This window comes from Pseudomonas putida, from assembly GCF_009883635.2.
Lineage (GTDB): Bacteria > Pseudomonadota > Gammaproteobacteria > Pseudomonadales > Pseudomonadaceae > Aquipseudomonas > Aquipseudomonas putida_W.
In genome coordinates this window covers 113,644-169,335 of record NZ_CP026115.2, presented here as the reverse complement: position 1 = coordinate 169,335, position 55,692 = coordinate 113,644, and the positions used below count along the sequence as shown (strand labels likewise).

Here is a 55,692-nt window from a genome sequence, read left to right as displayed (position 1 = left end):
AGCAAGCCAACGGGATGAACTGCTAACTGAACTTGATGCTCTAGGCGTTAGCGTGATTGCGGGGGATGTGGTGGGTGACAGCCTGGAAACCATAGCCGAAACTTTTGGCAAGTTTGAAGTAGTGGTTAGTTGCGTAGGTTTTGCTGCTGGTCCAGGCACGCAGCTAAAGCTAGCTTTGGCCGCGATCGAGTCATGTGTCAGAAAATACTATCCTTGGCAGTTTGGTGTTGATTACGACGTGATCGGCCGCGGTAGCGCTCAGCCACTCTTCGACGAGCAACTTGACGTTCGTGATCTATTGCGTTCACAAAGCAGGATCGACTGGACGATTATTTCTACTGGTATGTTCACAAGCTTTCTCTTTGAGCCATCCTTTGGCGTGGTAGATCTCGAAAACAGGACAGTTAATGCACTCGGCGACTGGGATACGTCCGTGACTGTCACCACGCCTCAAGACATTGGTAAACTGACAGCGAAAGCAGTACTTTCCGAGCCTGAAATTACCAGTAAAGTAATCTACACTGCGGGCGACACCGTTTCCTATCGTCAGCTGGCAGATCTCATAGATGAGGCGCTGGATTATTCCGTCGCACGGAATGTTTGGACGATTCCTTTCTTGCAGGCCGAGCTCAAAAAAGATCCCAACAACGTCTTGAAACGATATCGACTGGTGTTCGCGCAAGGCAACGACAACGGCGCTGGTGTAGCGTGGAAAAAAGAAGTATCTTATAACTATCGAGAAAATGTAAAAGTTTCCACTGTGGCCGATTGGCTTAGATTAAACGCAGCGGTGTAGCCTCAGCTGATAACTGCTATCGCTCGCTGCAGAGCGATCCGTGATACAGATAACAAATCGTTCGCTTTTATAACAATTTTAAATGAGCTTTGGATTAGTGTCCGCTTTGGGGTCGAAAGCTGCCGTTCGCGTCAGACCGCTTTCCCAGGAATCGCGCCAGCGTTAAGAAATTGAGCAGGGCAGTTGTTCCGACAAGTACTGCCCAGGTCTCGGGGCCGGTGGTTTATCAGTGAAACCCAGGCACGCATAAAAAAGGGGCCCGTCAGGGCCCCACCGAGGTAACTGGAGTTCGCGCCTATTGGGCTTCGATCTTGCGTGGCGCCATGAAGTACATCCAGATCAGCGCCAGGAAGTACATGGCCGGGATCATGGTGAACAGCACGGCATAGTTGTTGTTCGTCGCCATCAGCACGCTGCCGACGATCTGCGTCATGAACATCCCGCCAATCGCCGCGCACATGCTGGCGAAGCCGAACACCGTGCTGATCAGGTGCTTGGGCGTGTAGTCCATCACCAGGCTCCAGATGTTCGCGGTCCAGGCCTGGTGCGCGCCGACTGCCAGGGCGATGGCCAGTACCGCGATCCACAGGCCGCTGGCATGGGCGGCGAAGGTTACGCTGACCATGGTGCAGGCAAAGATCAGCATCGACACCAGGCGCGCGGTGGTGGCGCGCACGCCGCGGCCGATCAGCCACGAGGACAGGATGCCGCCGCCGATGCTGCCGAAGTCGGCGGTCAGCCAGATCAGCATCAGCGGGATGCCCATCTGGGTCACGCTGATCCCTAAGTTGTACTGCTGGTTGAGGAACGGCGGCAGCCAGTACAGGTAGAACCAGAACACCGGCGCGGTGATGGAGTAGGCCACGGCGAACGCCCAGGTGCCACGCATGCCGAGGATGCGGCTGAAAGGCAGGCGCGCCACCTCCGGCTCAACGTCCTGCTGGATGTAGTCGAGCTCGCTCTGGCGCACGCTTGGGTGCTCTTCCGGGTTGAAGTACTTCAGGCCCCAGAACACCAGCCAGACCAGGCCCAGGCAGCCCATGGCGATGAACGCGGCCTGCCAGCCCCAGACGGTCAGAATCAGCGGCAGCAGGGCCGGGGTGACCATGGCGCCGACGTTGGTGCCGGCGTTGAACAGGCCGGTGGCGATGGCGCGCTCGCCGGCAGGGAACCACAGGCGCACGGTCTTCACACAGGCCGGGTAGTTGGCCGCTTCGGTCAGGCCGAGGATGAAGCGGCAGACCATGAAACCGGCCGCCGAGGTGGCCAGGCCGTGGGCGCCGGTGGCCAGGCTCCACAGCAGCACGGCGGCGAAGAAGGCGCGTTTGACGCCGACCTTGTCGATCAGCCGGCCCTGCAGCACGAAGCCGACCGCATAGCCAACCTGGAACCAGAAGTTGATGTTGGCGTAGTCCATCGCCGTCCAGCTCATGGCCTTGGCCAGTTCCGGCTGCATGATGCCGAGCGCGGCGCGGTCGATGTAGTTCAGGGTGGTGGCGAAGAACACCAGGGCGAGCATGCCCCAACGGGTCTTGCCGACGGCGAAGGCGCCACGGATCTTGTCGCCGATGCCGGCGGATGGCAGCCGTGGGCTGGCGGTAGTGAGCTTGGAGTGGTTCATATCCTGGTCGTTTCTTGAAATTGTAATGAACGGCTTTTTCTCGAACGTGACCTGGCCCCAGGCAGGGGGTACACGCAAGGCCGGTGCATGGTGAGCAGTGAAGCGGCGACCGTCAATTCGCTGGAGGGGGCTATTGTTCGATAACCGAACAATAGCGAACCAACCTCACAAACTGGCCAGCGCCTTGCCCGCCAGATAGCCGAAGGTCATGCCCGGCCCCAGGGTGATACCACCGCTAGGATAATGCCCGGCCATCACGCTGTGCATGTCGTTGCCGACCGCGAACAGGCCGGGTATCGGCTGCTGCGCGTGATCGAGCACGCGTGCCGAGGCATCCGTGTACAGGCCGGCGAAGGTGCCGAGGCTGCCAGGCAGCAGCTTCACCGCATGGAAAGGGCCGTGCAGCAAGGGGCGCAACGAGGGGTTCGGCCCCTGCAGCGGTTCACCCTGGGCCTTGTTGTAGGCCGAGGCGCCGCGTTGGAAGGCCGGGTCTTCACCCTGCGCGGCATGGCGATTGAAGTCGGCCACGGTGTCTTGCAGTTGCGCGGCATCGATCCCGCAGCGCTGCGCCAGCTCTGCCAGGGACTGACCGCTGAACAGGTAGCCGCGGCGCTGGTAGAAGCCGGTCGGGAACGGGAACGGCTTGGCCCAGCCGATGCCGTAGCGCCGTTGTGCGGCGTGGTCGCAGATCAGCCAGGCCTCGTGAGGTTCGCCCTGTGGCGTGGCGGCGAACAGCGCATTCATGAAGTCGTGGTAGCAATCGGCTTCGTTGACGAAACGTCGGCCATCACGGCGCACGGCAATGAAGCCGGGCTTGGCGCGGTCGATCAAGTGTGGAAAGTGGCCAATGCTGCCGTCACGGCGCGGCACCCGCGAGACCGGTGCCCAGGCGCCGGCCTGAACCAGTGTGCCGACGCGAGCTCCAACCTGTTCGCCCAGGCGCAGGCCATCACCGCTGTTCTCTGGCGGTGCGGCCGAGTAATGCTGGTCGCCATCCGGCGCATGGGGCATCAGCTGGGCAATGCGCTGGGAGTCATGGGCAAAGCCACCACACGCCAGCACCACGCCACGGCGTGCGTGGATCACCTGGCCATCGGCGAACTGGGCGCCGTCGATGCGCCCATTACCGAGCAAGCGAGTGGCCGGCTTGTCGGTGAGCAAGGTCACGCCAAGGTCCAGGGCGCTGCGCAACAGGCGGGCGACCAGGGCGTTGCCGTTGACCAGGTGCAGGCCGCGCGGATGCAGCAACAGGTCGCGGCCATGACGCAGCAGGCGCTTGCCGACGTGCAGGGCAGCCTTCGGCGAGCGGCGGGCGTTGAAGAAGGCGGCCATGTCCGCGCCACCGGCGATGCCGATGCCCGCCAGGCTGACGATGTCCAGCGGCGGGCGCAGCGTGTGCAGCCATGGGCCAAGCAACCGCCCGTCGAACGGCAGCGCGCACAGCGAGCGCCCGCCACGTGCGCTGCCGTCGCCTTCACGCATGTCGGGCATCTTGCTGCCGGACTGGAACTGCACGGCGGTGTGCTGCTGGAAGAATGCCACCATTTCCGGGCCATGGCGCAGGAAGGCGCGCTGGCGAGGGTCCAGTTCGGCGACCCCGGTCTGGGCGCGCAGGTAACGTTCCGCTGCGTCGTCGGGTTCGACGATGCCTTCGGCAACGGCCAGCGGGTTGCGCGGAATCCACAGCCAGCCCCCCGACCAGGCGCTGGTGCCGCCAAGCTGGCTGGCCTTTTCCGCGACGATCACCTTGAGGCCGTGATGCGCGGCGGTAACGGCGGCCGCCAGGCCAGAGGCACCGGAGCCGATGACAAGTACGTCACACGCGATGGGTTGCATGAATAGATCCTTATGCAGTCAAGGTTGTGGAAGCCATGTGGGAGCTTCCAGGCGTGCGCTGTACTTGTGGGAGCCGCGCTTGCCGGCGATGGGGCGCGAAGCGGCCCCACAATTTCGAGGTTGCTGCATAAATAGCCGGGGCCGCTTCGCGCCCCATCGCCGGCAAGCGCGGCTCCCACAGGGTCGGCGCTTGTCAGTGGTAAGGGTTATTGCAGCGGCGAAAAGCCCGTGGGCCGCAGCAGCCGTGAGTGCAGCTGCAGCACCGCGCCCAGCTCCCGATTGCGCCGTGAAAACTCCGCCCAGCGTGGGTCGGCTGCCATCGTGGCACGGCGTGCCATGCGTTCGTCGAGGCTGGCGTAGGCCCACATATGCACCACCTGGTTGACCTCGCCGAATTCGCTGGTGAAGAAGCCCACCAGATCGCCCAGGTGCTCGCTTTGCACCTCCAGTGCATGGCTCTGGTACAGGGCCAGCCAGTCGGCCATCTTCAGTGGGTCGAGGGTGTAGGTTCTCAGTTCGTAGTACATGCGGGTTGCTCCTGGTGGGTGGCGGGCGCCTGCAGGCGCTCGGCAATATGGCTGGCTGCGATCCAGCCGAAGGTGAGGGCGGGGCCGAGGGTGATCCCAGGGCCGGGGTAGGTGCCGTTCATCATTGAGTTCATGTCGTTGCCCACGGCATACAGCCCGGCAATGGGCGCGCCGCTGCGGTTCAGCACATTGGCACTGGCGTCGGTCACCAGGCCGCGTGCCGAGCCGAGGTCGCCGGTATGCAGGCGGATGGCGTGGAACGGCGCTTTGGTCAGCGGGGCCAGGCACGGATTGGGCTGATGCTGTGGGTCGCCCATGTAGCGGTTGTAGCTGTTGCCGCCCTTGCCGAAGGCACGGTCGATGCCGTTGCGGGCGTCGGCATTGAAGTGCTCCAGCGTCTGCTGCAAGGCCTGTGGATCGACGCCGATGGCCTCGGCCAGCGCCGCCACGCTGTCGGCGTTGTGCAGGTAGCCAGCAGTGACCAGTGCCGCGTTGTCCACCGGTTTGGGTCGCGCCAGGCCCAGGCCATAGCGGTTCATTGCCTCGGCGTCGCAGATCAGCCAGCAATGGCCGATGCCGTTGGCGAACATGGTCTGCACGAAGTGGTGGTACGAGTTGGACTCGTTGACGAAGCGCCGCCCGGCCGGGTCGACCGCGATCACTCCAGGCTTGGCGCGGTCGGTGACCAGGTGCGGAAAGCGCTCGCGCTCGCCATTGGCATGGCGCAGCTCGGACACCGGCGCCCAGAAGAAATTGGCCGCCAGGCCGTCGCCCTGGGCCGCCGCCACCGCCTCGCCAAGGCGCAGGGCGGCGCCGTCATTGGTGGGCGGCGACATGCTCAGGTGTGGCGCCTCGGCATCCGGGCGATAGCGGGCGGCCAGCAGCCCGGCGGCAAAACCGCCCATGGCGCAGACCACGCCACCGCGAGCGTGCACCCGTAGCCGTCGGCCTTCGCGCATCACCACCACGCCGGTCACCCTGCCGCGTTCGACGATCAGTTCCTCGGCCTCGCTGCGCAGCCACAGTTCAGTGCCGTGGGCAAAGGCGCTGCTGGCCAGGCGCGCGATCAGCGCGTTGCCGGTGGTCAGGCGAGTCCCTCGTGGGTGGTGCAGGCGGTCCCGCGCATACCGCGCCATCAGCTTCAGGCAGTGCCACAGCGAGGCGGGTGAGCGGCGCAGGTTGAGGAAGTGCTGGATGTCTACGCGGTTGACCATCATGCCACCGAACAGCAGCATGCCGGGCGGTGGCATCTTCAGCTCCTTGAAGCGCGAGCCGAGGTGGCGACCGTCGTACTCGACCATCTCCAGGGCGCGGCCGAACTCGGTGGCGCCGGGTTCGTCGGGGTAGTAGTCCGGCGAGTGCGGGCGCAGGCCGTAGCGCAGTTCGGTGTTGTGCTCCAGCCAGCGCAGGGCCTGGTGACCCTGCTCGATGAAAGCATCCACAAGTGCCGGGTCGTAACCTGCGCCGATGATCGTCTGCAGGTAGGTGCGCATGGCCTCGGGGGAGTCCTTGGCGCCGGCAGCCTGGGCCTGATCACTGCCGTAGATCCACGCTGCGCCGCCGGAAATCGCCGAAGTACCGCCAAAGCGCTCGGCCTTTTCCACCACCAGCACCTTCAGCCCACGGCGGGCTGCCGTGGCGGCGGTGGCGAAACCCCCGGCACCGCTGCCGAGGACCACCAGGTCGAACACCGCTTGTTCGCTAATGCTCATGGCGTCAGATCTCCAGCGGGGTGACGCCCATGAAGGCGCCGAGATGGCCCAGCTGGGCGAAGGCCATCTGCGCACCGGTCTGAACCGGGCAGCCGCGTTCCCGCGCCTTGTGCAGCAGCGGGGTGATTTCCGGCGAGGTGACCACGTCGGCTACCAGCGTGGCGGCGTTCAGGGTCTGCAGCAGTGCCACCGGCAACGGCAGTTCGCCGCTGTTGCCCATGCCGACGGGGGAGGCGTTGACGACCAGGTCGAAGCCATCCAGCGAGCCGTAGTGCGTGGCGATTTCCAGAGCCGGGAAGGCAGTGCCGAGCACTTCAACCAGCGCCCCGACGCGCTCGGCGCTGGGGTCGCCGAGGGTAATGCTGGCGGCGCCCGCTTCGCCCAGTGCATAGGCGATCGCACTGCCGACCCCGCCGCAGCCCACCACCAGCGCGCGCTTGCCGCAAGCCTCGAAGCCATGCTGGCGGGCGGCGCCGAGGAAGCCCGCGCCATCGACGTTGTCGCCCAGCAGGCGGCCGTCGCGCTCGCGGCGGATCACGTTGACCGAGCCCAGTGCCTTGGCGCGTTCGCTGAGCCCGTCCAGTAGTGTCGCCAGTGCCTGCTTGTACGGCACGGTGACCACGCAGCCGCGCAGGTTGCGCCAACCGCGCAGGTGGTCGACAAAGGCGCCCAGCGCCGTTTCCTGCAGGTCGATGGGAAGCATCGCCAGGTCGCGGGTGTTGTTGGCGAACCAGGTGTTGAAGTTTTCCGGCGACTTCACCTGAGCGATAGGCGAACCGACGATGGCGACCAGTTCTGTCGAACCTCGGATCATGCTGACCTCCGTTATGGCTGTTGTTGTGGAGGCCAGCTTGTCGTGGGGCGGTGTCATCAACAATGCGCTTATCGGCCATTCAGTGCGATAATCGCAGCTATCAAGCGGTAATCGCATTGAATGCCACTTTCCAAGAGCCGAGTTCATGCCCCAGCCCGAGATTCACCCCCGCGACTTGATCGCCGGCCTGCAGAAAGGCCTGGCGCTGATGCAGGTGTTCAGTGCCGAGCAACCACGCCTGAGCGTGCCCCAGGCGGCCAGGCTGTCCGGCATGACCCCCAGTGCCGCACGGCGCTTTCTGCTGACGCTGGTGCACGAAGGCTTTGCCGAGACCGACAACCGCCATTACTGGCTGACGCCCAAGGCCCTGCGCATCGGCCAGGCCTATGTCGATTCCGCGCAGTTGCCGCGCATGCTGCGGCCGATCGTCGAGCAGGTGGCGCGGCAGACCCAGGAGCATGTGTCGGTGGGCAGCCGTGATGGCGACGAGATCATTCACCTGGTGCGCAGCCGCTACAGCCACATTGCTTCGTTGTCGATCCGCCCCGGGTCGCGGGTGCCGATGTATTGCACGGCAAGCGGCCGGGTCTGGCTGGCGTGGCTGGAGGAGGAGCAGCGCGAGGAATACTTCGCGCGCAACGCGCTGAGTGCGCTGACGCCCTACACCCAGACCGACAGGGCGCAGTTAATGGCAGAGTTGCAGCGGGTGAGGGCGCAGGGCTACAGCATTGTCGATCAGGAATACGAAATCGGCATGCGCGTGTTGGGTGTGCCGCTGCTAAACCGCAGCGGCCAGTTGAAGGCGACCTTGACCATCACCACCCATGCTTCGCGGTTGAGCATCGACGAGATGCGCCTGCGCTACCTGGCGACGCTGTATGAGGCGCAGGCACTGCTCAAACCGGTGCTGGATTGAACGGGGACGCGGGCTGCGTCAGAAATCGGCCCTCAGGGTGACCGTGTAATTGCGCGGTTCGCCATACACGTTGCTGGCGTTCAGCCAACCGATCGAAGAGTAGTACTTCTTGTCGAACAGGTTGTTGCCGTTGAGGGCGACGCTGAAGTTCTGGTTGATCTGATAGGCCACGCGGGCGTTCCAGATGGCGTAGCCAGCCTGCTCGATCTTGCCGACGCCGCCGGTGCCACCAAAGTTGGTGTTGTGGTTCTTGCTCTGGATGTTGGCGCCGGCACCAACGGTCCACTGGTTCAGCTCGCCAGGCAGGTTGTAGTCGCCCCAGAAGCGCAGCAGATGGCGTGGTGTATAGCTGTTGAAGGCAGAGCCGGAAGCCGAGCTGCCATCACCTGGGTCGTTGAGAAACTTGGTCGAGGTGTAGGTGTAGCCGGCAAACAGTTGCAGGCCGGCCATTACTTCGCCGCTGATTTCAGCATCGAAGCCCTCGGCGCGTACCTTGCCGCCTGCCACATAGCAGTTGTTTTCGCCGTCCTGTCCGCATTGCGAGGCGTAATCGTACTGGGCACGGTTTTCCTGGTCGACGCGGAACACCGCGAAACTGGTGTTGACGCGGCCATCCATCAGTTCGCCCTTCAGGCCGATTTCGTAGTTGGAACCTTCGATCGGTTTAAGTGGCGCGAGGTCCTCGCTCAGTTCGGTCTGCGGCTTGAAGATGTCGGCGTAGCTGACATAGGCCGACCACTGATCGTTCAGCGCGTAGATGAAACCACCGTACGGGGTGACTTCGCCGGTTTCCTTCGCGTGTGCAGGGTCTGGCGATGTGGTGGTGAAGCGTTGCAGTTCGTAGTCGTACTGGTAGTTGCTGACCCGTGCGCCCAGCACCAGGGTCAGGGGCTCGGCCAGCTTGTAGCGCACCACGCTGTACACGCCATTCTGCCGAATCTTGGCCTTGGAGACTCCGGCATAGGTGGTGTTGAGCATTTCATCCAGGGTCGGTTCGCGCGGGGAAACCGGGTCGTAGATGTTCATCGGGCCGAGGTTGAGCAGGCCGCCTTGCAGGTCGTCGGAGCGCAGGTCGCTGGCGTTGGCACCCACCACCACCTCGTGCTCCAGGCCGAAGGCGCGCCATTTGCCGGTGAGGTTGATGTCGGCGCCTTTGTTGATGTTCTCGAAGTCATACAGGTAGGCGCGCGACTGCATGCCATTACCGGTTGCCGGGTCGACGGCGCCGCGGCCGAAGCTATAGAGGATATCGTTGGTTTCGCGGATGTAGCTGCCGGACGCTTTCAGGCGCCAGTCATCGTTGAAATCGTGGGTGACATCGGCGAAGTAGGTAGTCTGCTTGTTGTTCCACTTGTTCCAGTCGGCACCGGTGAAGGTGGAGCGACCGACGTTCACTGCACTGCCGTCCTTGTTGCGCGGCAGGCCGCCAAAGAACGGGGTCGAATGCAGGTCTTCCACGCTGGCACCGGCGGCGATCACGGTGGCGTCGGTAAGGTCGTATTCAACGATGCCGTACAGCACGTTCTTGCGGCTTTCTGCCGTGTCGTAGAAATAGTCGCGGTCTTCATGGCCGGCAACCAGGCGACCGCGCAGCTTGCCGTCTGCAGTCAATGGGCCACTGGCGTCGAGGGTCTGCCGGTAGGTATCCCAGGATCCGGCACTGGCAGTGATGGACAGGGACGGTTCAGCCTTGGGACGTTTGCGCACCAGGTTGATGGCCGCGCCAGGGTTGCCGCTGCCTTGCAGCAGGCCGTTTGCGCCGCGCAGGATTTCAACGCGGTCGTACAGCAGCGTGTCGGAGGTGAAGCTGCTGCCAATGCCGTAGTAGCGACGGTCCAGGGGTACACCGTCGTACTGGATGGTCTCCACCTCGAAGCCGCGCGAGTAGATGTACTTGCCGCCAGACGGGCTCTGGTAGGTGGTGATGCCCGTCGTGTGTTCGAGCACCTGGTCCAGGGTATCGAGGCGCTGGTCGTCCATCGCCTTGCGCGTGACCACGCTGACCGATTGCGGGATGTCCTTGAGGCGGTGGCTGCCCTTGCCGATGGTGACCGCGCTGGACGTGTAGCTGCCGGAGTTCTCGGTGGTAGCTGAATCCTGACGGCCGTTGATGTTCAGGGCTTCAAGGTTTACGGCGTCGCCGCCGCCCAGCGGTTGCAGCTCCAGGCCGTAGACGTTGTCGCCGCGCCGCACGGCGCGCAGTCCGCTGCTGGCCAGCAGGCGTTGGAAGCCGTCCTCGATGCCGTAGTTGCCCTGCAGGCCGGGGCTGGAGAGGCCGCGGGTCAGTTCGGAGGTGTACTGCAGGGTGATTCCGCTCTCACTGGCGAACCGCGCCAGTACCTGGGCGAGGCTTCCGGAAGCGATGCTGTAGGCATGCGGCGCCTGGGCGGGCGCCGCAAAGGCCGAGAGGCTGGCGCTCTGCAGCGCAACGGCGAGGGCGAGGGCGGTTTTGGAAACCTTCGTAGTAGAGCGGATCATCGAAAAATTGTCCTTATGTGTGGCAGTTCCACAGGTAAGGACTGATGAGTTGAAAAATCGGGCCAATTCTTTTCAACGCGCCTTCACGGTCACCCAATAGCGGGTGCGGTAATCCACACTGACCGGCAGCGTGGCGGGCAGCGCGGCCAGGATCGCGTCGGTGTTGCCCAGCTGGAACGTGCCGCTGATGCGCAGCTCGGCAACTTCGGGCTGGCAGCGCAGCCAGCCTGAGCGATAGCGGTCAAGTTCACTGAGGAATTGCCCCAGGGGCATTTCCTCGACCATCAGCTGGCCGTGAGCCCACAGGCTGTCCTGTTCGCGGGCAAGGCCCTCACGGCCTTCGCCCTGGGCATCGAAGGCCAGCTGCTGGCCTGCGGCGACGGTTCGCCACGGTCCCTCAAGGGGCATCACCCGTACTGCGCCCTGCAGCACGCTGAGTTGCGTACTGCGCTCGCGTTGCCGCACCACGAAGCGGGTGCCCAGGGCTTCCATCAGGCCTTGATCGCTGGCTATGCGCAACGGCCGGTGCCGAGGGCTGGCGGCATCGGGCCCGCTGTCGACCAGGATCTCGCCGCGATGCAGTGTGATCAGGCGTTGCTGCGCCTGGAAATGCACGCTCACGGCGGTATCGGTATTCAGGTCGAGCACGGTGCCGTCCGCCAATGTGAACTGCCTGTGCTCGCCGACGACGGTGGCATAGGCTGGCTGCGGCGCCAGCTGGCGGTAACCCAGATAGCCCAGGGGCGCGACAATGGCCAGGGCCAACAGCTGCTTCATCGCCTGCCGTCGTTCGCGGTCCAGCGTGCCCATTGCCAGGCGGGGTGGCAGCAGGCCCAACTGCGCGCGCACGCGCTCTGCCTTCTGCCAGGCCCGCTCGTGCTCGGGCGCGGCGGCACGCCAGCGCGTGCAGGCATCGCGCTGGTCAGGGCTGACGCCTTCGTCGAGCATCAGCATTTGCCAATGGGCGGCCTGGCGTGCCACTTCGGGGTTTATCCGCGGCGTGCTGGCAGCCATCAGGCGTCTTCGTCGAACAGGATGCAGGCTTCAAGCGCATTGGCCATGTGCCGCTTGACCGTACGCTCGCCAATGCCCAGGCGGCGCGCCACTTCGATGTAGCTCAGGCCTTCCAGTTGCACCAGCAGGAACACCGACCGCACGATCGGCTTGAAGGTGTCGAGCAGGGCGTCCAGTTGCTGCAAGGTCTCACGCATGGCCCATTGCTCTTCGGCAGACAGCGCGAACAGCTCAGGTAATTGCGCGAGCATGTCGAGGTAGGCACGTTCCAGCGACTGGCGGCGAAAATGGTCGTAGACCAAGCGCCGGCTGATCGTTGCCAGGTAGGCCCGGGGCCGCTGCAGGCTGAGGCTGGCGCCAGCCTTTTGCTGGGCCTGAAGGATACGCAGGAAGGTGTCTTGCGCCAGGTCGGCGGCCTGGGCCGAACAGCCCAGCCGGCGATACAGCCATTGCTTGAGCCATCCGTTGTGCTCGGCGTAGACCTGACTGAGATCGTCGTTGATCACGGGTATCCCTCCGGGTTGAGGAACGCACCTTAGATGATAACGATTATCAAATCAATTTCTTTGCGGGTAGTTGCAGCCGGCATCGTTCGCTGGGCATCATCAACGTCTCTCAACCATGCAAGGAATGCCGGCATGCCTGCCTATCTTGTTGCGCAGAACGAATTGCTTGTAGGGGACGGCCTGGTGGTTGAAGCGCCGGCCGGGGAAGGGCCGTACGCCGTGGTGTTCGAGGACGACGAGGAAACCGGCTATTTCTACGCCCTGGATGCCTCAGGCGGCGGCAACCCGATCCAGAATGCGCTGCACATCTACGACGTGGAGAGCGTCGCCGACCGCGACAAGCCCTCTATGGTCAAGATTGCCTGGTCCGAGGACCACCGCAAGGCGCTGCTGCTGATCAACGATTACCCCCATGCGGTCTTCGACTTCGAGGCCAAACAGGGGCATTGCCGTACCGGGTTCCCGTTGCCGATGGACAATGGCTGGTCGCACGCGGGCCATGAGTGGGATGACAGCGCACTGCGGCATTTTGCCTGACGGCCGCTCGACAAACGCTGCAACCTTGGGATTCAAGCCCGTAAAGGGCTTGAATCCCAACGAGGGTCAGATCAAGCCTTCGGCCTGCAGGGTTTTCTGTACGGCCGGTCGGCTGGCGATGCGTTTCTGGAACGCCGTCACCGATGGCCAGGGTGAAAGGTCAATGCCCAGCGTTGGCGCCCAGTTCACGATGGTAAACAGGTAGGCATCGGCCACGCTGAAGTGCTTGCCGGTCAGGAAGTCGTTGCCTTGCAAGGTCTTGTCCACGAAGCCCAGGCGTTTGCCGAAGGTCTCGATGGTCTTGCTCTTGGCCTCGTCGCTGATGCTTGGGTTGAACAAGGCGGCGAGGGTCTTGTGCACCTCGGTGCCAATGAAGTTCAGCCATTCCTGTACCCGCGCGCGTTCCAGCGAGCCTGCAGGGGGCAGCAGGTTGGCCTGGGGTTTCTGGTCGGCGAGGTACTGGACGATGGCCGGGCCCCTCGGTGAGGACTTCGCCGTTATCCAGTTGCAGGGCGGGCACATAGCCCTTGGTATTGATCGTGTAGAAATCCGTACCGCTGGCAGTCTTGTGCTGCTTGAGGTCGACTTTTTCGACGGTTTAGGGCAGGTCCAGTTCGTTGAGGACGATGTGCGGTGAGAGCGAACAGGCACCTGGCGAGTAAAAGAGCTTCATTTTCTTCTCCCATTCGAGCGGGTCAGCCGTGCGAAGGCTGGCGAGGTGAGGCGCTGTGCAGCGCACTGGTTATGACACCTATGCAGGATTTCACGCAAGTCTCTGGCGAAGGATCAAAGCCTGAATTTACCCACCAGCACTTGCAGGTCCGCGCCCAGGCTCACAGCCAAGGGTTAAGGTATGCCGCTTGCTATTCACCACGGCGAGTTTGATGACAAGGACAAGGCCTTCATGAGCCAGGCACTCGCCCAGGGTAGGCGGGCACTGCCGGGGCTTCTGCATCCTGACCCGCGAAACGCTGGGGCAGTTATCGAAATCCTGCGTCAGGCCGGGATCGAAGTGACGGTTGGTCTGCTCGTGGATGAGGCGCGTTGAGACCTGCAACCTTACCTTTTGGCGAGTCCTTGAGGTGTTCGCCATGGGTAGAAAGCGGGCCCTCATGACAGACCGCTATCGACCCATAGTCACCCTTGCGCCTGGCAGGTACCTTGTGGGAGCGGGCGCGCCCGCGAAGAATCTAACGCGGAGTCTGGCACCGGCTGCGCCGGTGTTCGCGGGCACGCCCGCTCCCACAAAGTGCGCGTCGTGCTCTCGAGCCCAGTCATTTTTCAGTGTCTGCAAAGGGTCGAAAGAGGGCCGTTCACGACAGACCGCTTTCGACCATTGCGGACATTGAACGGAAATGGATTGGGTGCTCGCGTAATCCTGAAATAGGATGGGCTATTCACATTCAAGATGGCGCACTAGCGGTGAGCATATCCATGGAGCGAAAAGCAATCCTGTCATCCACCTCTGATTGGGTCATACGCAGCACTACACCTGGCAGTGTGGAGCGCATCGAAGCGTGGTTTGGCGGCCATGGCTACGACCCGCATCGTCACGATACATATTCCATAGGCCGTACTCTTGCCGGCGTTCAGAGCTTTCACTACAAAGGAGCGCTGTGCCACGGCGTGCCTGGCAACACACTTGTGCTGCATCCCGACGAAGTGCATGACGGCATGGCTGGCACGGATGTGGGTTTTCGCTATCGGATGGCCTACATCGACCCGTCGCTGATACAGAACGTTCTTGGGGGAGAACCGTTGCCTTTCATTGCTGGCGGACTATCCTGCGACCCGCGCTTGTACCACGCCAGCGAGGCTTTCGTGCAGGCACTGGATCATCCACTAGAAACACTAGAGGAACAGGACGCCGTTTATGACTTGGCAATGGCGCTTCGTGCAGTCGGCGGCAAGCCGCGTGGTCGCAAACGTCTGGATTACCGCTCTGCCGAGCGCGCCAGGGAGTTCATCCTGGAGCACCTTCACGTGGGCATCACGCTGGAGATGCTCGAACAGGCGAGTGGACGTGAGCAATGGAGCTTGTCGCGAGACTTTCGGGCCCTCTACGGCACCAGCCCATACCGTTTTGTCACGCTTAGGCGCCTGGATTCTTTCCGAAGACTGATTCTGAATGGCTTCTCACTGGTCGATGCCGCCCTTGCCTCAGGCTTTCATGATCAGAGCCACATGACCCGGCATTTCACTCGCACCTACGGCGTGCCGCCTCTGCGTTGGCTGGAACGCTTACGCACTGTTCGCTAAGTTGCAGGATCGTACAAGAACAGCGCGCTTTCCGGTCGATAGACTGGTCACTTCAAATTAGAGAGGATCAGCTATGTCCAGCATGCATCAGCAATTGGCATCACAGCCTGTGAACCTGACTCAAAAAGCTTCTCTGATCGAGCAGCAATGGAGCCCAAGGGTCGTCGCGGAAATGAACGACTACCAATTTAAGGTGGTACGCATCGAAGGTGAATTTATCTGGCATTCACACCCGGAAACTGATGAAGCTTTTCTAGTGCTCGAAGGTCTCTTGCGCATCGATCTCCCCGAGGGCTGCGTTCATGTGAAGCCGGGCGAACTGTATGTCGTACCACGTGGTGTAGAGCACAGAACAGCGGCAGAAACGGAAACAGCACTTATGATGATTGAGCCGCGAGGCGTGTTGAATACTGGTCATGAAGGCGGGGAGCGAACAGCGCTGAATGACGTCTGGATCTGAGTCGACATCGACAGTAGTGGCTAGCCTCATCAAGGCGTGAAGCGAACACTTATCGAGGGGGGGCCGTTTCATGCCCCATGGTCTGCAAGCGCAGATCCGAGCGGTGGGGCATAGACCGGGAAGGTGGCGCATTTCAGTCCGGAGCCGGCTACCAAGCGATGAGCCCGATACTGGATAAAGAGCCCAGATTCGATGTCCGCTTCACCCCTGAGGAAGTCAATCGTAAGTGTCCGCTTCTACCCAAAGCGGACATCTATGCGTGATGAAAGACAGTGGCGTCACCGCGCTGCGCCGCCGCCCAGGCAAAAGCTGGACTGCGCATACCGAAGCAGGCGAAGTGCAGGCCCGGCAGGTCCTGGTATGTGTGGGCGCGCTCCTGACGCGGGTCGGCCTCAAGCGCAGTGAGTCCAAGTATGTGAGTGACTTGGCCAACGGCAATAACTGGTAGCGATCGGCTTCAGTGGCGACGTGTTGCAGGCCATGAGCAGTGCCAGGCAGGCCGGGAACGGGGTGGAGGTGGGTTACAGCATTCCGCGTGAAGGCTCGACCGTGGCGGTCGACATGGTGGTGAAGCCCAAGGAGGCTTCGCACCGGCAGAATGGGTACGCGTACCTGTACTACCTGCTGGAGCCGAAGATGACCGCCAACATCAGCAATGCAGTGAAGTACCCGAATGGGAATGCCGCAGCGCTGGAATACATCACTCCTGAACTGCGCGACAACCGGGCAATCTACCCGCCGGAATCGGTACTCGACACGCTGTTCCCGATCAAGACCTTGTCGCCGGCGGGGATGCGCCTGAGCACCCGGCTATGGACCCGAGTGACAAGCGGCAAGTGATGCAGCGGGGTCGCAGCCTTGACTGCGACCCATCGCCAACGATCACCGCCCGTCAGCCAGCCTGTGCCGCCAAGCTGTTGCTGACATTGCGCCCCAGCACCAGCACCATGACGAATCCGCAGCCCACCAGCGCCGTGGCCAGGCTCAACAGCACCGAGCTGCCCATCTGGTCGACGATGCGCCCACCGAAGAACGAACCCAGGGCGATGATCACCTGGAACATGGCCACGAACAGCGGCATGCCGCGCTCGACATCCTTGGGTGCCACGACGAACATCCAGATGCTCGAGCAGGCCGGGAAGGCGCCGAAGGCGAAGCCCCACAGCGCAATCAGCATCGCCGCGCCGGTCAGGTCGGTGGCGAAGTAGGGGAACAGCGCAGTGCTGACGCCGATCATCACCGCTACCAGCATCAGCGTGTGGCGTACGCTCTGGTTGGCGGCGTAGCCGGCGAACAGGTTGCCGATCACCCCGGCCACGCCATAGAGCAGCAACAGCGAGCCGATGGTGGGCCCGTCGAAGCCCGAACTTTGCTTGAAGAACGGCGCGACGTAAGTGTACGCGGCAAAGTGCGCCAGGCCGATCAGCAGCACGGCGATCAAGCCCACCCGGGCTTGCGGGTTGATGAACAGCGCCGGCAGGTCACTGACGCGAATGGCCTTGTCCGGGTTGAGTCGCGGCAGCAGCAGCAACTGCGCCAGCAGTACCGGCACGCCGACCAGCGCGGTGGCCAGGAAGGTCATGCGCCAGCCCATCAGGCCGCTCAGCCAGGTGCCCACAGGCACGCCCAGCACGGTGGCCAGGGTGACGCCGGCCATGATGATCGAGGTGGCCCGGGCCACGCTCACGCCCTTGGGCGCCAGGCGGCCGCTGAGGGCAATGGCGGTGGCCCAGAAGCCGCCGATGCTGATGCCCAGCAGGACACGACCGAACAGCAGCAGGCTGAAGTCGCTGGCGTAGGCCACCACCGCGTTGGCGATGATCATGATCAGCGTCAGGCCGATCAGCAGGTAGCGCCGGTCCATGGCGCCAATGCCCACCGACAGCAGCGGCGCGGCGAGGGCCGCCATGATGCCGGGCAGGGTCACCATCAATCCGGCGTGGCCGGCGCTGATGCCCAGGTCGCTGGCCACATCGTTGAGCACGCCCACCGGGAGAAATTCGCTGGTGACCAGGGCGAAGGCGCCCACGGCGACCGAGAGAATCGCCAGCCACTGCTGCCTGACGCTTTGTTGATCATGTTCGGGACGGCCGTGAGAGGCCTGGCTGACGCTTGGCATGTTCCTGATTCCAAGGTGAGGTCGCCTGTTGCAGGCGAAGGGGGAGGGAAAATTGAAGGCGATCATAAAGGCCGGTTTTGCCAACCTGGCAGGCGAGCCGCTCGATAGTATTCATCAACGTGATCGATGGGACGCGCTGGCTGGAGCGCCGCGCCGGTTCGTATCACAGCGTATCCAGAGGTGATACAGATATGCTTTGAGTTGATCCGCCAGGGATCGTGACACAAGCCAGGTACTTTCCAGCCTTTTAATGGGCTCCATCGAAGCGATGCAGTAACGCCTCGGTTCAAACACCCCATTGAAGCCCGGAGAGCCCCACCATGAACCGCAAAGCCGTCTACGCCGCCGCCCTGTTCGCCGCACTCAACGTCTGCACCCTGGCCGCCCGCGCCGAAGCTGCCGACAATGTCCGCACCTACACCTATGGCACCCAGCTGGACATCAAGAAAGTGCTGTCGACCAGCCAGGACGCTACGCTGACTTGCGGGGTGGTCAATGCCAAGCTCACCTACCTCGACTCCCACGACCAGACCCAGGTGCTGAACTACCGCACCCTCGGCGACCACTGCATCGGTGAGAACTGAAACGAGCACTGCCCAGCCCCCGACAGAGGAGTCCTGCCATGAACTGGTAAGCACGACAGCCCGATTGCATGCCCGGCAGGCGCGAAACGGTCTTTACTGTTGAAGCGGAAACCACCGCGCCTGGCGCTCCCAGTCAAATTTCCCATGAGAGAAGCAAGATGCTCCTACATCGATCGACCTGGGTTGAAACGGAACGATTCCTCCAGCGCAGCCGGACTATCGTCATTCCCATCGGCTCCAACGAGCAGCACGGGCCGACAGGGCTGCTCGGTACCGACTGGATGTGTCCGGAAATCATCGCCTTCGAAGCGCAGAAGGAGGCGGATATCCTGGTCGCGCCCACCTTCAACATCGGCATGGCCCAGCACCACCTTGGCTTCCCCGGCACCATCTCGCTCAGGCCATCGACTTTCATCGCCGCGATCACCGACTGGGTTCGCTCACTGGCGGTGCATGGCTTTGAGAAGATCCTGTTCCTGAATGGTCACGGCGGTAACGTGGCTTCGATCGAGGCAGCCTTTTCCGAGATCTATGCCGAGGCCAGCTTTGCCCGCCGCCCGGCAGGGTTTGCCTTGAAACTGATTAACTGGTGGGACTTGGAAGGTGTCGAGGCCCTGGCCAAGGAGCAGTTCCCGACCGGCCACGGCATCCATGCCACGCCTTCGGAGATTGCCGTGACCCAGTGGGCCTATCCGGACTGTATCAAGACCGCCGACTATGCGCCGCAGATCGCCAACTGGGGCCCCATCCGCGAGGCCGTGGATTTCCGTGCGCGCCACCCGGACGGGCGGATGGGCTCGGACCCGGGCCAGGCTTCGCCGGAGAAGGGCGAAGCGCTGGTCAGGCTGGCGGCGCAGGGGTTGGTGAAGGCCGTGGAAGGGTTCGGCAGCGAAAGCAGACCGGGTTGAAGCACCTCAAGCCAAAGGCTTGCGTGGCGGTGGCTGCTCCACCGCTAGCAGGCCGATGGGTATCTACGTGTAACCTGTGGCAGCATTTGCCACGTGATGCTTGAGTATGGATGCGAAGAAAACCAACAAATCCGGCTACACCTACCAGGCGGTCTACCGCTATCTGCTCGACTGGATCGAAGCGGCACCCTCGGATATCGAGCAGCGCCTGCCATCTTTGCGCCAACTGGCCCAGCGATTGAACGTTTCAGTCTCCAGCACCCAGTATGCCTATTCACTGCTTGAGGACGAGGGGCGGGTGCATGCACGTCCCAAACTCGGCTACTTCACCCGGGCCAGCAGCACGCCCTTGCGCGCCGAGCGCTCGCCGAGCCTGCTGGACACTGTGTTCGCCAGTGCCCGTCAGCCCGGTATGCTGGCCCTTAGCAGCGATGCCCCGGCCATGCTGCTGTCGCTGGAAAAGCCGCTGTTGATGATCGAGCGCGAACTCACGCGTCAGTACCCGTGTTCCCATGCGCCGCTCTACCAACCCTTCGGCGAGATGGCGTTACGCAGCGTGCTGGCGGAGTTCTACACCTGCTCGGCACATCGTTGCTGGCAGGCCGAGCATGTGTTCGTTGGCTCTGATCTGCGCAGCATCCTCGAACTGTCGCTGCGTGCCCTGGATCTTGAAGGCAAGGTGGCGGTGGTCGAATCGCCCTGCAACTGGGCGGTGCTCAGGCAACTGCGGGCCGCCCGCATGACCATCATCGAAGTGCCGTTGGCTGAGGATGGGCGCTTCGACCTGCAGCAGCTGCGCCAGGTAGTGGACAGCGAACCGGTGCGCCTGGCGGTGTTGTCGTCGGCCACCAGCGTGCCGCAAGGCGGCCTGATGCCGGCCAGGGACAAGCAGCAGATCTGCCGCTGGCTGGCCGAGCATGATGTGTGGCTGTTCGAAAACGACGGTTACAGCGAGTTCTGCTTCCAGGCCGAGGCGCCACGCTACCGCGATTTCGCCGACCCGGACCGGTTGCTGGTGTTTTCCACCTTCGACAAGGTGATCGGTTCGGAGGCACCCTACGGCTACCTGCTCTGCCGAAGCCATACCGAACAGTTGCAGCAGCTGTTTCTGGAGCGTGCTTTCCGCTTGTCGCCGATCCGCCAGAAGTCCATCGCCAAACTGTTCACTTCGCGTCGGTTCGAGCAGCATGTGCAGCGGCTGCGCGCCCTGTTGCGCGAGCGCATGATGCACATGAAGGCCCTGCTGGAAACCTATGGCCAAGGTTGCCTGCGCATCCATGAGCCGCAGGGCGGGGCGAGCTTCTGGCTGGAAGCGACCCGCTCGGTGGACATGCGCCGGGTCTTCGAGCGGCTGTTGGCGCAGCGTATCGTCATCGCGCCTGGGGAGATCTTCAGCCAACGTGGCCTTTGGCGCAGTCACTTGCGCCTGTGCTACACGCTGGACTGGAGCAAAGACATTCCCCAGGCGCTGCAATGCCTGGTCAGGGCGATCCAGGACGAGTCCATTCAGGACAGGGCTCAGACGCCATAGCAGTGGCGCATTTCAGGGAAGGTCCCGTCGCGTACTTCGTCACCGAAACGGGTACACGCCTCGCGGATCACCTGGGCCACGTCGGCATACGGCTTGACGAAGCGGGGCACATGATCGCCACCCAACCCCAGCAGGTCCTCGGTGACCAGGACCTGGCCATCGCAAGCCGGTGATGCACCAATGCCGATGGTGGGCTTGTCGGTGCCTTCGGTGATTGCCCTGGCCACCGGTTCCGCGACCCCCTCCAGCAGCAGGCTGAAGGCTCCGGCCTTCAGGTTGGCCTGGGCATCGTCGCGCAATGCCGCACCGCTGTCGGGGCATAGCCCCTGGGCCTTGTAACCGCCCATGACATTGACGAACTGCGGCATCAGGCCAATGTGTGCCATGACCGGTATGCCGCGCGCGACGAGAAATTCCACGGTACTGGCCAAGGCCTGATTGGCCTCCAGCTTGACGGCGTCACAGCCAGTGCTGGCGATTACCTGCGCGCAATTGCGAAACGCCTGTTCATGGGATTCCTGGTAGCTGCCGAACGGCATGTCGGCAATCACGCAGGCCAGCCGCGTGCTGTCGACCACCGCCCGGGTGTGGGCGATGGTTTCGTCCAGGCGCATGCCTAGGGTGGAGGGGCGGCCGTAGCCGACCATTGCGGTGGAGTCACCGACCAGGATGAAATCGACCAAGGGGTCGATCACCTTGGCGATCGCGCTGGAGTATGCCGTCAGCGAAACGATCTTTTGCCGGCCTTTCATGGCTACCAGCTGCGGGACCGTCAGTCGTCTGTTGCGGATAGGCGTGCTCATTCAGTGTCTCGTCTCGACAGGTGGCCAAAGGTGTGCTGATTATCGAGCCGTGTAATGCAAACTCAATGTACAGATTTCACCTGAAAACCGGCACAGACGTTTTTCCACGATGCGTGCTGCCGGCTTACTCCAACGCCTCAGCCACCCCCTGATCCTCACCCAGAAACCCACCGCTCTGGTGCTGCCACAGCCGCGCATAGGTACCGTTCTTCGCCAGCAACTCACTGTGAGTACCTTGCTCGATGATGCGCCCTTCATCCATGACGATCAGCCGGTCCATGGCGGCGATGGTGGACAGCCGGTGGGCGATGGCGATCACGGTCTTGCCCTGCATCATCTCGTCGAGGCTCTCCTGGATGGCGACCTCGACTTCCGAGTCCAGCGCGCTGGTGGCCTCGTCCAGCAGCAGGATCGGGGCGTTCTTGAGCATCACCCGGGCGATGGCGATGCGTTGCCGCTGGCCGCCGGAGAGCTTGATGCCGCGCTCGCCGACCAGGGTGTCGTAACCGCTGTGGCCGTCGCGGTCGCTGAGCTGGCGGATGAAACCATCGGCCTGGGCGTTGGCGGCGGCGCGCTGGATTTGCGCTTCGCTCGCTTCGGGGCGGCCGTAGGCGATGTTGTCGCGGATCGAGCGGTGCAGCAGCGAGGTGTCCTGGGTGACCATGCCGATCGCGCTGCGCAGGCTGTCCTGGGTGACGCGGGCGATGTTCTGCCCGTCGATGCGGATTTCGCCGCTGTCCACGTCGTAGAAGCGCAGCAGCAGGTTGATCAAGGTTGACTTGCCTGCACCGGAACGGCCCACCAGGCCGACCTTTTCGCCAGCACGGATGTTCAGGCTCAGGCCGTCGAGCACCTGGCGTTCGCCGTTGTAGTTGAAGCGCACGTTGTCGAAGGTCACCGCGCCGCCGCGGGTTTCCAGCACGCCGGCATTCGGCACGTCCTGCACCTTGGGGCCGCGGGTGAGGGTGGCCATGCCGTCCTGTACGGTGCCGATGTTCTCGAACAGCGAGGTCATCTGCCACATGATCCAGTGCGACATGCCATTGATGCGCAGGGCCATGGCCGTGATCGCAGCCACCGCACCGGTACCAACCTGGCCCTGATGCCACAGCCACAATGCATAGCCGCCGGCGCCGAAAATCAGCCCGACCACCAGCGCCTGGTTGACGATCTCGAACTGGCTGACCAGGCGCATCTGGCGGAACCCGGTCTGCTTGAAGTCCTCCATGGCCGCCCGGGCGAAGTGCGCCTCGCGCTTGGAGTGGGAAAACAGCTTCACGGTGGTGATGTTGGTGTAGGCATCGGACACCCGCCCGGTCATCGACGAGCGCGCATGCGCCTGTTCCTGGCCGACTTTGCCCAGGCGCGGCACGAAATACAGCATGGCCAGGCCGAACAGCAGCAGCCAGGCAATGAACGGCAGCATCAGCTTGGCGGCAAAGCCGCCGGCCAGTGCGATGATGGCGATGAAGTACACACCGATGCCCGGAACGATTTCGATTACCGTGAACAGCACTTCACGCACCGCCAGCGCGGTCTGCATCACCTTGGTGGTGACCCGGCCGGAAAACTCATCGGAGAAGAACGACAGGCTCTGGCGCAGCATCAGCCGGTGGAAGTCCCAGCGCAGGCGCAGCGGCAGGTTGATCGCCAGCACCTGGTGCTGCATCAGCGTGCGCAGGGCCACCAGCACGATGCTGGCGATCAGCAGCAGGCCGACGCCCCACAGCACACGGCTTTCCTCCGGGCTCACGCCACCGCCGGCCTGCCAGTTGGAGAGCAGGTCCACTACCTGGCCGAGGAAGGAAAACAGCCAGGCCTCGTAGATCGACACCCCGGCACTGAACAGCGCCAGCGCCAGGATATAGCCGCGGGCACCGCGGGTGCAGGCCCACAGGAAACGCAGAAGGCCTACCGGGGGCGGCGGTACCTCGTCGGGCGGGAAGGGGTCGAGCCAGCGTTCAAAGGCACGGAACATGAGGGTCTCCGGGGGTATTCGGTAGCAACAACCATACAGCACTGAGGCCACCAAGTGCCTGTCGAGCGTTTTGCAGCGCCTGTGAGATCGAGCGCCGCCCGCGCCTGTCACAGGCTTTACTGGCCCGAAACAAACGTAGGAGCGAGCGCAGCTCGCGATGCGCCGCGCGGGCGGCGCTCGATCTCACAGGCGCTGAACCTCCCGAGGCGAACACCCCCGAAACCACATCCCCCTGATTTTTTACGCTCTTTTTACGGCTGAACTGTCGGCCTGCAAGGATACTGACCGCGCGATGCTCAGGGATGGCATGCATATCCAACCGCCACTCCAGAGAAGCCCTTTCGTGAGCCAGTCCGCCGTCGCAGCAAACCCACCTCAACCCAGCAAATCCACCGCCATCGGCATGCTCGTCGCCGCAGTCGGCGTGGTCTATGGCGACATCGGCACCAGCCCGCTGTACACCCTCAAGGAAGTGTTCGCCGGGCACTACGGCGTGCAGGCCAACAGCGCCGGTGTGCTCGGCGTGCTATCACTGGTGTTCTGGTCCTTACTGTGGGTGGTGTCGCTCAAGTACGTGCTGTTCATCCTGCGCGCCGACAACCAGGGCGAGGGCGGCATCATGGCCCTGACCGCTTTGGCGCACCGCGCTGCGGCGCCCTACAAGCGCTTGAGCAAGGTGCTGGTGCTGCTGGGGCTGTTCGGCGCTGCGCTGTTCTACGGCGACAGCATGATCACCCCGGCGGTGTCGGTGTTGTCGGCCGTCGAGGGCCTGCAGCTGGCCTTCGACGGCATCGAGCACTGGGTCGTGCCGCTGGCGGTGCTGCTGCTGGTGGCGCTGTTCCTGATCCAGAAGCACGGCACCGCACGCATCGGCATTCTGTTCGGGCCGATCATGGTGCTGTGGTTCGTCGTGCTGGGCGCGCTGGGCATTCACGGCATCGTGCAGCGCCCGGAGGTGCTGCAGGCGCTCAACCCGGCCTGGGCGGTGAAGTTCTTCGTGCTGCACCCGGGCATGGGCGTGGCCATTCTCGGCGCGGTGGTGCTGGCGCTGACCGGCGCCGAGGCGCTGTATGCCGACATGGGGCATTTCGGCCGCAAACCCATCGCTCGGGCCTGGTTCCTGCTGGTGCTGCCGGGGTTGGTGCTGAACTACTTCGGCCAGGGGGCGTTGATCCTTGGCAACCCGGATGCGGTGCGCAACCCGTTCTACCTGCTGGCGCCCGATTGGGCCCTGCTGCCTATGGTAGGGCTGGCCACCCTGGCGACGATCATTGCCTCCCAGGCGGTGATTTCCGGTGCGTTCTCCCTGACCCGCCAGGCCATCCAGTTGGGCTATGTGCCGCGCATGTTCATCCAGCACACCTCCAGCGAAGAGCAGGGGCAGGTCTACATCGGCATGGTGAACTGGGCGCTGATGGTCGGCGTGGTGCTGTTGGTGGTCGGCTTCGAGTCGTCCGGGGCACTGGCCGCAGCCTATGGCGTGGCCGTGACCGGCACCATGCTGATCACCACGTTGCTGGCGTCGGCGGTGGTGCTGTTGCTGTGGAAAGCTCCGCGCTGGCTAGCCGTGCCGATGTTGCTGGCGTTCCTGCTGGTGGACAGCCTGTATTTCGCCGCCAATGCGCCGAAGATCTTCCAGGGCGGTGCATTCCCGGTCATCGCCGGGGTGGCGCTGTTCGTGCTGATGACCACCTGGAAGCGCGGTCGCACGATCATCGTCGAGCGGCTGGACGAGAGTTCGTTGCCGCTGGAGCGGTTCATCGCCAGCCTGCAGGCCCAGCCGCCGCACCGGGTGAGTGGCACCGCCGTGTTCCTGTCCGCGCGGCCAGAGGCGGTGCCCCATGCGCTGCTGCACAACCTGTTGCACAACCAGGTGCTGCATGAGCAGGTGGTGTTGCTGACCGTGGTGTTCGAGGACGAGCCGCGGGTCAGCGCCGCCAGGCGCTGCGAGGTCGAAGTCTTTGGGGATGGTTTCTTCCGTGTCTGCCTGCACTTCGGCTTCATGGAAGAGCCCGACGTGCCCTTGGCGCTGAGCCGCTGCCAACAGGCCGGTCTGGACTTCGGCCCCATGCGCACCACCTATTTCCTCAGCCGCGAAACGGTCATCGCCGGCAAGCAGCAGGGTATGGCGCGCTGGCGTGAGCACCTGTTCGCGTTCCTGCTGAAGAATGCCAACAGCACCCTCAAGTACTTCAAGCTGCCGTTGAACAGAGTGATCGAGCTCGGGACTCAGGTCGAAATGTAAGGCCAGTGCACTGCGCCACAAAGGAGCGAAATCGAGTATTAGTCGCCTTGATGCATTTACATAATGCGACTAATACTAAAGAGCTGCCAAGAAGAGGGATGGTCATGCAGACGCGCTTCGTTGTGGTTCCCGCTCTACCTCAGGAAAAGGAGTGCCTGCCCAGGCTCGCAGGCTTCCCCAAAGCATTGGGCAACGGCTACGATCTCTATGACACGACCGACAAGCTCAGGCTGGTGCTGAACTTTTCTACACGGGCTGAAGCGGATTACGCCTGTGCCTGCCGTAATGGCCTTTCAGGGGATCGGGAGGACAGCGCTTCAGGCGGGCATTCTGGATGGTGTGCCGCAGAAACTTGACGCACCAGGGCGACTGACGCCGCCCCGGTGCCAACCGTTGAATCAACGATCCTTGTCTTTGTGCTGGGTGCCGCCCATGCGGCCGGTGTCTGCTGGGGTCTGCTTGCCGCCAGCCTGTCCACCCTGGTGTCCGGTATCCCTGGACTTTTCCCAATCCTTGTCCATCTTGTCGTCAGGTTTCTGCCCGGACTGCTGCCCACCTTTCTGCGTACCTGCCATGCCACCCTGGCCGCCTTTTTGGCCAGCATCGCCGACATGGGCCTGGTTGCTGCCACCTTGGTTTCTATCTTTGTCTTGATTGTTAGCCATGATCGGTTACCTCAAGTCAGACACAGAACGTTCTGTGTTCACGTGTGACTGGCGAAGGTTGCACCGCTCTGCAAAAACTTTCGGTTATTCGGACGAGGCGCTTTAACCAACCCCGGCCCAACCATTAGCGGGCGAAAGCCTGTCGACCAGTGCTTCACGAGAGGCAGGCGTAAACCACCAGCTCCACCAGCATTTCCTCACGGGCCAGGCCCGCCACCACCACCGCCGCGCGGTTGGGGTAGGGGGGCTGGAAGTAGTCGCCGTACAGCTGGTTGACCGTGGCCAGGTAGCTGCGATCGGTGACGTAGATCAGCACCTGGGTCACGGCATCCAGCGAACTGCCGGCGGCCTCCAGGGTGTGGCGCAGGTTGTCCAAGGTCTGGCGGGTCTGCGCCTCGATACCGCCCGTGACCACCTGGCCCTGGGCATCGATGGGGATCTGCGCGGTATAGAGCGTGCCGTTGCCGACGACGGCCCATTCCAGGGGTGCCTTGGAGGCGTAAAGGTCGGTCTTGATTGCCTGTTTCATTGAATGGGGTCCTGAGTGTGCGGGCGTCAGTCGGCATCGCTGCCGCCGCCGGCGCCATGGCGGCGCGAGGCTTCGGTGCTTTCGACGAGGATGTGATCGGCCAGCTGCTTGAGCCGCTGCCAGGTGCTTTCGTTGACGGTGAAACCCTGGTTAGCGGTGTGCGGTGTGGCGCCCGCGACCGGGAGGGGGCCGGCAGGCCGGGTGAACAGCACGGTGACGCCTTGCTCGAACGCCTCGACGGCGGCGGGCTGGGCATCACTGCGTAGCACAGGGCGTAGCTCGCCTGCGGTAAAGTCGGCCAGGTGGCGCTGGCGTGCGTCTTCCCAGCGGGCTTGCACGTGCAGCCCGCGCCCGGCCACCTTGCTCAGGTAGCCCAGCAGCAACAGGCGGTTATGGCAATGATGGATCTGCAGCAGCGCCTGGCCACGGTGCATGGCCTTGTCCTGCACCAGCGCCACCGCGGTCGCCGCGCAGCGCAGCACGCTCTGGCCGTGGGCGTCGATCACCAGCTGGGTGGTGTCCTCGTAGTTCAGGGTGAAAGGCTGGCTGGCTTCGCCTTGCAGAGGGTCCAGCGCCTGTGCCAGCGCGCCGATGCCGTCCAGCCCTTGCAAGTGCAGCCAGCCCACCAGTTCGGCCGCGTCCTCGCAGTCGCCAGGGGCAAAGCCCATACCTTCGAAGGCTTTGCGACACATCACCTGGATTTCGTTGAGCGATACACGCATGGTCACAATGCTCCCTGCGGCATGACCGCGAAGTTCCAGTCGTCGTCGAACGGCTGGGCTATGTCGTTGAGCTCGATATCGCTCACCAGCGGCGCGCCCTGGAACAGGGTGATGCGTACCCAGCGGCTCGACTTGGGGTCGAACTTGCCCGCACCGAAGAACGCCAGCTTGCAGCGCAGCAGATGGATCGGCAGCATGTCGCGGTCCAGCAGGTTGGCGCGGATTTCCCCGTAGCTACTCTGCGCCATGCCTTGCAGGCGGCGCACCGTGCCCTTGAGCGTAGGCGCAGCGATGAGCAGATGCGCGGTCAGGGCCTGCGGATGAGCCTGCAGGTGCTCAAGCACGGCGGCATGGCAGCGCTGGATGTTGCGGGCGATGCCCAGTTGCATTTCCTTTTCCGCGCCCGGTTCCTCGGCGCGCATGCCCAGGCGGGGTTCCTCTTTCTCGGCCGAGCGATACCAGAAGAAATGCTCGGCCTCCACGGCAGTGAAGTCGTAGGCCAGGGCCCAGGCATACTGCTGCTCGATGAGTTCGCGCAACTGCTGCAGGGGCATCTGCGCGTCCAGTTGCCAGCCTTCGTCGGCGCCCATCTGCTCGGCCAGCGGCGTGACCTGCTCGGGGTACAACTCCAGCAGCAGGCTCACCAGCAGCTCCTGGCAGCCCAGCCCGGCGTGCGCTTCGCTCCAGGCCAGCAGCCGTGGCCAGAGGTCATCGCCTGCAGGCTGGTCAGCGAGCCAGTCGGCCAGCGCCGCAAGCTCGGCCAGGGTTTGCCGGTTCTGTTGGTCCTGGCGCAGGTCTTCGGTGCGGGTCTGGCTGAGGTGCAGGCGGGCCCGCGTCAGCAAGCCTTGCAGGCGCGCCAGTCGGGTAGGCTCGGCCGGTTGCGCCAAGGCCAGGGCCAGCGCGGTTTCGCGGGTGCTGAGCCAGCGCTCCACCAATTGCGGGTGGTTGATCAGGAAGGGCGCCATGCCCAGCCCGGTGGCGTTGCCGACCCCCAGGTAGCGTTGCAGGGCCGGGGCCAGCGGCACGGCCCGCTGCGGATCGAGGCCACGGGCCATGTGTTCGATCTGCTCGATGCTGAAATGGCGCAGCAGGTAGACCGTGAACATCTGCGCGCTGAACGGCTGGTTGAAGTCCGGGTTGTCCTGCAGGCAACCGAAGTCGGCGATGCCGAACTTGCCGTTGCCGTACACCGCGGTGGTGCGGTAGAGGTAGCCGACCTCGGCCAGTTGCTGCGGGTCGGGTTGCTGCCCTTCGGCCAGCGCCGTCAGGAAGCGGTCGAAGTTGCGCAGGCTGCGGTTGGCACGGGACAGCACCAGTACGCGGGCATCGAAGCGGCCAGCTTCCTGCAGCGGCACGTTGCGCTGCAGGTCGGCCAGTTGCGCCGCGTCGACGTCGCCGGCGACCAGCACGAAGGCAACGTCCCACTGGTCGGCAATCACCCGGTCACTGCGTTTTTCCGGCGGCAGGTAGGCCGAGAAGATCACGCAGTGGTAATGCCCGTTCGGCGTGTCGATGCGGTAGATGGCGGTGCCGAAGCCTTGTGCATCGAGGTCGAAGCGGCTGCGCTGGATCTGCCAGCGCTGGTTCATCATCCGCCGCATGCTGCTGCGCACGAAGCTCAGCGGGCTCTGGAAGTGGCTGCCCAGCCGGGCCAGGTCCATGACCTGGGCGGCAGGGCGCAAGGCCAGTGATGCAGGTAGGCTGTTGGACATTGTTGTCATACCTGGATGGATCATGTTCAGACGCCTTGTTCGCGGGCCATGTGCCGGGCGATGCGTACTGCATCCCACAACGCTGGCAGGATCACCAGCGACACCGGCACCGCGGTGATGACAATGAAGGACTGCAGGGCCGTCACGCCGCCCGCGCCAATGGTGATCAGCACCACCGCCGCCAGGCCCATGCCGATGGCCCAGAAACCACACAGCCATTTCTTCGGTTTATCGTTGCTGGACATCGCCAGCGCCACGGTGAAGGCCATGGCATCGCCATTGGTCGCCACCGAGATGAAGCTCAGGAACAGGAACAGCGCACTGATCAGGCCGCCCAGCGGCAGGTTCTGCGTCACCCCCAGCAGCAGGTCTTCGGGTTGCGCGCCATGGGCGGTGACGATGCCCGGTGTCTGCAGCTCCAGGCCGATGCCGGTGCCGCCGACCACGGTGAACCAGAACATGGTCACCAGCGGCGCGATGATCGACAGCGTCGTGATGATCTCGCGGATGGTGCGGCCCCGCGAGATCCGCGCGACGTACAGCGCCACCATCGGTGCATAGCCGATGAACCAGCCCCAGTAGAACACCGTCCACCAGTCCAGCCACTTGGGGTCGGCGCGGAACAGCGTCATCGGGATGAAATGCTCCACATGCAGGGCGAACGCCGCCGGGAAGCCGCCGAGGATGAACAGCGTCGGGCCGAACACCACCATGAACAGCGCCAGGCCGATCATCAGCCAGACGTTGATCTCGCTGACGAAGCGGATGCCCTTGAGCCCTACCAGGCAAGACACGGTGTACATCGCCGTGACCAGCACGATGGTCAGCGACTGGGTGACGATATCGTTAGGCAGGCCCCACACAGCGTGCATCGCACTGCTGATCTGCAGGCCGAGGAAGCCGATCGGGCCGATGGTGCCGGCGACCACGGCGATGATCGAGGTGGCGTCGGCCAGGGTGCCGATCGGGCCCTTCAACGCTCGCTCGCCAAACAGCGGGTAGAGCAGGGTGCGCGGTGCCAGCGGCAGGCCCTTGTCGTAATGCAGGTGCATCAGCACGATGGCCAGCAGGCTGCCGAGCACCGCCCAGGCGAGGAAGCCCCAGTGCACGAAGGATTGCGCCAGTGCCGCGGTGGCTGCGGCCTCGCTGTGCGGTTGCAGCCCGGCGAACAAGGGCGGCGGGCTGGCAAAGTGCATCAGCGGTTCGGCCGCGGCCCAGAAGGCGCCGCCGCCTGCCAGCAGGGCGCACATGATCACCGCGATCCAGTTGAAGGTGCTGATGTCCGGGCGCTGGGTCACGCCGCCCAGGCGCACACGCCCGCAGCGCGAGAAGCCGATGCCCAGGCTGACCGCGAAGGTCGCCAGCATCAGCACCTGCCAGTACAGGCCAAAGGCCTTGGTCGACCAGGCGAACAGGGTGTTGACTAGCGCCGACACTGTGTCGATGTCGATCAGCGCCGCTAGCAGGAAGGCGCCGAGGAAGCCGCCGCTGATCAGGAACAGCGGCCAGTCGATGTCCCGCGTCAGCGGCAGGCCCATGGCCTGGCCTTCGGCCTGCAGGGTGGTTGGGTTTTTCATGAAGCCTCCGGAACCTGCGATTGTTGTTATTGTTGATGCTGTCCGTGCAAGGGGCTCAGGCCTGCGCCGTGGTGGCGGTCTCCAGCAGGCGCAACCAGTTCAGCCCCATGATGTTGGCCACCTCGGCCTCGGCGAAGCCGCGGGCGCGCAGGCCCTGGGCGATGTTGCCGAAGTCGCGACTGTCGCGGAACCACTGCAACGGTGCCGGCCAGTTGGCGTTGTCCTTGGAGCCTTCGCCGTAGTCCTTGTCCTTGCTCCAGCGGCCATTGCGCATCCATTCGAGCACCGCCAGTGGTTGTGCCTGGCACAGGTCGGTACCGATGCCGATATGCTCGACGCCCATTAGGTCGGCGGTGCGCGCGACCATGTCGCAGAAGCTTTCCAGGCTGCAGTCCGATGCGCCCTTGAGGTGGAACGGGTAGGTGCTGAAGCCCAGCAGCCCGCCGGTTTCGGCGATGCCGCGCAGCACGGCGTCGGACTTGTTGCGCTTGGCGGCGTGGAAGCTCGACGGGTTGGCGTGGGAAATGATCACCGGCCGGCTCGACAGCTCGATGGCCTCCAGGGTGCTGCGTTCGGCGCTGTGGGACATGTCGATGAGCATGCCGACCCGGTTCATTTCGGCGATCACCTGGCGGCCGAAGCGGCTGATGCCGTTGTCCTCGCGCTCATAGCAACCGCTGGCCAGCAGGCTCTGGTTGTTGTAGGTGAGCTGCATGACGAACACCCCGAGCTGGCGGAACACCTCCACCAAGGCAATGTCGTCCTCGATCGGTGAGCAGTTCTGGAAGCCGAAGAAGATCCCCACCCGGCCTTCCTGGTGGGCCAGGCGAATGTCGCTGGCCGTGCGCACCGGGCGGATCAGCTCGGGCCAGGTTTCGAAGCGGCGGTTCCACTCACCCAAGCGCGACAAGGTCTCGCGGGCGTTCTCGTGGTAGGCGATGGTGGCGTGCACCGCGCTCAGGCCACCGGCCTGCATCTGCTGGAATATTTCCGGGCTCCAGTTGGAGTACTGCAGGCCGTCGATCATCAAGAGGTCATGCATGGCGCGTATTCCTTCAGGGCCGCAGGTAGGTGGTCTTGACCACGGTGTAGAAGTCACGGGCGTACTGGCCCTGTTCGCGAGGGCCGAAGCTCGAGGCTTTGCGCCCGCCGAACGGCACGTGGTAGTCGGTGCCGGCGGTGGGCAGGTTGACCATCACGCAGCCGGTCTGGGCGCCGCGCTTGAAGGCACTGGCGTGGCGCAGCGACTGGGTGATGATGCCGGCGGTCAGGCCGTATTCGGTGTCGTTGAGCGTGGCCAGCGCCTCGTCGAAGTCACGTACGCGGATCACGCAGGCGATCGGGCCGAACACTTCTTCGCGGTTGATGCGCATGTCGTTGCGGCTGTCGATGAACAGCGCCGGGCGCATGTAGTAGCCGTCGCTTTCCAGCTGCAGGCGTTCGCCACCTTCGACCAAGGTGGCGCCTTCGTCCTGGGCCAGTTGCAGGTACGCCAGGTTCTGTTCCAGCTGGCGCGCATCGGCCACCGGGCCGATCTGCACGCCGGCCTCCAGGGCATGGCCGACCTTGAGCTGGCGCATGCGCAGGCGCAGGGCCTCGACGAAACGGTCGTGGATACCTTCGCAGACGATCAGCCGTGACGAGGCCGTGCACTTCTGCCCGGTGCCGAAGAAGGCACCGTTGAGGGCGCATTCCACCGCCAGGTCGAGGTCGGCGTCGTCCATCACCACCAGGGCGTTCTTGCTGCCCATTTCCAGCTGGCAGCGCACCAGGTTGCCCGCCGTGGCGACCGCGACGCGACGGCCGGTCTGCAACGAGCCGGTAAAGGTCAGGGCGTCGATCTCGGCCGACTGCACCAGGGTTTCGCCGACGCTGGCGCCGCTGCCCATGACCAGGTTGAAGGTGCCGTTGGGCAGGCCCTGGCGGCTGATGATCTCGGTCAGCGCCCAGGCGCTGGCCGGCACCAGGTTGGCCGGCTTGAACACCACGGCGTTGCCGAACGCCAGCGCGGGGGCGATCTTCCAGGCGGCGGTGGCCATGGGGAAGTTCCACGGGGTGATGATGCCGACCACGCCCACCGGCTCGCGATGCACTTCGATGTCGATGCCGGGGCGCACCGACGCGGCGGTCTCGCCCATCTGGCGCAGCACTTCGGCGGCGTAGTAATGGAAGAACTGGCCGCTGCGGGCGACCTCGCCGATGCCTTCGGCCAGCGGTTTGCCTTCTTCACGGGACAGCAGCTCACCGAGCTCCTGCTTGCGGGCGATCAGTTCGTCACCGATGGCCATCAGCACCTGCTGACGGGCTTCCAGGCCGCTGGCGGCCCACTTTGGCTGGGCGGCGCGGGCCGCCTGGATGGCCTGGCGGGCTTGTTCGGCGCTGGCCTGGTGGTATTCGCCGATCAGGTCGCGGGTGTCCGAGGGGCTGTGGTTGCCCAAGGTGGCGTGGCCTTCGCACCACTGGCCATCGATGTAGTTTTTGCAGGTGTTGAGTGACATGGATGAAAGCCTCTGTTTGCCTGGCGTTCATCTTGCGAGCAATATGCGGCAAATAAAAATTAATAAAAAAAATGCTTTGATAAGGAACGCTAACCATGTTGCCCGAGCTTAAAATCGCCCAGCTGCGCTACTTCCTGCTGGTCGCTGAACTCAAGAGTTTCCACGCTGCCGCGCGCCAGGCGTTTCGCACCCAGCCGGCAATATCGCTGGCGGTGCGCGAACTGGAACAGAAGCTGGGCCAGGCGCTGGTCGAGAAGGGCGGCGGCCGGGTTGAGCTGACCCCGTTCGGCGAGCATTGCCTGCCGTTGTTCCGTGGCCTGATCGAACACCACGACCGCATCGCCCGCGAGGCCACCCTGCTGGCCCGCCACGAAATTGGCCAGGTCAGCATCGCCACCGTGCCGTCGGTGGCAAGCCGCATGTTGCCAGGGCCATTGGCGCGGTTCGTCGCCGAGCACCCGAATGTGCAGGTCAGCATCCAGGACGGCACGGCCGAGCGCGTGCAGCAGTTGCTGGCCCAGGGGCAGGTGGACTTTGGTATCAGCAGCCTGTGGCTGGAGGACGAGCAGCTCGATTTTTTCCCGATCATCAAAGATCAGGTGGGCGTGGTGTGCCGCGTCGACCATCCACTGGCGCAGGCCGGCGGAGCCCTGCACTGGTCGCAGTTGCAGGGCGTGCCGATGGTCCGCAACGGTACCTCGCAGCTGCTGGCAGGCACCGAGGCCGAGTGCTTGCTGGGGCATAGCCGGTTGTTCGTCTCCAACATGATCTCGTTGATCGCGATGCTGGAGGAGGGAGTGGGCATCAGCACCTTGCCTTACCTGGCGTTCCCTGTGGAGAACGACAAGCTGGTGTTCGTGCCGCTGGTCGAACCCAAGGTCGAGCGGCACATCGGCATGCTGACGCGCAAGGGCCGCAGCTTGTCACCTGCAGCGGGGGCGTTGATGGCCTTTCTGCAGGTGCAGCTGGCTACGCAGGATCAGCGGGCGTAGATCTGCTGGCCGGCAAACCAGGTCTGCAGCACTTGCGTATCGCGCAGCGACTGTGGATCGACACTGAGTACGTCGCGGTCGAGGACGATCATGTCGGCCTGCTTGCCGACCTTCAGTGAGCCGACCTGCTGCTCCAGGCGCATGGCCCGGGCGGCGTTGAGGGTATAGGCCTGGAACATCACTTGGCGGTCGATCGCTTCATCGGCATTGAGCACGCCCTTGGGGCCTTTGCGGCTGATGGCCTGGTAAATTGCCTTCCACGGTTCCGGGGTGGTGATCGGCCAGTCGCTGGCACCGGAAATGGTCGCGCCGTTTTTCACCAGCGAGCGAGCCGGGAAGGTATGCAGGAAGGCCATCGCGTTCACGTAGGGCTTGACCAGGTCCATGTTCGAGGCGTCGGCGCTGGCCCAGTACAGCTGCATGGCGGCAATCACGTCGAGCTGCTTGAAGCGGGCGTATTCCTTGGGGTTGACCATCTGCAGGTGGGTGATGGAGTGGGCGATGCCGCTGTTGCGCTGCCGTCGGGCCTGTTCGATACCGTTGAGCGCCTCGCGCACGGCGCGGTCGCCGATGGCATGCACATGCACCAGCCAGCCACGGGCATCGGCGGCGCTGACCAGCTCGCCAAAGTGCTGTGGGTCCAGCAGCAGCTCGCCGTGCTGGCCGGAGTTGCGATAGGGTTCGAGCATCGCCGCCGTCTGCGCTGGTGCCTCGGCGACACCGTCGGCGAACACCTTGATGCCCGGCAAGGTGAGGTTGTGCACGCCGAGAAATTGCTGGCGCACCTTGTCCAGCTGGTCCAGGTCCGCAGGACGGGCCTTGGAGTCGGCCATCAGCAGGGCGGCGACATGGGCGGTCAGCTCGCCATGCTCGGAAAGCCGCTTGTAGATGGGCAGCACGCCCAGCGAGTCGTTCTTCACATCGGCGCCCGGCCGCTCATTGGCCAGCGGGTCCATCCAGCCGGTGATGCCCAGCTGCTTGTAGTAGTCCAGGGCCCTGCGCCCGGCGCTCATCAGGGTCTCGTCGCTCAGTGGCGGCAGCAGGTCGGTGACCGGGTAGTAGCTGGCGTCGGCGAGAAAGCCGTTCGGCGTGCCGTCCGCGTGCTGGCCCAGGGTGTTGCGCGTTTCGGCGGGGAGGGCAGCGATGGTTTTTGCATCGATCCCGGCGCGCTTGAGCATGACCTGGTTGGCCCAGCCAGTGTGCATGTCGTTGGCGGCGAGGAGGATCGGCTGTTCGGCCCACTCACCGTGGTTGAAGCGCTGCTCCAGTGCGGCAATGTCATCCCAATAGGTGCCAGGCACGCCACCGACGCTCAGGAACTCGCCACGCACGGCCTTGCCGTCGCTGCGCCACTGACGCAGGCGCTGTTCCAGCTCATCCAGCGGTACCTGCTCGCCGGCGAGGTCGGCCAGCTCCAGTTGCAGGCCGCCTTTGATGGCGTGGGAGTGGGAATCGAGCAAGCCCGGCATCAGCACCTTGCCGCCCAGGTCGATGACCAGGGTGCCTTCGCGCTTGAGGGGTAACACGGCCTGGTCGGAGCCCACCGCGACGATTTTCTCGCCTTCGACTGCCACAGCCTGTTGCAGCGGTTGGCCAGGCTCGGCGGTGTAGACCTTGGCGTTGTGCAGGATCACGTCCACCGCCGCGAAACCCGGCAGGGCGGTGCAGGCCAGGCCCGCGCTGATCGCCATCTTCAGCAGGTGCTTCATTCGATGCCTCGTAGTTGTTGTGGTGGCAGCGCAGGCTAGCCAAGGTGCCAACGCGGTTAAAGGCACGGGCAGGCACAACTTTTTTCGCGCTGGGGAAATAATCCATGGCCTATGATTGCCCGCAGATGCTCACACCTGGGCGTCGCCCTTTTCGTTTGTGCCTGACAGGAAGAAACCATGGACAAGATGATGGCCCTGACCATCTTCGTCGCAGCCGCCGAGCACGGCAGCTTCAGCCGTGCCGCCGAGCAACTGGGCAAGACGCCTTCGGCGATCACCAAGGCTGTCGCGCACCTGGAAAGCGAACTGGGCGTGCGCCTGTTCGAGCGCACCACCCGGCGCATGGCGCTGACCGAGGCCGGTAACTTGTACCTGGATGGCGCCCGGCAGGCGCTGATGCACCTGCAACGGGTGACCGAAGAGGTGGAGCAGCTGCAGCATGCGCTACGCGGCACTCTGCGCATCACCGCGCCGCCGTCGTTTGGCCCGGCGTTCCTCAACCAGGTGTGTTGCCGCTTCATGCGCGAGCACCCGCAGGTGCGCCTGGAGGTCAACCTCAACGATGCCAACGAAGACCTGATCGATGGCGGTTATGACCTGTCGCTGCGTGACGGCCCCACCGACCAGCCGGAACTGATTGCCCAGCCACTGATCGAGAACCGTGTGATGCTCTGCGCCAGCCCCGCCTACCTGGCCCACCACGGCGACGCGATCACCCTGGACAACTACGCCCAGCACGACTGGCTGCTGCTGCGCCACCCGCTGCTCAACCGCAGCTACTGGTGGATCGACCATGAGGGCCAGACCCTGCGCGTGCGCCAGCCGACGCCCAAGCTGGTGAGTGACAGTTTCGATTTCCTCCTGGCCTGCCTGCTCGATGGGCAGGGTCTGCAGTTCGTGCCGACCTGGAGTGTCGCGCCCTACCTGGCCAGCGGGCAGTTGGTGGAGGTGATGCCCGACTACTGGCGGGCCCTGAGCGCGTTCGGGCCGTGGGTCCATGTGCTGTACCTGCCGCACCGGCGTAACACCCGCAAGGTTCAGGCGTTCATTGCCATGCTGCATGAACACCTGCGCGGGCAGGGCGTACAGGTGGCGGGGCGCGGCTGAGTTTTTCCGCGCGGGAACAAAAGTTGTGCGGGTTGTGGCAATGATCGGTGCGCGAACGCTGGTTAGGCTTGCAGCAGTCACCTGACCACCGCGTATCAGGAGTTTCCCGCAGTGAAGATCCACACCCTCGTCACCGACATCCGCACACCCCTCGAGCGGGGCCGCCAGATCGGCGAACGCTTTGCCGAACAGATCCGTACCACCACCGCCCTGTACCTGGACTTCTTCCCACGGGTGGGGGTGTCGCTGGCCGAGGCACAGCGGATTGGCGAAAACAGCCTGGCCGCCCTGGATGCCTGGAGCCCGAACCTGACCACTGAAGTGGTCGGTATGGCCGACGGCGCCGGCCTGCCACTTTGGCAGCTGGCGAGCCTCAACGCCCGTACCGAAGTGCTGGCCGCCCGTACCCGCCACAGTGAATGCTCCACCACCGTGCACGCCCCCCATGGCCCGCGTGCGCCGCAGACCCTGCAGACCTGGGACTGGCACGACAGCCTGTGCCCCCACGGCCTGATGCTGGCGCTGCAAAGCGAGCGTGGCATGCAGGTCAAGCTGTTCTGCGAGTTCGGCATGCTGGCCAAGCTGGGTGTCAACAGCGCAGGCGTGGGCCTGCACTTCAACATCCTTCACCATCGCAGCGACAACGCCAGCGGCGGCGTGCCGGTACACGCCATCGCCCGTCGCCTGCTGGAGGACGCCAGCAGTGTCGAAGAGGCCATCGAACTGGCACGTTCGGCGCGGGTCAGCGCCTCGACGGTACTGACGGTGTTCTCCCGCCAGGACTCCAGCCCTCGTGCGGTCAGCATCGAGCTGAGCCCCGAGCGCACGGCGCTGGTGTTGCCGCGTGAAGATGGCTGGTTGTTGCACACCAACCACTTCCTCGACCCTCAGCTGAGCCTGGGCGAGCAGGTCGCCGACCGCGCCGACACCCTGTGCCGCCTGGGCCACCTGGAACAGGTGAGCGGCCAGATGGGCAGCGCTGACCTGCGCGCCCGTGCCGAGGCCATGTGCGGTGCCGCGGGCGACCGCGCGCCGATCTGCTTCCACCCGGACATGGCCCTGCCCGACACCGAACGTTGGGAAACCCTGCTCAGCGTCGGCATAGACACCGAACGTTGCCTGCTGGAGTACGTGGCTGGCACCCCCGTGCACCTGGCCAGGGCCGGCTTCCAAATCTTCTGAGCCACACCGGCTGCAGCTTGCCCAGGCCGGCTGCGCCCGCTGAACGAGAACAACAACAATGCATGCGCAACAGACTCAGCCTGCGTCATCCCGCTCCGCCTTCCGTACCTTTTGCGTCTCCGGCATGGGCACGGCGCTGGAATTCTACGACTTCATCATCTACGGCACCGCCGCCGCGCTGGTGTTCCCCCAGGTGTTCTTCCCGCAGATGGATCACCTGACCGCCACCCTGGTGGCGTTCAGCGCCTTTGGCGCGGGCTTCTTCGCCCGCCCGCTAGGGGGCCTGGTGTTCGGCCACTTTGGTGACCGCATCGGCCGCCAGAAGGTGCTGGTCACCACCTTGCTGCTCATGGGCCTGAGCACCTTTCTCATCGGCTGCCTGCCTGGCCATGCCAGCGTCGGCGTGGCGGCACCGATCCTGCTGGTGCTGCTGCGCCTGATCCAGGGCTTTGCCGCCGGCGGCGAGTGGGGTGGTGCCGCCTTGTTCGGCATCGAGTCGGCGCCGCCTGGGCGGCGTGGCCTGTGGGGCAGCTTCACCAGCATGGGTATCGGTGTCGGCGGCATTCTCGGGGCGGCAGTGTTCGCCATCGTCAGTGCGGCCTTCAACGACAACCTGGTCGATTTTGCCTGGCGCATTCCGTTCTGGCTGGGTGGCACCTTGGTGCTGATCGGCCTGTATGCACGGTTGAAGGCGCCGGCTGCCGCCATCATGCCTGAGGCCAGGCCTGCGCGCGCACCGCTGGCCGAGGCCCTGCGCCAGCGCCCACGGCAAATGCTGCTGTGCACCGGGATCGCCTTTGGTTACTGCACCATCGCCTATATCGGCAGCACGTTTTTCCTCACCTACGCCACGCAGGTCGGTTTTGGCAGTACCCAGGCGCTGATGTTCGACCTGGCGCTGTCAGTGGCCATCGTGTTTTCTGCGCCGCTGTTCGGCTACTTGTCGGACCGCGTGGGCCGGCGTGTGGTGATGGGTTTCGGTGCACTGATCATGGCCATGGGGTTGTTCGCGTTCTTCTCGCTGGTGGGCATGAAGAGCTTCACCATCGCCTTGTTCGCCTATTGCCTGACCGGCCTGCTGATGGGTGCGACCCAGGGCCCGATCCCGGCCTTGCTCGGCGAGCAGTTCCCGCGCAGCATGCGCTACTCGGGGATTTCGGCCAGTTATCAGATCGGCGCGGCGTTGGGCGGCGGCACAGCTTCGAGCATCGCCACAGCGATCCTGATCCTGACCGACCACAACCCGCTGGGCGTGGCGTTGTACGGGGCAGCGGCGCTAGCGCTGGTTGCCGTGTGTTCGCTGATGCTACGGGAGACGTCGCGCTTGAGCATGGCGCAGATCGATGAAGAGGATGCCAGCGACGCTGCGGTTGAACGTTGCCATGGGCCAGGGCTCATACATGCAAAGGGTACCGCGAGGAGTGTCACCCATGAGCATCGAACGCAGCATCCCCGAGCTTGAGGCCTGGTACGCCCAGTACGACGACATCAGCTACCGCCGCGAGTCGCCGGACGCCTACCACCATGAACTGGTGCGCACCGCCGAGGCCTTGCGCGACGATGGCGCGATCGACTGGGACGACTGGCTGGCGCTGAAGGCGCTGGCTGACGAGGCCCATGTCGGCGCCCTTGAAGACGCCGTGCAGGCCCACGTCAGCGACCCCGACGCATGAAAGCGCTGAAGATCGCCACCTTCAACATCAACGGCATCCGCAGCCGCCTGCCGGCGCTTTTGGCGTGGCTTGAACGGGAGCAGCCGGACATCGCCTGCCTGCAGGAACTCAAGGCGCCCGACGCGCAGTTCCCGCGCCAGGACCTGGAGGCGGCCGGCTATGGCTGCCTGTACCAGGGGCAGCCGTCGTGGAACGGCGTGGCGATCCTGGCGCGTGGCAGTGAACCGCTGGAGGTACGCCGCGGCTTGCCCGGCATGGAGGACGACAGCCAGAGCCGCTATCTGGAGGCGGCTGTGCACGGCGTGCTGGTGGCGTGCCTGTACCTGCCGAACGGCAACCCGCAGCCCGGGCCGAAGTTCGATTACAAGCTGCGCTGGTTCCAGTGCCTTATCGAGCATGCCAAGGGCCTGCAAGGCAGCGGTCACCCGACGGTGCTGGCAGGTGATTTCAACGTGGTGCCCACCGACATGGACATCTACAACCCACGCTCATGGCTGAAGGACGCGCTGCTGCAGCCCGAGTCGCGGGCGTGTTACCAGCAACTGCTGGAGCAGGGCTGGGTCGATGCCATTCGCCACCTGCACCCCGACGAGCGCGTGTACACCTTCTGGGATTACTTCCGCAATCACTGGGCGCGCAATGCCGGGTTGCGCATTGACCACCTGCTGCTCAACCCGGACCTTGCCCCTTACCTGAAGCGGGCGGGTGTCGATGCCTGGGTGCGCAATGAGCCCAAGGCCAGTGACCACGCGCCGGTGTGGATCGAGGTGGGCGGGCGCAAAAAGTGAGCTAGAGCAGCTTGTCCAAGGTGATGGGAAATTCCCTGATGCGCTTGCCGGTGGCGTGGTAGATGGCGTTCGCAACAGCCGCCGCCACGCCGACCACACCGATCTCGCCAACACCCTTGGAGCCCAGTTCGTTAACGATGTCGTCCTGTTCGTGGACGAAGATCACTTCCACATCACCTACGTCGGCATTGACCGGTATGTGGTACTCGGCCAGGTTGTGGTTGAGTATCCGGCCTTGGTCATGGTCAGTTTGCGTGTGCTCGTGCAAGGCCATGCCCAGGCCCCAGACCACACCGCCGAGGATCTGGCTGCGTGCGGTCTTGGGGTTGACCACACGCCCAGCGGCCACGGCACTGACCACCCGGCTGACCCTGATCGAGCCGAGGTCCTCATCCACCTCGACTTCCACGAACACGGCCGAATGCGTCGCGGTGGAGAAGGGCTGACGCTTCGTGCTCGGCTCTGCATCGATCTGAACCTCTAAAACGCCGCCCTCCGACTGGGCGACAATATCGGATAACGCGATGCGTTGCTGGGCGAAGTGGAGGTAACCTTCAGCGAACGTGATGGCCTCCAGGGGCACATTGGCCAGTACCGGAAAAGTCGCGCGGGCGCTCTCCAGCACTTTGCTGCGCAGCACCTGACAGGCTTGCCGCACCGCCGACCCCACCGACGAAACCGTGAACGAGCCGCCTTGTAATGGCGCAGTGGGCAATGAGGAGTCGCCCAACAGGAAGGTCACGTCTTCTGTCCCCACCCCTAGCGCGTCGGCAGCGATCTGGGTCATGACGGTGTAGGTACCGGTCCCGATATCAGTGGTTGCGCTGCTTACCGTCAGGTGGCCCTGCGCATCCAGTCGAGCTTTGGCACTGGCTTTCATCTGCATGGCTTCCCAGACGCCACTCGCCATGCCCCAGCCGATGAGCCGGTGGCCGTTGCGCATGCTGCGCGGCTGGGGCGAGCGGTTGGCCCAGCCGAAACAGGCGGCTCCTTGCTCGTAACAGGCAAGCAGCTCCTTGCTGGAGTAGGGTTTGCCCTCGTTGCCATTGTGGTCGGCAAAATTGCGCCGACGCAACTCGACCGGGTCGATGCCCGCTGCGCAGGCAAGTTCGTCCATGGCGCACTCCAGCGCCAGGACGCCCGACCCGGCACCGGGTGCGCGCATATCCAGCGGGGTGTATACGTCGAGCGGGGTGAGCCGATAACTCAGCGCGACATGGTCGCAGCGGTAAAGCATGCCGCTCCATTCCACCAGGTGTTCGGTAAAGTCTTCGATGCGTGAAGTCTGGCCGATCGCGTCATGGGCGACCGCCAGCAACTGACCGTCGGCATCCGCGCCCAGGCGCAGGCGCTGCTGCGTGCGCGGTCGGTAGCCGAAGGTGAACATCTGCTGGCGGGTCAGGGTGACCCTGACCGAGCGTTTGAGCTGCAGCGCCGCCATTACCGCCAGCGGTAACTGGTACTGCGGACGCAACCCAGAACCGAACGCGCCGCCGACGTACGCGGCCAGTACCCGAACCTTATCCTTGGGCAGGCCGAACACCTTGTGCAAGTAATCCTGGCAGTTCTGTGTACCCTGGGTTTTGTCATGTATTTCCAGCTGATCGCCGGCCTTGTACAGCACCGTCGACGCATGGGGTTCCATGGGGTTGTGATGCTCGTTGGCGGTCAGATAGGTCGCATCGACCGTGACTGCTGCCGTGCCGAACTGCCCGTCGAAGTCGCCGCGGGGCGCAGGTGTCTCGGCGGGGGCGGGGTGGCTGTGCTGCAGCCCGGCCAGCAGATCTGTCTGATGCGCTTCTACGCTGTAGTCAATCTTGATCAGTGAGCCGGCGTAACGGGCCATTTCGAGGCTCTCGGCAATCACCAGCGCCAGCGGTTGCCCGCTGTACAGTACCCGGTCATTGAACAGCGGCCGGAACGGCGAGCCGTTGGCGGCATCGGCGTCGTTGTAGTCGTCGTCATAGCTGGAAACATGAGGGCGGTGCGCGTGGTCCAGTACCGCAACGACGCCAGGTACCTTCAGGGCTTCGCGGCTGTCGATGGCGAGCACCTGACCGCGCGCGATGGTGCTGGAGACGACGCTGCCGTGCAGCAATCCCGCCTCGGGGTATTCGCCAGCGTAGCGCGCCTGGCCGGTGACTTTCGCCACACCATCGACACGGTCAAGCGGCTGGCCGACAGCAGGTGTGGGGCTGTTCATGATGTGGCTCCAGGCTGTGCGCTGCCGAACGCGGCTTCGCTGAGTGCGCGGACGATGGCCCGATGTGCCAAGGGGACCTTGAAGGCGTTATGTGCAAGTGGCTGTGCGCCGCCCAGCAATACCTGAGCGGCCTTCGCGAACAGCGCCTGGGAAGGCGCCTGGCCGCTCAGTGCCTGCTCGGCGGCCGTCACCCGCCAGGGTTTGTGCGCCACACCGCCAAGTGCCAGCCCGGCCCTGCGGATCGTGCCTTGCTCGATCTTCAGGCCAGCCGCGACCGAGACCAGGGCGAAGGCATACGAAGCACGGTCGCGGATCTTCAGGTAATGGCAATGCCCTGCAAATTCGGAGGGTGGCAGCTCGATGGCGGTGATCAGTTCGCCAGCGGCCAGATGATTGTCGCGTTCCGGAGCGTCCTCCGGCAGGCGATGGAAATTCACCAACGGGATCTGCCGTTCACCCGAGGGGCCCTGCACATGCACCACCGCGTCGAGCGCCGCCAGCGCCACGCACATGTCCGAGGGGTGCGTGGCCACGCAAGCAGGGCTGGCACCGAGAATGGCGTGGATACGGTTAAGGCCAGTGCGTGCCGGGCAGCCGCTGCCAGGGTCGCGTTTGTTGCAGGGCGTACCGGTATCGTAGAAATAATGGCAGCGGGTGCGTTGCAGCAGGTTGCCGCCCGTACTCGCCATGTTTCTCAATTGTGGCGAGGCCCCCGCCAGAATGGCTTGAGACAGCAGTGGGTAGTCATGCTCGACGAGAGGGTGCCAGGCGAGTTCGGCATTGCTGACCAGCGCACCGATGCGCAAGCCGCCGGTCGCAGTCGTTTCGACTGCTCCAAGCGCCAGGCCCGAGATATCGATCAATTGGGTCGGGCGCTCGACGTTTTCCTTCATCAGGTCGAGCAGGTTGGTGCCGCCGGCGATGAACCGTGACGCCGGGCCCGACAAGCTGATGGCTTCGCTGACAGAGGCCGCCTTGTGATAGCTGAAAGGGCTCATTTGCGTCCCTCCTGCATCCGCGGCAGGGCGTCTTCCACGGCTGCGACGATATTCCCATACGCACCACATCGGCACAGGTTGCCACTCATGTGCTCGCGAATGGCTTCGCGGCTGGCAGCTCGCCCTTCGTTGGCCAGGCCGATGGCCGAGCAGATCTGACCGGGCGTGCAATAGCCGCACTGGAAGGCGTCATGGGTGATGAAAGCGCGTTGCATCGGGTGCAGCTGATCGCCATTGGCCAAGCCTTCTATGGTGACCAGCTCGGCGCCGTCGCACATCACGGCCAAGGTCAGGCAGGCATTTACCCGGCGGCCGTCGCGCAACACTGTGCATGCTCCGCACTGGCCGTGGTCGCAGCCTTTCTTGGTGCCCGTCAGGTCCAGCTGTTCACGCAGCAGGTCCAGCAACGTCGTCCAGGGCAGCACCTGCAGCGAACGGGCCTGGCCATTGATCATCAGGCGTATGGGGTGTTCGTTGACACCCTCTGGGATTATTGCAGGCATGGCAAAGCCTCACGGTTGGTCATTTTTTGCCGGGCAGCACCGAGCTGAGCACCTGCTTGGCCGTTTGCACGATCACGCCAGCCTGGTTCGGGTCGCCTTGCAGCAGGGTGCTGGCGAACTTCTTCGCCTGGTCCAGCTTGATGTGCGGCGGTAGCGGCGGCACGTCAGGGTCGGTCTTGAACTCGATCAGCACCGGCCGGTCCGCGGCCAGTGCCCGTTCCCAGGCCCCGGCGATATCCTCCTCGCGTTCCACGTAAATGCCTTGCAGACCAATGGAAATGGCGAACAGGTGGTACGGCACATCGGGGATCGATTGCGAGGCCTCGAACTTCGGGTCCCCCTCCATCACCCGTTGCTCCCAGGTGACCTGGTTGAGGTCCTCGTTGTTGAACACCGCGCAGATCCATTGCGGGTTGTCCCACTGCTGCCAGTACTTGGCCACGGTAATCAGCTCGGCGAGGTTGCTCATCTGCATGGCGCCGTCGCCGACCAGGGCGATCACTGCGCGCTGTGGGTGAGCGAACTTGGCGGCAATTGCGTAGGGCACTGCTGCGCCCATGCTGGCCAGGCCGCCCGACAACGAGCATTGCATGCCCTGGCGGATCTGCAGGTCGCGGGCGAACCAGTTGGCGCAGGAGCCGGAATCGCTACTGACAATGGCGTTGTCGGGCAGCTGGGGGGACAGTTCGTACACCACGCGCTGTGGGTTGATCGGCTGCGCCTTGGACAGAGCGCGCTTTTCCAGGGTCTTGTCCCAGCGTGCCCGCCAGCCTTCGATCTTGTCGCGCCAGCGCCGGTCGGTCTTGTGTTCAAGCAGTGGCAGCAGCACGCGCAAGGTTTGCGCCGCATCGCCGACCAGATTCACCTCCATCGGGTAGCGCAGGCTGAGCATGTCGGGTTGCAGGTCGATCTGCACGCCTCGGGCCTGGCCTTCCTGGGGCAGAAATTCCGAATAGGGGAAGCCTGAGCCGATCATCAGCAAGGTGTCGCATTCGGTCATCAGCTGGTAGCTGGGCTCGGTGCCGAGCAGGCCGATGGAGCCGGTGACCCAGGGTAGATCGTCAGGTAACACTGCCTTGCCCAGCAGCGCCTTGGCAACGCCAGCACCGAGTTTTTCGGCCACAGCGATGACCTGCTCGGTGGCCTGCAGTGCGCCGGCCCCGACCAGTATCGCGACTTTGCGCCCGGCGTTGAGTACGTCGGCAGCGCGCTGCAGGTCGTCATCGAACGGTACGACCTTGGGCTTGCTGTAACCGATGCCGGAATGCACCGTACCGTGGGCTCTGGGCGGCTCGCTGTAGGGCAGGTCCTGCAAGTCGTTGGGCAGGATGATTGCGGTGACGCGGCGCTCGCCGACGGCCGTGCGCACGGCGCGGTCGAGCAGGTGGCGCACTTGCTCGGGCGTGGACGCTTGCTGGACGAACGCACCGGCCACGTCCTTGAACATCGACAGCAGGTCGAGCTCTTGCTGGTAGTGCCCGCCGAGCGCGGCGCGGGCCTGCTGGCCGACGATGGCCAGCACCGGCTGGTGGTCCATGCGCGCATCGTAAAGGCCTGTGAGCAAATGCGAGGCACCGGGGCCGGAGGTGGCGATGCACACGCCCAGCTCGCCCGTGAACTTGGCGTGGGCGCTGGCCATGAACGCAGCCATTTCTTCGTGGCGGGCCTGAATGAACTCTATCTTGCCGTTGGCCCGGCTCAGGGCGCCGAACACGCCATTGATACCATCGCCGGGGTAGCCAAAGATGCGCCGCACCCCCCATTGGTACAAGCGCTCCACCAGAAAGTCGCCTACCGTGCCTGTCATTGTCATCTCCCGGTCTGTCCTCGATAGGGGTCTGGACTTGGCACGCTCGGGGAAAGTTTCAATGGTGTTCGTGGCCATGGCTGGATGGCATAACCGAAAATCAGGCAATTGACTGCGCAAATGTCGCTGTAACCGCTGCGGGTGAAACCTTAGGCTTTTCCCATGGAGCAATAGACCGCTCGATGCCGTGGCTGGACCGTCCAGCCGAAAACAATAAGGAGTTACCGCATGTCTGCATTCGCGTTTTCCGGTGTGAACCTGGCCATCACCACGCCGTTCGATGCGCAGGGCAAAATCGATTTTGCTCGTTTCGAAAGCCTGATCGAGCGCTACATCGCCGCCGGTGTGCATGGCATTGTGCTCAGCTCCGGAACTGGCATGCATGTGTACCTGAGCAAGGATGAGTCCAAGGAACTGGTGGCCTTCGGCGCCAAGGTCATCGATGGCCGCGTGCGGGTGATTGCCCAGACCTCCGCGCTGCTGGTCGAGGACGTGCTCGAGCGCACCCGCCATGCCAAGGACTGCGGTGCCGATGGCGTCATGGTGCTGCCGCCGTTCTTCGAAGGCCCGACCGATGACCAGGGCATCATCGATTTCTACTCGACCGTGTCGCAGGCCGGCTTGCCGATCATTGGCTACAACGTGCCACAGGCCGTGGGTGTCGAAGTCACGCCCGCGCTGTTCAGGCAGTTGAGCGAGATCCCCAACTTCGTTTCGGTCAAGGACAGCAGCGGCGACCTGGCGGCCCAGGCCGCGTTGTCGCGCACCGGTCTGGCGACCATGAACGGCGCCGACCCGCTGGTGCCCTATGCGCTGTTTGCAGGTGCCGCAGGGCTGATTTGGGGTGGTGCGAACATGGCGCCGAAGACCTGCGTGGCCCTTGCCAATGCCGCCAGCGAGGGCAGGTGGGCCGAGGTGCAGCAGATCTGGAAGCACCTGGCTCCGGTGATGTCGCTGATCTGGCAGGGTGACTATGTGCAGTCGGTGTATGCCGGTGCGCAGATCATGGGCTATGACGCCGGTAACCCACGCCGTCCGCTGCGGCGTCTGGCCGAGGAAAAGCTGGGGGCGCTGCGTGAAGCACTGGTGCCGCTGATCGACCACGAAGCTTCGGCTTCCTGACCGGGCGGGTTGCGAGCATGTACGTTGCCTCGAAAATGCCCAGCCACCATGGCTGCTCCGGTTGGACCGAGATGTTGCCACCGCGTGTGGCCAACGCCGCACTGGACAGCGCCGTCACCGCCGATGTGGCGATCATCGGTGGCGGTTTTGCCGGCTTGTCGGCAGCCCGCCAGCTGACGCGCCGGGACCCGACTCTGAAGGTGGTGCTGCTCGAAGCCGGCACCGTCGGCGAGGGCGCCTCGGGGCGCAATTCGGGTTTCATCATCGACCTGCCCCACGAGGTCTCTGCCGAAGGCCTGGGCGGCGGTTCGCTCGATCGCGCCAGGCGCGACATCACGCTGTACCGCACGGCCATCGACATGGGCCGCGAACTGGCGGAGGAACATGGCTGGAGCAAGGAGGTGTTCGACACCTGCGGCCGCTTCAGTGTCGCCCGTGGTACGCAAGGGGACGAGCACATCCTGTCTTACGCCAGGCAGCTGGACGCGCTGGGCGAACCCTACGAGCTGCTCGACACCCGCCAGATCGGCGCGGTGACCGGCAGCCCGGCCTACACCTCGGGCCTGTTCATGCCCGGCACGGTGATGATCCAGCCGGCGGCGTATGTGCGGCGTTTTGCCAATGCGTTGGCAGGTGCGCTGCGGGTGTACGAGCAGACGCCGGCCTTGTCGTTCAAGCAGGTGGGTGGCGCCTGGGTGATCAAGACGCCGAAGGGTGTGGTCACGGCGGGCAAGATCATCCTGGCCAACAACGGCCACGCCCAGAGCTTCGGCTTCTTCAAGGGCCAGCTGCTGCACGTGTTCACTTATGCCTCGCTGACCGAACGCTTCGACCCCAAGCGCCTGCCGGGCCAGCGTACCTGGGCGGCGACCCCGGCCTTGCCGATGGGAACCACGGTGCGCCGCATCAGCGACGGTGACGGTGACCGCATCCTGGTGCGCTGGCGCTACAGCTACAACCCGAGCCTGACCATTGGCGACAGCCAGGTGGACAGTGCCGGGCGGGTGCACGACGGCAAGTTCCTCACGCGCTTCCCGAGCCTCAAGGGGCTGCGCATGGAGTACCGCTGGGGTGGGCCGATGGCGCTGACCTGGAACAGCGTGCCGGCGTTCGGCGAGGTGGATCGTGGGGTGTTCGCGGCCTGTGGTTGCAATGGGCTGGGGGCGTCCAAGTCCAGTGCCGCTGGAATTGCAGCGGCTGATCAGGCACTGGGCGTGCGCAGCGAACTGGTGGAGATCTTCAGTGGTTTCGACAAACCCAGGCAGTTGCCACCGCAACCTTTCCTGACTATTGGTGCGAAGGCCAACATGAAGTTCAAGGAGTGGCGGGCTGGGGATGAATGAGATCAGCTAAGCGGCCGTGGTCGCCTTGGCATTTTCAGCGCCTGTAAGATCGAGCGCCGCGAGGGCGGCGCTCGATCTTACAGGCGCTGAAAATACCCTGGCGAACACTTGAAACTTACAACTCCATAACTTCCGCGCACGCCTGTTTCATGCCTGTTCGCGCCGTAAATAATTATATTTGTCATACCGTTGACCCTCTCCAAATCTATCGTCTATCCTGCGCCGACAAGCTGTAGACATTTGGTAGACATGTCTAATTCAGTCGTCAGGGCCGCGTAAGCGCCCAGTGAAAACTGCCTCGATAACAGGCTGCCTGCAAAACCGCGGGCGGCTGGCGCGCGGCTGGCTGATTGTCTGCAGTGACTCGACATAATTAATACAACAGGAGAGCTGTCGCGGTGAGTAATACAACGTTGTCCATCGAAGATGCGCCATTAAACAACTTCCACCAATTGATGTCCGTGCGCGCCGGCGGTGGCTGGATTCTCGACGGTTATATCCTCAGCATCATCGGCGTGGTGATCGTGCAGTTTTCCGATTACCTGAAGCTGGATTCGTTCTGGCAGGGCATGGTCGCTGCCTCGGCGATGCTCGGCACCTTCTGCAGCGGCTTTCTCGGTGGCTGGCTGACCGACAAGGTCGGGCGCCGTCGCCTGTTCTTCGTCGGCCCGATCCTGTTCATGGTCGGCTCGCTCGGCTCGCTGTGGGTCGAGTCCGGCATCGCGCTGTTCATCCTGCGTTTTCTGGTCGGGGTGGGCGTTGGCCTGGAGTACCCGGTCGCAGGTTCGCTGCTGACCGAGTTCCTGCCGCAAAAACACCGTGGCCAGCGCCTGGCCGGGCTGACCATCCTCTGGTTCGCCGGCGCCGCGCTGTCGTACATGGTCGGCAACTTCATCCTCGCGCGCGGTGGCGATGAGGCCTGGCGCCTGGTGCTGGCCAGCTCCGCGGTGCTCGGTGCGCTGCTGTTCATCGTCCGCCTGCGCACCCCCGAGTCGCCGCGCTGGCTGGTCAGCAAAGGGCGCCACGAGGAGGCAGAGCGCATCATCAAGAAGGTCTACGGGCCGTCCTATTCGCTGGCCAACATGCCGCAGCAGGCGGTAGAGAACAAGGTATCGCTGGCTGACCTGATGCGCTCGGGGTACGGCAAACGCATGCTGTTCGTCGCGGTGTTCTGGAGTTCGGCGGTGGTGCCGATGTTTGCCGTGTACTCCTTCGCGCCTGTGGTATTGCAGGCACTGAACCTGAAGGGTGACTGGGCGTCGTATGGCTCGGTGCTGATCACGCTGCTGTTCGTGGTCGGTTGCATCGTCGCGACGCGCCTGATCGACACCCTGGGGCGCCGCCCGCTGATCATCCACAGCTTCCTCTGGTCGACCCTGGCCTTGCTGGGCCTGGGCCTGTTCTCCAACAGCTCCGAAGCCCTGGTGCTGTTGATGTTCGGGGCCTATGCACTGTTCATCGGGGGTGCCCAGGTGCTGGAGCTGGTGTATCCGAACGAGCTGTTCCCCACTGAAATCCGCGCATTCGCTGTGGGCATGGGCTCCTCCATGTCGCGCATCGGTTCGGCGGCGGGTACCTGGCTGGTGCCGGTTTCGCTGCTGCACCTGGGCATCGGCAACACAATGCTGGTTGCAGCACTGGTGTCCCTGGCGGGGTTGGTGGTGTCAGTTTGGCTGGCCCCGGAAACCCGTGGCATGAGCCTGGAGATGGCGTCCTCGCTCGAACGTTGATTGGGTGCACCGCCGCAGGTGTGCCTGCGGCGGTTGTTTCAACGGTGCTTGTGCAGTGCTTCAATCAGCTCTGCCTTGGTCATGCTTGACCGCCCTTTGATGTCTTTGCTGCGTGCCTCTTTAAGCAGGCTCTCCTTGGTCTGGCTTTGCAGCGACGTATCCGATGCTCTGGCATGCCCTTCGCGCGTCTTTGCTGCACGCTTGGCCGAATCCGAGCGGGCGGTCTTCTTCTCGCCAGAAGAAGTCTTGCTGCCTGAGCCGCCTGACTTCTCGCCACCACCGGACTGCTTGTTGACGGTGGCCCAGGCTCGCGCCTCGGCTTCATCTTTCGAAACGCCCTTGTGCTCGTAGCTCTCTTCGATGTGCTCGGCCTTGCGTTTCTGCTTGTCAGTGTATTTGTCCTTGTCGCCGCGTGGCATGGCAGTTACTCCTGCGTGATGTACTTGAACGGTTGAAGGGCAGGGGCAACCCGAAGTGCCATTGAATGGACGGGCGGTGCGCTCAGGGTTCGCTGATCTGCGACAGCGGCCTGGCCACCTGTTCCAGCGAACGCCGCTCGGCCGCCACGCCCCAGATTGCCTGAGTCAGGCCTGCAATAATCATCAGCGCCGCGCCAATCAGGTAACCGTACAGCACATTGACGCGCTCGCCGGTTTCGATCAGCGCGCCGAACAGGGTCGGCCCGATCAGGCCGCCCAGGCCGGTGCCGAAGGCATAGAACACGGCAATGGCCAGTGCGCGGATTTCCAGCGGGAAGGTTTCCGCCACGGTGAGGTAGGCCGAACTGGCCGCCGCCGAGGCGAAGAAGAAGATCACCATCCAGGCCAGGGTCTGCTGGGTCACGTCGATCAGCTGCTGCTGGAACAGGTAGCCGCTGACGGCCAGCAGCACGCCCGAGACCAGGTAGGTCGAGCTGATCATGATGCGCCGGCCGACCACGTCGAACAGCCTGCCCAGCAGCAGCGGGCCGCAGAAGTTGCCCAGCGCGAAGGGCAGGATGAACCAGCCCACCTTGGCCGCTGGCACCCCGTAGAAGTCGGTCAGCACCAGCGCATAGGTGAAGAAGATCGCGTTGTAGAAGAATGCCTGCGCGGTGAGCAAGGTCAGGCCCACCAGGGCGCGGCGCCGATGCTCGACGAACAGGCTGTGGAACACCTCGCGCAACGGCGTGTGGTCGCGTGCGCGAAGGCGCAGGGGAGGGGCCTGTAGCGGCGGGATCACGATCCCGCGCTCATGGTAGTGGTGTTCGATGTCGGCGACGATGCGCTCGGCGTGCTCCGGCTGGTTGTGGATCATCAGCCAGCGCGGGCTTTCCGGGATCCACAGGCGCATGAACAGGATCAGCAGGCCGAGCAGCGCGCCGATGCCAAAGCACAGGCGCCAGCCCAGATCGCCACCGGCCACTGCCGGGTCGAGCAGGATCACGGCACCGGCCGCGCCTAGCGCTGCGCCAATCCAGAAGGTGCCATTGATGGTGAGGTCGACCCAGCCGCGGTAACGCGCCGGGGTAAACTCCTGAATGGTCGAGTTGATCGCCGTGTACTCGCCGCCGATGCCCGCGCCGGTGAGAAAGCGGAACAGCAGGAAGCTCCACAGGCTCCAGGAGAACGCGGTTGCGGCCGTGGCGCCGATGTACAGGAACAAGGTGATGAAGAACAGCCTGCGCCGCCCCAGGCGGTCGGTCAGCCAGCCGAAGCACAATGCGCCGAGTACCGCGCCGGCGATGTAGCTGGCGCCTGCCAGGCCGATCTCGGTATTGCTCAGGTGCAGTGCAGGGCTGTCCTTGAGCGCACCCTCCACCGAGCCCGCCAGGGTGACCTCAAGGCCGTCGAGCAGCCAGGTGATGCCCAGGGCCAGCACCAGCAAGGTGTGAAAACGCGTCCACGGCAGGCGGTCGAGGCGGGCGGGGATGTCGGTGCTGTACAGGCGCTGCCGGGCCGAGCCCCGGCTGGGCTGCGGCAAGGTGTGGGTCGCCATGGCAATTCCTTCGCTGACGGATTCACTTGGCCAATGCTGCAAGGGCGACACACGGTCGCCCCCACAGCAGTGTTGCATCAGCCTTGCCAGTCAGGCAGCACATCGGCTCATCAACCTCCAGAGCCACCGCTCCCCGAGCCGCTGCCGCCGGCACCGGAACCGCCGGAGCTCCCGCTGCCGGTGCCAGAACCTGTGCCCGTGCCGCTGCCTCCCGTACCCCCCATGCCAGAGCCGGTACCCGAGCCGTTGGTCGTGCCATCACCCCCGGTATTGTCTGTGCCGTTATCGTCCGTACCGCCATTACCTGTGCCCATGCCATCACCCGGCGTACCTGAGCCAGTCGCACCGCCTTGGCCATTCATTTGCCCGTTGTCGTGCGGTTGCATGCCAGGGGGGCGCTGATCGTTCATGTCGGTTGCCGCCAGAGCGATGGGCGCGCTCGCGCCCAGGCACAGCGCCAGTAGCCATGTTTGCGGCTTCATTGTCTTCATGATGAATCTCCTGTTTGCGTTCTTCGCCTTCCATTCGGCCCGCCGGCGTGGGGGCCGTGCGATGAGAACGACGGACGGCCTCGACGTTTCAGGCGCCTCGGATCCCCCGACCCTCGCGGCCCGACCCTGGCAGGCTGGCTTCCTGCGGCAATGCGGTGACCTTGATTGCCCGCACCGGTACGGCAAACTTGGCGCCGATCCTGGAAAAGCGCTCCAGCAAGTAGAAGTTGATCGCTTGCTGGATGTCCATGTACAGGTTGTAGCCGGGGTCCCTGACGATGTACACGCATTCGAACTCCAGCGCTTCCTTGCCAAACCCGCGCAGGTGAGCGCGGTCGAAGCGCACCTGCTCCTGCGCCTTGATCGCCTCTTCGACGATGGCAGGCGCTTTCTTTACGGCGTCGGTCGGCGTGTCGTAGGAAAGTCCGAATTCGAACACGATGCGCCGTTCCTGCAAGCGCTTGTAGTTCTGGATGGTGCTGCTGATCATGCTGGCATTGGCCATGACGATCTGTTCGCCACCGAGGCTGCGGATGCGCGTGGTCTTCAGGCCGACATGCTCGACAGTGCCTGCCAGCGGCCCGATGACAATGAAATCGCCGACCTCGAACGGTTTGTCCACGGCGATCGACAGCGAGGCGAACAGATCGCCCAGGATGTTCTGTACCGCCAGCGCCACGGCAATACCGCCGACGCCCAGACTGGCGACGAAGGCGGTGATGTTCACGCCCAGGTTGGACAGCATTGCCAGCAGCACCACCGACCACAGCAACACCCGTGCGCCCCAGGCCGACAGGGTTGCGAGTGCGCTGCCCTGGTTCAGGCCGTCGGCGCGATGGCGGGCGAAGTAGCGATTCAGCCCCAGTCCGATGGCGCGGTTGGCCCACAACCCGATCTGCAGGGCGGCGACCACGAACCACAGGCTGCCGACCCGGGTCAGCCAGCGCTCCGGCAGATCGAGCATGCTCAGGCCCACCAGCAGCGAGGCGAGCAACAGCAGGCAATTGCTGGTGCCAGACAGCACCTTGGCCAGCACCTGGCTGAACACACCGTCGTGTTCGGACCAGCGGCGGATACGGTGCAGCAGGAAGCCGATGGCGGCGCGGGCGACCAGGAAGGTCCCGATGGCCACCGCCAGGGCCAGCAGCAGATTGAGGATGGAGATACCGAACAGTGTGGTGTCGGTGAACAGGGCAATAATGCGGTCATTCATGAGCGGCGTGCCTCCCGGTTGCCTGGGTCGTTATGCAGGTCGTTCTCATGGGATGTTCAGATGGCGCCATAGGTCGATCGGATTTCACCCGTCGACCCTGGGCAAGGAAAATCAAGAGGGGCGGTGTCAACCGTCGGACTGTTCTTCCGGTGGCACCTGACCTTTTGGCCAGTCCGGCGCCTCTTGTTCCGGTTCAGGCGTGGGCACAGGCTCGCCTGGGTTGTGGGGAATCTCATCGACGTAAGGGTCGGGATGGTCGGGGTCGATCATGGTGCACTCCTTTTGGCCAGGTTACCCCGCTTAGGTCGTGGCGATGGTGAAACTGTTCCATCCGGGGGCGCGAGCGGCGCGTCAGCAAAGCCTTTGCCAAGGTTGCCGCGACGACAGTTGAGCTTGCCGTGTTATTTGGATCAACAGGCAAAGGTCACAGATCACATGCGCTGAACTCCCGCTGCTTCGCCTGCGTCCCTCGATTGAATGCCTTGCAAAGCGGCATTCGCCAAAAACCGATTACCTTCGAGGGCGTAACGATGGAAAACACCGATCACATCTCGACATCGCCACCTGGCAGCACCCAGGATCATGTGCATACCATCACCGATGAAGCCGGCGCGCTGCTCGGCGACGCCAGGCAGAAGGGCACCGAGCAGTTCGAACACTACCGCGACACTGCAGCCGATCAGCTTGATTCACTGAAAGAGGGGGCCCGCTCGGCGGCGTCCGCGCTGGAAGGCAATGATAGCCTCGGCCTGTCGCACTACCTGAGCCAAGCGGCGCAATGCGTGGGCGAGTTTGCCGAGCAGGTGCGCCATGAAAGCGCTGAAAGCCTGCTGCAACGGGGCGCCCAGCTTGCCCGTGAGAACCCGGCGCTGTTCCTTGCCGGTAGCGTTGCGGTCGGCTTTGCGGTGTCGCGCTTCATACGTGCCAGCGCCACATCAGCTACCCCTGGCACTGCCACCACCGCAGCTGATCGCGAGCCCCAACCCGTGCCGGCGGTGACGCCCGACAGGGGCAGCGATGTATCCACCCGAGAACCCTTTACCCCGGTCGATCCCATCGGGCCCGGCGCTGGCACGCCGGTCACTGGCAGCCCGTTCGAACGTGACCCGCTAAAAGGAGGCGAATGATGAACAAGGATCCCTTGCACACCACTCCAGGCCTGCATGCGCCGGAAGACGAAGCGGTCGGGGTTGGCAGCCTGCTGCGCGAGCTGATGCGCGAAGTGCCGGCGTTGTTTACCAAGGAACTGGCATTGGCCAAGGCCGAGCTGCAGCAGAACCTGGCCACCCTCAAGGCCGGCACGGCGGCAGTGGCGGCCGGAGCGATCGTGGTGCTGGCAGGCTTCGTCATTCTCCTGCTGGCGGCGGTCTACGCCCTGGCACTGGTGCTCGAACCCTGGCTCGCGGCGTTGATCGTGGGCGCGGTCACCGTGGTCATCGGCTTCATCATGCTGCAGGCGGGCAAGAAGCAGTTCGAGCCTACCCACTTGGCGCCCGACCGTACCTTG

50 protein-coding genes and 2 pseudogenes (2 of these 52 cut by a window edge) are annotated in these 55,692 nt (G+C 63.9%); 23 read left to right on the top strand and 29 right to left on the bottom strand.

The window, feature by feature from the left end:
- Positions 1-796, top strand: partial view of an aromatic alcohol reductase gene (locus C2H86_RS00735; RefSeq protein WP_159413035.1) — the 3' portion only. 152 nt of this gene lie to the left of the window's left edge; 796 of the gene's 948 nt are visible here — the last part of the coding sequence; its start codon lies beyond the left edge, outside the window; it ends in the stop codon at positions 794-796.
- Between the two features lie 295 nt (positions 797-1,091).
- On the opposite strand, the gene C2H86_RS00730 is transcribed toward C2H86_RS00735, so the two are convergent.
- The 5 genes from C2H86_RS00730 to C2H86_RS00710 form a co-directional block, all read right to left on the bottom strand.
- A complete protein-coding gene (locus C2H86_RS00730) occupies positions 1,092-2,417 on the bottom strand; it encodes an MFS transporter (protein WP_159411017.1) in 1,326 nt (441 codons plus the stop codon).
- A gap of 165 nt (positions 2,418-2,582) precedes the next feature.
- Entirely contained in the window at positions 2,583-4,253 is a 1,671-nt protein-coding gene (locus C2H86_RS00725; protein ID WP_159411016.1) for an FAD-dependent oxidoreductase, read from the bottom strand.
- Positions 4,254-4,459: 206 nt separating this feature from the next.
- Positions 4,460-4,780, bottom strand: a complete 321-nt coding sequence (locus C2H86_RS00720; protein WP_159411015.1) for an NIPSNAP family protein — start codon at positions 4,778-4,780, stop codon at positions 4,460-4,462.
- Positions 4,765-6,492 carry an FAD-dependent oxidoreductase gene (locus C2H86_RS00715; protein WP_159411014.1) on the bottom strand — a complete coding sequence of 576 codons (1,728 nt, stop codon included), beginning with the start codon at positions 6,490-6,492 and terminating at the stop codon, positions 4,765-4,767. The genes C2H86_RS00720 and C2H86_RS00715 overlap by 16 nt, the downstream gene beginning before the upstream one ends.
- Positions 6,493-6,496: 4 nt before the next feature.
- Positions 6,497-7,306 (bottom strand): shikimate dehydrogenase family protein, encoded by an 810-nt coding sequence (locus C2H86_RS00710; protein WP_159411013.1) that lies wholly within the window; start codon positions 7,304-7,306, stop codon positions 6,497-6,499.
- Between the two features lie 145 nt (positions 7,307-7,451).
- On the opposite strand from C2H86_RS00710, the gene C2H86_RS00705 reads away from it, so the two are divergent.
- Complete coding sequence (locus C2H86_RS00705; RefSeq protein WP_159411012.1) at positions 7,452-8,222, top strand: IclR family transcriptional regulator domain-containing protein; 771 nt, start codon at positions 7,452-7,454, stop codon at positions 8,220-8,222.
- 18 nt (positions 8,223-8,240) lie between these two features.
- On the opposite strand, the gene C2H86_RS00700 is transcribed toward C2H86_RS00705, so the two are convergent.
- The 3 genes from C2H86_RS00700 to C2H86_RS00690 all read right to left on the bottom strand — a co-directional run bounded on the left by C2H86_RS00700 (position 8,241) and on the right by C2H86_RS00690 (position 12,220).
- Positions 8,241-10,700 carry a TonB-dependent siderophore receptor gene (locus C2H86_RS00700; protein ID WP_159411011.1) on the bottom strand — a complete coding sequence of 820 codons (2,460 nt, stop codon included), beginning with the start codon at positions 10,698-10,700 and terminating at the stop codon, positions 8,241-8,243.
- A 72-nt stretch (positions 10,701-10,772) separates the two neighbouring features.
- Positions 10,773-11,714, bottom strand: coding sequence for a FecR domain-containing protein (locus C2H86_RS00695; protein ID WP_159411010.1), 942 nt, complete (start codon positions 11,712-11,714; stop codon positions 10,773-10,775).
- A complete protein-coding gene (locus C2H86_RS00690; RefSeq protein WP_159411009.1) occupies positions 11,714-12,220 on the bottom strand; it encodes a sigma-70 family RNA polymerase sigma factor in 507 nt (168 codons plus the stop codon). The genes C2H86_RS00695 and C2H86_RS00690 overlap by 1 nt, the downstream gene beginning before the upstream one ends.
- Positions 12,221-12,352: 132 nt before the next feature.
- Between C2H86_RS00690 and C2H86_RS00685 the strand changes: the two genes are divergently transcribed.
- A complete protein-coding gene (locus C2H86_RS00685; protein WP_159411008.1) occupies positions 12,353-12,757 on the top strand; it encodes a DUF2251 domain-containing protein in 405 nt (134 codons plus the stop codon).
- Positions 12,758-12,823: 66 nt separating this feature from the next.
- Here C2H86_RS00685 and gstA read toward each other — a convergent pair.
- Positions 12,824-13,430: pseudogene (gene gstA, locus C2H86_RS00680) on the bottom strand (glutathione transferase GstA).
- Positions 13,431-13,610: 180 nt separating this feature from the next.
- Between gstA and C2H86_RS00675 the strand changes: the two are divergent.
- The 4 genes and pseudogenes from C2H86_RS00675 to C2H86_RS00655 form a co-directional block, all read left to right on the top strand.
- Entirely contained in the window at positions 13,611-13,805 is a 195-nt protein-coding gene (locus tag C2H86_RS00675) for a hypothetical protein (RefSeq protein ID WP_159411007.1), read from the top strand.
- Positions 13,806-14,191: 386 nt separating this feature from the next.
- Positions 14,192-15,016: an AraC family transcriptional regulator gene (locus C2H86_RS00670; RefSeq protein WP_159411006.1), complete on the top strand. Its 825-nt coding sequence runs from the start codon at positions 14,192-14,194 to the stop codon at positions 15,014-15,016.
- Positions 15,017-15,089: 73 nt separating this feature from the next.
- Positions 15,090-15,476, top strand: a complete 387-nt coding sequence (locus C2H86_RS00665; RefSeq protein ID WP_159411005.1) for a cupin domain-containing protein — start codon at positions 15,090-15,092, stop codon at positions 15,474-15,476.
- Between the two features lie 403 nt (positions 15,477-15,879).
- Positions 15,880-16,316, top strand: a pseudogene (locus C2H86_RS00655) (extracellular solute-binding protein); the annotation flags it as partial.
- 52 nt (positions 16,317-16,368) lie between these two features.
- Here the strand turns inward: C2H86_RS00655 and C2H86_RS00650 are convergent.
- Positions 16,369-17,595: an MFS transporter gene (locus tag C2H86_RS00650; protein WP_159411004.1), complete on the bottom strand. Its 1,227-nt coding sequence runs from the start codon at positions 17,593-17,595 to the stop codon at positions 16,369-16,371.
- Positions 17,596-17,915: 320 nt separating this feature from the next.
- Here C2H86_RS00650 and C2H86_RS00645 point away from each other — a divergent pair, with 320 nt between their 5' ends.
- From C2H86_RS00645 to C2H86_RS00635, 3 genes are all read left to right on the top strand, one after another.
- On the top strand, positions 17,916-18,179 hold the full coding sequence (locus C2H86_RS00645) for a DUF2790 domain-containing protein (RefSeq protein ID WP_159411003.1): 264 nt from the start codon (positions 17,916-17,918) through the stop codon (positions 18,177-18,179).
- Between the two features lie 158 nt (positions 18,180-18,337).
- Positions 18,338-19,087, top strand: coding sequence for a creatininase family protein (locus C2H86_RS00640; RefSeq protein WP_159411002.1), 750 nt, complete (start codon positions 18,338-18,340; stop codon positions 19,085-19,087).
- A gap of 106 nt (positions 19,088-19,193) precedes the next feature.
- A complete protein-coding gene (locus C2H86_RS00635) occupies positions 19,194-20,618 on the top strand; it encodes a PLP-dependent aminotransferase family protein (protein WP_159411001.1) in 1,425 nt (474 codons plus the stop codon).
- On the opposite strand, the gene panB is transcribed toward C2H86_RS00635, so the two are convergent.
- Both panB and C2H86_RS00625 read right to left on the bottom strand, forming a co-directional pair.
- Positions 20,606-21,421 carry a 3-methyl-2-oxobutanoate hydroxymethyltransferase gene (gene panB, locus C2H86_RS00630; protein WP_159411000.1) on the bottom strand — a complete coding sequence of 272 codons (816 nt, stop codon included), beginning with the start codon at positions 21,419-21,421 and terminating at the stop codon, positions 20,606-20,608. The two genes, C2H86_RS00635 and panB, sit on opposite strands and share 13 nt — an antisense overlap.
- Positions 21,422-21,545: 124 nt before the next feature.
- Positions 21,546-23,399, bottom strand: coding sequence for an ABC transporter ATP-binding protein (locus C2H86_RS00625; RefSeq protein ID WP_159410999.1), 1,854 nt, complete (start codon positions 23,397-23,399; stop codon positions 21,546-21,548).
- A 403-nt stretch (positions 23,400-23,802) separates the two neighbouring features.
- Between C2H86_RS00625 and C2H86_RS00620 the strand changes: the two genes are divergently transcribed.
- Both C2H86_RS00620 and C2H86_RS00615 read left to right on the top strand, forming a co-directional pair.
- A complete protein-coding gene (locus C2H86_RS00620; RefSeq protein WP_159413034.1) occupies positions 23,803-25,644 on the top strand; it encodes a potassium transporter Kup in 1,842 nt (613 codons plus the stop codon).
- Positions 25,645-25,742: 98 nt separating this feature from the next.
- A complete protein-coding gene (locus C2H86_RS00615; protein ID WP_240349667.1) occupies positions 25,743-26,000 on the top strand; it encodes a hypothetical protein in 258 nt (85 codons plus the stop codon).
- Between the two features lie 42 nt (positions 26,001-26,042).
- Here C2H86_RS00615 and C2H86_RS00610 read toward each other — a convergent pair whose 3' ends face one another.
- From C2H86_RS00610 to C2H86_RS00580, 7 genes are all read right to left on the bottom strand, one after another.
- Positions 26,043-26,309 (bottom strand): hypothetical protein, encoded by a 267-nt coding sequence (locus C2H86_RS00610; protein ID WP_159410997.1) that lies wholly within the window; start codon positions 26,307-26,309, stop codon positions 26,043-26,045.
- A 154-nt stretch (positions 26,310-26,463) separates the two neighbouring features.
- Positions 26,464-26,838: a RidA family protein gene (locus C2H86_RS00605; RefSeq protein ID WP_159410996.1), complete on the bottom strand. Its 375-nt coding sequence runs from the start codon at positions 26,836-26,838 to the stop codon at positions 26,464-26,466.
- Positions 26,839-26,864: 26 nt separating this feature from the next.
- Positions 26,865-27,560 (bottom strand): DUF3726 domain-containing protein, encoded by a 696-nt coding sequence (locus tag C2H86_RS00600; protein WP_159410995.1) that lies wholly within the window; start codon positions 27,558-27,560, stop codon positions 26,865-26,867.
- A 2-nt stretch (positions 27,561-27,562) separates the two neighbouring features.
- Positions 27,563-29,272 carry a hypothetical protein gene (locus tag C2H86_RS00595; protein ID WP_159410994.1) on the bottom strand — a complete coding sequence of 570 codons (1,710 nt, stop codon included), beginning with the start codon at positions 29,270-29,272 and terminating at the stop codon, positions 27,563-27,565.
- 26 nt (positions 29,273-29,298) lie between these two features.
- A complete protein-coding gene (locus tag C2H86_RS00590; RefSeq protein WP_159410993.1) occupies positions 29,299-30,849 on the bottom strand; it encodes a BCCT family transporter in 1,551 nt (516 codons plus the stop codon).
- A gap of 55 nt (positions 30,850-30,904) precedes the next feature.
- Entirely contained in the window at positions 30,905-31,891 is a 987-nt protein-coding gene (locus tag C2H86_RS00585) for a dipeptidase (RefSeq protein WP_159410992.1), read from the bottom strand.
- A 13-nt stretch (positions 31,892-31,904) separates the two neighbouring features.
- Entirely contained in the window at positions 31,905-33,347 is a 1,443-nt protein-coding gene (locus C2H86_RS00580) for an aldehyde dehydrogenase family protein (RefSeq protein ID WP_159410991.1), read from the bottom strand.
- 95 nt (positions 33,348-33,442) lie between these two features.
- On the opposite strand from C2H86_RS00580, the gene C2H86_RS00575 reads away from it, so the two are divergent.
- Positions 33,443-34,339, top strand: a complete 897-nt coding sequence (locus tag C2H86_RS00575; RefSeq protein ID WP_159410990.1) for a LysR substrate-binding domain-containing protein — start codon at positions 33,443-33,445, stop codon at positions 34,337-34,339.
- On the opposite strand, the gene C2H86_RS00570 is transcribed toward C2H86_RS00575, so the two are convergent.
- Positions 34,327-36,048, bottom strand: a complete 1,722-nt coding sequence (locus C2H86_RS00570) for an amidohydrolase (RefSeq protein WP_159410989.1) — start codon at positions 36,046-36,048, stop codon at positions 34,327-34,329. The genes C2H86_RS00575 and C2H86_RS00570 overlap by 13 nt on opposite strands.
- A gap of 177 nt (positions 36,049-36,225) precedes the next feature.
- Here C2H86_RS00570 and C2H86_RS00565 point away from each other — a divergent pair, with 177 nt between their 5' ends.
- From C2H86_RS00565 to xth, 5 genes are all read left to right on the top strand, one after another.
- Positions 36,226-37,155 carry a LysR family transcriptional regulator gene (locus C2H86_RS00565; RefSeq protein ID WP_159410988.1) on the top strand — a complete coding sequence of 310 codons (930 nt, stop codon included), beginning with the start codon at positions 36,226-36,228 and terminating at the stop codon, positions 37,153-37,155.
- Between the two features lie 111 nt (positions 37,156-37,266).
- A complete protein-coding gene (locus C2H86_RS00560; RefSeq protein WP_159410987.1) occupies positions 37,267-38,337 on the top strand; it encodes a C45 family autoproteolytic acyltransferase/hydolase in 1,071 nt (356 codons plus the stop codon).
- A gap of 58 nt (positions 38,338-38,395) precedes the next feature.
- Positions 38,396-39,799 carry an MFS transporter gene (locus C2H86_RS00555; RefSeq protein ID WP_159410986.1) on the top strand — a complete coding sequence of 468 codons (1,404 nt, stop codon included), beginning with the start codon at positions 38,396-38,398 and terminating at the stop codon, positions 39,797-39,799.
- Entirely contained in the window at positions 39,768-40,010 is a 243-nt protein-coding gene (locus tag C2H86_RS00550) for a hypothetical protein (RefSeq protein WP_103447804.1), read from the top strand. Before C2H86_RS00555 ends, C2H86_RS00550 begins: the two co-directional genes overlap by 32 nt.
- Entirely contained in the window at positions 40,007-40,798 is a 792-nt protein-coding gene (xth, locus tag C2H86_RS00545; protein ID WP_159410985.1) for an exodeoxyribonuclease III, read from the top strand. Before C2H86_RS00550 ends, xth begins: the two co-directional genes overlap by 4 nt.
- Position 40,799: 1 nt before the next feature.
- On the opposite strand, the gene C2H86_RS00540 is transcribed toward xth, so the two are convergent.
- Genes C2H86_RS00540 through C2H86_RS00525 form a run of 4 tightly spaced genes read right to left on the bottom strand, consistent with a single transcriptional unit; the run spans position 40,800 to position 46,309 of the window.
- Positions 40,800-43,001, bottom strand: coding sequence for a xanthine dehydrogenase family protein molybdopterin-binding subunit (locus tag C2H86_RS00540; protein ID WP_159410984.1), 2,202 nt, complete (start codon positions 42,999-43,001; stop codon positions 40,800-40,802).
- The gene (locus C2H86_RS00535) at positions 42,998-43,999 is read right to left on the bottom strand and encodes an FAD binding domain-containing protein (RefSeq protein ID WP_159410983.1); all 1,002 of its coding nucleotides are present in this window, start codon (positions 43,997-43,999) and stop codon (positions 42,998-43,000) included. The genes C2H86_RS00540 and C2H86_RS00535 overlap by 4 nt, the downstream gene beginning before the upstream one ends.
- Positions 43,996-44,502: a (2Fe-2S)-binding protein gene (locus C2H86_RS00530; RefSeq protein WP_159410982.1), complete on the bottom strand. Its 507-nt coding sequence runs from the start codon at positions 44,500-44,502 to the stop codon at positions 43,996-43,998. Before C2H86_RS00530 ends, C2H86_RS00535 begins: the two co-directional genes overlap by 4 nt.
- A gap of 19 nt (positions 44,503-44,521) precedes the next feature.
- On the bottom strand, positions 44,522-46,309 hold the full coding sequence (locus C2H86_RS00525) for a thiamine pyrophosphate-requiring protein (protein ID WP_159410981.1): 1,788 nt from the start codon (positions 46,307-46,309) through the stop codon (positions 44,522-44,524).
- A gap of 228 nt (positions 46,310-46,537) precedes the next feature.
- Here C2H86_RS00525 and C2H86_RS00520 point away from each other — a divergent pair, with 228 nt between their 5' ends.
- The 3 genes from C2H86_RS00520 to C2H86_RS00510 all read left to right on the top strand — a co-directional run bounded on the left by C2H86_RS00520 (position 46,538) and on the right by C2H86_RS00510 (position 50,504).
- A complete protein-coding gene (locus C2H86_RS00520; RefSeq protein ID WP_159410980.1) occupies positions 46,538-47,431 on the top strand; it encodes a dihydrodipicolinate synthase family protein in 894 nt (297 codons plus the stop codon).
- 17 nt (positions 47,432-47,448) lie between these two features.
- Positions 47,449-48,774 (top strand): NAD(P)/FAD-dependent oxidoreductase, encoded by a 1,326-nt coding sequence (locus C2H86_RS00515; protein WP_159410979.1) that lies wholly within the window; start codon positions 47,449-47,451, stop codon positions 48,772-48,774.
- Between the two features lie 398 nt (positions 48,775-49,172).
- Positions 49,173-50,504, top strand: coding sequence for an MFS transporter (locus tag C2H86_RS00510; protein WP_159410978.1), 1,332 nt, complete (start codon positions 49,173-49,175; stop codon positions 50,502-50,504).
- Positions 50,505-50,542: 38 nt separating this feature from the next.
- Here the strand turns inward: C2H86_RS00510 and C2H86_RS00505 are convergent, their stop codons facing one another.
- The 5 genes from C2H86_RS00505 to C2H86_RS00485 all read right to left on the bottom strand — a co-directional run bounded on the left by C2H86_RS00505 (position 50,543) and on the right by C2H86_RS00485 (position 54,455).
- Positions 50,543-50,923, bottom strand: coding sequence for a termination factor Rho (locus C2H86_RS00505; RefSeq protein ID WP_159410977.1), 381 nt, complete (start codon positions 50,921-50,923; stop codon positions 50,543-50,545).
- An 82-nt stretch (positions 50,924-51,005) separates the two neighbouring features.
- Positions 51,006-52,481, bottom strand: a complete 1,476-nt coding sequence (locus C2H86_RS00500; protein ID WP_159410976.1) for an MFS transporter — start codon at positions 52,479-52,481, stop codon at positions 51,006-51,008.
- A 110-nt stretch (positions 52,482-52,591) separates the two neighbouring features.
- Complete coding sequence (locus C2H86_RS00495) at positions 52,592-52,972, bottom strand: hypothetical protein (protein ID WP_159410975.1); 381 nt, start codon at positions 52,970-52,972, stop codon at positions 52,592-52,594.
- Between the two features lie 88 nt (positions 52,973-53,060).
- Complete coding sequence (locus C2H86_RS00490; protein ID WP_159410974.1) at positions 53,061-54,185, bottom strand: mechanosensitive ion channel family protein; 1,125 nt, start codon at positions 54,183-54,185, stop codon at positions 53,061-53,063.
- Positions 54,186-54,311: 126 nt separating this feature from the next.
- On the bottom strand, positions 54,312-54,455 hold the full coding sequence (locus C2H86_RS00485; protein ID WP_159410973.1) for a hypothetical protein: 144 nt from the start codon (positions 54,453-54,455) through the stop codon (positions 54,312-54,314).
- A gap of 260 nt (positions 54,456-54,715) precedes the next feature.
- Between C2H86_RS00485 and C2H86_RS00480 the strand changes: the two genes are divergently transcribed.
- Together C2H86_RS00480 and C2H86_RS00475 are read left to right on the top strand one after the other, a co-directional pair.
- A complete protein-coding gene (locus tag C2H86_RS00480) occupies positions 54,716-55,312 on the top strand; it encodes a hypothetical protein (RefSeq protein ID WP_159410972.1) in 597 nt (198 codons plus the stop codon).
- On the top strand, positions 55,312-55,692 hold the 5' portion of the coding sequence (locus C2H86_RS00475) for a phage holin family protein (protein WP_159410971.1). The gene runs 48 nt beyond the window's last position; 381 of the gene's 429 nt are visible here — the first part of the coding sequence; the start codon lies at positions 55,312-55,314; its stop codon lies beyond the right edge, outside the window. The genes C2H86_RS00480 and C2H86_RS00475 overlap by 1 nt, the downstream gene beginning before the upstream one ends.

Excerpts from the sequence above, each read along its gene's own strand:
- C2H86_RS00720 (WP_159411015.1), bottom strand. The coding sequence starts at position 4,780 with ATGTACTACGAACTGAGAACCTACACCCTCGACCCACTGAAGATGGCC.
- C2H86_RS00665 (WP_159411005.1), top strand. The coding sequence starts at position 15,090 with ATGTCCAGCATGCATCAGCAATTGGCATCACAGCCTGTGAACCTGACT.
- C2H86_RS00520 (WP_159410980.1), top strand. The coding sequence starts at position 46,538 with ATGTCTGCATTCGCGTTTTCCGGTGTGAACCTGGCCATCACCACGCCG.
- C2H86_RS00530 (WP_159410982.1), bottom strand. The coding sequence starts at position 44,502 with ATGCCTGCAATAATCCCAGAGGGTGTCAACGAACACCCCATACGCCTG.
- C2H86_RS00730 (WP_159411017.1), bottom strand. The coding sequence starts at position 2,417 with ATGAACCACTCCAAGCTCACTACCGCCAGCCCACGGCTGCCATCCGCC.
- C2H86_RS00725 (WP_159411016.1), bottom strand. The coding sequence starts at position 4,253 with ATGCAACCCATCGCGTGTGACGTACTTGTCATCGGCTCCGGTGCCTCT.
- C2H86_RS00635 (WP_159411001.1), top strand. The coding sequence starts at position 19,194 with ATGGATGCGAAGAAAACCAACAAATCCGGCTACACCTACCAGGCGGTC.
- C2H86_RS00705 (WP_159411012.1), top strand. The coding sequence starts at position 7,452 with ATGCCCCAGCCCGAGATTCACCCCCGCGACTTGATCGCCGGCCTGCAG.
- C2H86_RS00485 (WP_159410973.1), bottom strand. The coding sequence starts at position 54,455 with ATGATCGACCCCGACCATCCCGACCCTTACGTCGATGAGATTCCCCAC.
- C2H86_RS00540 (WP_159410984.1), bottom strand. The coding sequence starts at position 43,001 with ATGAACAGCCCCACACCTGCTGTCGGCCAGCCGCTTGACCGTGTCGAT.
- C2H86_RS00550 (WP_103447804.1), top strand. The coding sequence starts at position 39,768 with ATGAGCATCGAACGCAGCATCCCCGAGCTTGAGGCCTGGTACGCCCAG.
- C2H86_RS00595 (WP_159410994.1), bottom strand. The coding sequence starts at position 29,272 with ATGTCCAACAGCCTACCTGCATCACTGGCCTTGCGCCCTGCCGCCCAG.
- C2H86_RS00610 (WP_159410997.1), bottom strand. The coding sequence starts at position 26,309 with ATGGCTAACAATCAAGACAAAGATAGAAACCAAGGTGGCAGCAACCAG.
- C2H86_RS00685 (WP_159411008.1), top strand. The coding sequence starts at position 12,353 with ATGCCTGCCTATCTTGTTGCGCAGAACGAATTGCTTGTAGGGGACGGC.
- C2H86_RS00575 (WP_159410990.1), top strand. The coding sequence starts at position 33,443 with ATGTTGCCCGAGCTTAAAATCGCCCAGCTGCGCTACTTCCTGCTGGTC.
- C2H86_RS00600 (WP_159410995.1), bottom strand. The coding sequence starts at position 27,560 with ATGCGTGTATCGCTCAACGAAATCCAGGTGATGTGTCGCAAAGCCTTC.
- C2H86_RS00615 (WP_240349667.1), top strand. The coding sequence starts at position 25,743 with ATGGTCATGCAGACGCGCTTCGTTGTGGTTCCCGCTCTACCTCAGGAA.
- C2H86_RS00695 (WP_159411010.1), bottom strand. The coding sequence starts at position 11,714 with ATGGCTGCCAGCACGCCGCGGATAAACCCCGAAGTGGCACGCCAGGCC.
- C2H86_RS00565 (WP_159410988.1), top strand. The coding sequence starts at position 36,226 with ATGGACAAGATGATGGCCCTGACCATCTTCGTCGCAGCCGCCGAGCAC.
- C2H86_RS00605 (WP_159410996.1), bottom strand. The coding sequence starts at position 26,838 with ATGAAACAGGCAATCAAGACCGACCTTTACGCCTCCAAGGCACCCCTG.
- C2H86_RS00715 (WP_159411014.1), bottom strand. The coding sequence starts at position 6,492 with ATGAGCATTAGCGAACAAGCGGTGTTCGACCTGGTGGTCCTCGGCAGC.
- C2H86_RS00495 (WP_159410975.1), bottom strand. The coding sequence starts at position 52,972 with ATGAAGACAATGAAGCCGCAAACATGGCTACTGGCGCTGTGCCTGGGC.
- C2H86_RS00490 (WP_159410974.1), bottom strand. The coding sequence starts at position 54,185 with ATGAATGACCGCATTATTGCCCTGTTCACCGACACCACACTGTTCGGT.
- C2H86_RS00535 (WP_159410983.1), bottom strand. The coding sequence starts at position 43,999 with ATGAGCCCTTTCAGCTATCACAAGGCGGCCTCTGTCAGCGAAGCCATC.
- C2H86_RS00645 (WP_159411003.1), top strand. The coding sequence starts at position 17,916 with ATGAACCGCAAAGCCGTCTACGCCGCCGCCCTGTTCGCCGCACTCAAC.
- C2H86_RS00525 (WP_159410981.1), bottom strand. The coding sequence starts at position 46,309 with ATGACAGGCACGGTAGGCGACTTTCTGGTGGAGCGCTTGTACCAATGG.
- C2H86_RS00650 (WP_159411004.1), bottom strand. The coding sequence starts at position 17,595 with ATGCCAAGCGTCAGCCAGGCCTCTCACGGCCGTCCCGAACATGATCAA.
- C2H86_RS00580 (WP_159410991.1), bottom strand. The coding sequence starts at position 33,347 with ATGTCACTCAACACCTGCAAAAACTACATCGATGGCCAGTGGTGCGAA.
- C2H86_RS00585 (WP_159410992.1), bottom strand. The coding sequence starts at position 31,891 with ATGCATGACCTCTTGATGATCGACGGCCTGCAGTACTCCAACTGGAGC.
- C2H86_RS00590 (WP_159410993.1), bottom strand. The coding sequence starts at position 30,849 with ATGAAAAACCCAACCACCCTGCAGGCCGAAGGCCAGGCCATGGGCCTG.
- C2H86_RS00505 (WP_159410977.1), bottom strand. The coding sequence starts at position 50,923 with ATGCCACGCGGCGACAAGGACAAATACACTGACAAGCAGAAACGCAAG.
- C2H86_RS00555 (WP_159410986.1), top strand. The coding sequence starts at position 38,396 with ATGCATGCGCAACAGACTCAGCCTGCGTCATCCCGCTCCGCCTTCCGT.
- C2H86_RS00640 (WP_159411002.1), top strand. The coding sequence starts at position 18,338 with ATGCTCCTACATCGATCGACCTGGGTTGAAACGGAACGATTCCTCCAG.
- C2H86_RS00570 (WP_159410989.1), bottom strand. The coding sequence starts at position 36,048 with ATGAAGCACCTGCTGAAGATGGCGATCAGCGCGGGCCTGGCCTGCACC.
- C2H86_RS00710 (WP_159411013.1), bottom strand. The coding sequence starts at position 7,306 with ATGATCCGAGGTTCGACAGAACTGGTCGCCATCGTCGGTTCGCCTATC.
- C2H86_RS00675 (WP_159411007.1), top strand. The coding sequence starts at position 13,611 with ATGCCGCTTGCTATTCACCACGGCGAGTTTGATGACAAGGACAAGGCC.
- C2H86_RS00515 (WP_159410979.1), top strand. The coding sequence starts at position 47,449 with ATGTACGTTGCCTCGAAAATGCCCAGCCACCATGGCTGCTCCGGTTGG.
- C2H86_RS00620 (WP_159413034.1), top strand. The coding sequence starts at position 23,803 with ATGCTCGTCGCCGCAGTCGGCGTGGTCTATGGCGACATCGGCACCAGC.
- C2H86_RS00700 (WP_159411011.1), bottom strand. The coding sequence starts at position 10,700 with ATGATCCGCTCTACTACGAAGGTTTCCAAAACCGCCCTCGCCCTCGCC.
- C2H86_RS00480 (WP_159410972.1), top strand. The coding sequence starts at position 54,716 with ATGGAAAACACCGATCACATCTCGACATCGCCACCTGGCAGCACCCAG.
- C2H86_RS00625 (WP_159410999.1), bottom strand. The coding sequence starts at position 23,399 with ATGTTCCGTGCCTTTGAACGCTGGCTCGACCCCTTCCCGCCCGACGAG.
- C2H86_RS00670 (WP_159411006.1), top strand. The coding sequence starts at position 14,192 with ATGGAGCGAAAAGCAATCCTGTCATCCACCTCTGATTGGGTCATACGC.
- xth (WP_159410985.1), top strand. The coding sequence starts at position 40,007 with ATGAAAGCGCTGAAGATCGCCACCTTCAACATCAACGGCATCCGCAGC.
- C2H86_RS00500 (WP_159410976.1), bottom strand. The coding sequence starts at position 52,481 with ATGGCGACCCACACCTTGCCGCAGCCCAGCCGGGGCTCGGCCCGGCAG.
- panB (WP_159411000.1), bottom strand. The coding sequence starts at position 21,421 with ATGAGCACGCCTATCCGCAACAGACGACTGACGGTCCCGCAGCTGGTA.